The sequence below is a fragment of the Rhizobium sp. BK591 genome (genome assembly GCF_014195045.1).
Taxonomy (GTDB): Bacteria; Pseudomonadota; Alphaproteobacteria; order Rhizobiales; family Rhizobiaceae; genus Rhizobium; species Rhizobium anhuiense.
In genome coordinates this window covers 57462-113981 of record NZ_JACIAZ010000011.1, presented here as the reverse complement: position 1 = coordinate 113981, position 56520 = coordinate 57462, and the positions used below count along the sequence as shown (strand labels likewise).

The window sequence follows — 56520 nt, the reverse complement described above, 5'->3', positions numbered from 1 at the left end:
TTCAACATGCGCCGGGTGACCATGAAGCCGCCGACGATGTTGATGGTGGCGATCGCCACCGAAATGGCGGCAAGGGCTGTCACCAGCCAGCCACCCGCTGTGATCTGCAGCAGCGCACCGATGATGATGATCCCGGAAATCGCGTTGGTCACCGCCATTAGCGGCGTATGCAACGAATGGCTGACGCCCCAGATCACCTGGAAGCCGACGAAGCAGGCAAGCGCGAAGACGATGAAATGGCCCATGAAGGCCGACGGCGCATAGGCTCCGATAAGTGCCATGAGCAAGCCGCCGACGACGAGCAGGCCGACCTGCTGGCGCGTTGCCGACTTGAAGGCGGCAGCCTCGGCGGCACGCCGTTCTTCCGGCGTCAGCTCCTTGGCCTTTTCTTGTCGTTTCTGGGCTGCAATCGCCTGGATCTTTGGCGGTGGCGGCGGATAGGTGATCTCGCCTTCAAAGGCTACAGTGGCTCCGCGAATAACATCGTCTTCCATGTTATGGACGAGAACGCCATCCTTCTTCGGGGTCAGGTCCGTCATCATGTGGCGGATGTTCGTCGAATAGAGGGTCGATGCCTGCGCGGCCATGCGGCTCGGGAAATCGGTGTAGCCGATGACGGTGACGCCGTTCTCGGAAACGATCTTCTGATCCGGAACAGTCAGGTCGCAATTCCCACCGCGTTCGGCCGCAAGGTCGACCACCACGGAGCCCGGCTTCATCGCAGCGACCATGTCTGCAAGCCAGAGCTTCGGCGCATCGCGGCCTGGGATTAGCGCAGTGGTGACGACAATGTCGATGTCCGGCGCGATCTCGCGAAACTTCTTTAGCTGCGCTTCGCGAAATTCCGGGCTCGACGGGGATGCATAGCCACCCGTTGTCGCGCCGTCCTGCTGCTGCTCCTTGAAATCGAGGAAGACGAATTCTGCACCCATCGATTCGATCTGCTCGGCCACTTCCGGACGAACGTCGAATGCATAGGTGATGGCCCCGAGCGAAACGCTGGTGCCGACGGCGGCAAGACCGGCGACGCCTGCGCCTATGACCAGAACCTTGGCCGGCGGGATCTTGCCGGCCGCAGTAACCTGGCCGGTGAAGAAGCGGCCGAAATTATTGCCGGCCTCGATCACGGCGCGATAGCCTGCGATGTTGGCCATGGAGGACAGCGCGTCCATCTTCTGGGCGCGCGAAATGCGCGGCACCATGTCCATGGCAATCACGTTTGCACGCGTTGCCTTCGCTTGCTCAAGAAGCTCCTTGTTCTGCGCGGGATAGAAGAAGGAGATCAGCGTCTTGTTGCTCGAAAGCTTTGCTATGTCGCTCGGCTCCGGCGGGCGCACCTTGGCGATGACGTCTACGCTTGCAAAAAGTGCTTCAACGCTGTCGACGATCCTGACGCCGGCTGCGCGATAGGCGTCGTCGGAGAAGCCGGCAAGTTTGCCGGCGCCGGTTTCGATGGCACATTGATATCCGAGTTTCTGAAGCTGGGTGGCGCTGTCCGGCGTCATCGCGACGCGTGCTTCCCCCTCAAGCCGTTCTCGTGGTGATCCAATGATCATGTAATTCCCCTCTTAGAAAGTTGCTGATCGTCAATAGATGACAACACCCCTGACACTCTTTCCCGAATGCATGAGCTCAAAACCCTTGTTGATGTCTTCGAGCGGCATGGTGTGGGTGATCATCGGATCGATCTGGATCTTGCCTTCCATGTACCAGTCGACGATCTTCGGAACATCGGTGCGGCCGCGGGCGCCGCCGAAGGCCGTGCCCATCCAGCTACGGCCGGTGACGAGCTGGAACGGACGCGTCGAAATCTCCTGGCCGGCGCCGGCAACGCCGATGACCACCGACTTGCCCCAGCCGCGATGGCTGGCCTCCAGCGCCTGGCGCATCACCTTGGTGTTGCCGGTGCAGTCGAAGGTGTAGTCGGCCCCGCCGATCTGGTCGGCGCCGCGCTTCGTCATGTTGACGAGGTAGGGCACGATGTCGTCGCCCACCTCCTTCGGATTGACGAAATGCGTCATGCCGAAGCGTTCGCCCCAGGCCTTCTTGTCATTGTTGAGATCGACGCCGATGATCATGTCGGCGCCGGCAAGCTTCAAGCCCTGGATGACGTTCAAACCGATGCCGCCGAGGCCGAAGACAACAGCGGTTGCGCCCATCTCCACCTTGGCGGTATTGATGACGGCGCCGATGCCGGTGGTGACACCGCAGCCGATGTAGCAGATCTTGTCGAAGGGGGCGTCGGGATTGACCTTGGCGACGGCGATCTCCGGCAGCACGGTGTAATTGGCGAAGGTCGAGCAGCCCATATAGTGATGGATCTTGTCCTTGCCGATCGAAAAGCGCGAGGTGCCGTCCGGCATCAGGCCCTGGCCCTGGGTCGAGCGAATCGCGGTGCACAGATTGGTCTTGCGCGAAAGGCAGGAGGGGCATTCGCGGCATTCGGGGGTGTAGAGCGGAATGACATGATCGCCCTTCCTGACCGAAGTCACGCCCGGACCGACATCGACGACGATGCCGGCGCCTTCATGGCCGAGGATTGCCGGAAACAGGCCTTCCGGATCGGCGCCTGAGAGCGTGAAATCGTCGGTGTGGCAGATGCCGGTTGCCTTGACCTCGACCAGCACTTCGCCGGCCCTCGGGCCTTCGAGCTGAACGGTCATGACTTCCAGCGGTTTACCGGCGGCAATGGCGACGGCGGCGCGTACGTCCATTAGATTTCCTTTCGATGATTGCCAGAATTGCCGCGGTGCGGCCTTGATTGCGAGTGTCAGGTCGCGGAAGAATAAGGAGTGCGTCGGCTGAAGGTTCGCGGTCCGCAAATGGGCGAGCTTGGCCGCGCGGGTGTACCGCAAACGAGCGAGATTGCAGGCGAAAGCATTGACAGATCCTCCCGATGCGCGCTTACGGTTTTATCTCCGTCCTCCAGCCGCATGGATCTTCGTTAACATACTGATTAGAATTTGCATACTAAAAAGTATCCGAAATAGTTGGAAATTTCACCCGGCCGCCATCCCCGGGTCGGGCGACTATGGAAGCTGCGAAGCGGCCGGTGAAGCGGCTATTTGTTCTGGGCAAAGCGTTTTCTGATGCGCCTATACAGAAAAGGTACCGTCGCGCGACAGCGACGGTACCTTTCTCGCGAAATGACCCTGCGGTCGGGATTGCGTTCAATCAGCCTTGGTGCTCGCGACCTTCCACCTGGATCACGAGATCGACGTCGTCACCGATCATCCCAAGTGCTGCCTTCATGCCGAAATCGCTCCGCTTGACCTTAGTTGTCGCGCTGAAGCCGACAACGTGGCTCTTGTCCCAGGGGTTCTGACCTTCCTTATTGAACTTGACATCCAGCGCAGTGGATTTCGTGACGCCCGCAATCGTTAGGTCGCCAGTAATTTGGCCCGTGGTATCGGAGGTCTTCTTGAACTCCTTGCCGACGAAGGTGATTTCCGGAAATTCCGTCGCATTGAACCAATCAGCACCCTGGATGTCGCCGTCGCGTTGCTTGTTGTTCGTCGAGATCGAACCGACCTTGACCTTGACATCAAGGCTGCTTCCCTCGGGCTTCGTGGCGTCGAAGTCGAAAGCGCCTGAGAATTCCTGCGCGACCCCAATCACTTTCGAGAAGCCCAGGTGGTCGATGTAAAACGCGATTCCTGAATGGACGGGGTCGATGTCGAACTTGGTGGCCCAAGCGGGCGACACTGCCTCGGCGAGCGACGTCATAGAAAGCAACAAAGCTGCAAGTCTATATTTCATTTTCATTCTCCTCCTCAGGTTAAGCTGGAAAACTCGATCCATAGTCCAGGAACGCGACAGCGACCGCCAACGCGGCCGGAAGCACAGCCAGGGCTACATGGACGAAAAGGCGCGGAAACTGCCGGGATACGCCAAGCATCCGGCAGATACCCTCCGAGAACACTGGCAGCACGACGCAGAGGCCGAGGATCGCAATGGCGACGGGATCGGCTTTGCGCGTGATCAACACCACGGTGAAAGCGACGGAAATCAGTCCACCCAACACGCCGATCGATGAGGCGCCGCCAAAGCGGAAAACGGGGTTGACGATGTGTACCAGGAGAATTCCCAGGCAACCGGCTGCGAACATCAGACAGAGCTGAAACGAGGAGGACGATGCGCCGAGAAGGGCTATCGGCGCGAAGCCGAGCGCAAGCACGGCAACGACGCCGCCCCGCTTTACGTCATCCTCCGCGCGAGCCGACATCCCGCGCAGGATGAGCCACATTATAGCAACGCCCACCGTCGCAGCAGCCACCACTTCCCACGTCGCCACTCCCAAACGAGGCAGACCGATATAAAATGCGGCTGCCACAGGCTGAAGAAAGGCAACAACGCGAACCGCGCGTTGGGCGGCGATCTCGACCGCAAACCCCACTGCCGTCCCGATAACAATCACGTAGAACAGCTTGTTGACCGCCCCGACAGGCGGAAACGCCGGCACCTTGTTGTAGACGAGCCAATAGGCTGCCAGCAATGCAGCAGGCATCAGGAGGTCGGTAGGGCGCATCAGGCCGCGCCAGCGCATCAGGCCCGACGCGAAAATGCCGACGAGCATCATGACGAGCAGGGACGCGGCCAACGCCTCCTGCGGAGAGTTGCCAAATCCAAGCATGCGACGTTTTCCGAATTGCGAAAATGTATCCTGCGGCGTCCGGCACGCCAGCGCGTGACAGCCGGCACCAAAGCAGCCAGCGCCCTAACGTCCGGGTTGCATGCTCCGACAGATCGCTGTCATTCTACTTTTGCTCATAGTCCCCCCAATAACCGCATGCTCCTCAACAGCGGTCGCCACTTTCAGTTTGGATACCGAGTAGTTTTCACATACTAAATGGTTTCCGAATGAAAGCTAGTCTCCGAATTTTTGGATGTCAAGCGCGCTATGGACGCAAAAGCGGGTGCTTTCCCCGCTGCATGGCGACTTCGGTGATCGATAGATTGTTGAGACGTTAACGGCGCGCGGGACGGCTGACGGTAAAGCCGTGCGTTTGTCATGCCGTGTGGCAGATGGTCCCGGTCAGGCCTTTACCGGGACGCCGGATTTGGTTGCTCGCGACGACCGATACATGTCGTGCAAAACGACCCGGACCATGTCGCCAGGGGCTCCCTCCCTGAGGAAGCTCGAAATACCGCCATAGGTAAGTTCGAGAACGATACCGCCAATATAGAACGGGCTCGCGGGGGGCTGCATGACGAGATCCAACTTCTCGATAAGGATCTTGCCGACGCCCTCCCACTGATCCCGGAACAGCTTGATGTGGCGATCTCCGAGTGTGTGATCATGCTGTGCCATGCGCAGCAGCTCGATCGCCAGCATTCCCCACCGCCGGTCATCGCCGCGGTTGTTCGCCCAGGTCGCGAGAACGTCAATGAGCTCCATGGGATCATCACAGTTCCCGAGAAGTTCCGTCAACTGAACCACGTCGCCACCGGCATTGCCGGCAAGAAGCTGGAGGAAGATGTCTTCCTTATTGGCAAAGTTCGAGTAGAACGCGCCCTTCGAATAGCCGGCCTCCTCGGCGATCCGCTCAATCGAAGCCCCAGCGTAGCCGTACCGTGCCATGACCTCATAAGCGGACGCTAGAAGCTTCTCTTTCGTTCGAGCCTGACTTTGCTCACGTGTCAGCCGTGCCATTCGCAATTCCCGTTCGTGCGTATCCAGACACCGAGGCGTACCTCAAAATGCACCGGTTACACAAGAGCCGTCGAGAGACAAATGAGCCCCCAAAAGATCGGATATTCCGGCCCCATCTTCTGCCAACGCCAATTCAGGCCGTTGATTTTTGTAACCGCGTAGCCCGAACCGAACAGCACCAGGGCACCGACGACGGCCGCAATCCTGGGATAGACAGAAAAAATCAAACCCACGGCGGCACACGCCTCTGCAACCATCGCAAGACCGACGAACAGCTTCGCTGGCTTGAAGCCAGCCGCGTCGAACGTTCCCTCTGCCTTCTCATAATGGAGGCCCTTGCCGATCAGGTGGGGGATAAACCAGACGCCGCAGAGAATGCGGAGCCAGTCGACCAAAACGAAATTCATTTCTCCTCCTTCACACCGGCCTCTGCCGGGTCGGCGAGGATAGTTGCATTCCTCGCTTGCCTTTTAAGATACTAAACGGTATTCACAGTCCATATAGTATGTCAATACGGGGCAATCTTCGAGTTTGGGAGGAATACCGATGGAAATGATGCGTGCCGCGCGGCTCCACGCCGTGGGTCAGCCGATGAGCATTGACGAGGTCGAACGTCCAAAGGCCACCGGGAGCGATGTAATCGTCCGCGTAAAAGCCTGCGGAATGGTTCCGAACCTGGCGAATGTTCTGGCTAACTGGGAGACCTGGTATCCGCAAATGCCGCTGCCGCCACGGCCTGCGATTCACGGTCTTGATCCGAGTGGTGTGGTTCACGAGGTCGGTCCCCAAGTTGTCAGCATCAAGCCGGGCGACAGGGTCTATGTGAATCCCGGGCGTTTCTGCGGAGCATGCCACCATTGTTCTTCCGGCAAACCGCAGGCCTGCGAATATTGGACGCTTGGCGGGTACTTCGGCTACAACCCCAAAAGCATGGACATGTTCGCCCGCTATCCTTACGGGGGCTTCGGCGAATTCATGCTGGCCCCGCAGGCGCAGGTCGTCAAAATCCCCGACAACATGACCTTCGTCCAAGGTTCCCGCATGGGCTATCTCGGTACGTCCTACGCCGCCCTCAAGAAGTGCGGACCGCTGATGGGCAAGACGCTAATCATTAACGGCGCAACCGGAACACTGGGTTTGGGTGCCACACTGTTCGCGTTGGCGATGGGTGTTGCCAGGATTTATGCCGTGGCCAGGGGCGAGGCGCTGCTTGAACGGCTGAAAGCGATCGCGCCGGATCGCATCGTCACCTTCTCGAACGTGAAGGGATCATCGGGAGCATTCGTCAAGGAGCAGACGAACGGGAGCGGAGTGGACTTGATGCTCGATACGCTCGGCGCCAAGGCGCCGCTCGACTCCATGCTGGACGCCATGGGCGGCGTCAAACGGGGCGGCCGCATCATCAACATCGGTGGCACATCGGGCGCTTTGCCTGTCGACGTCAAATGGTGGATGGACGAGCAGATGGAATTGATCGGCTCGGTATGGTTCACGGCCGCGGAAGGCATGGAGATCGCGGCGATGGTCGAAGCAGGGATCATCGACATGTCGGTCATGTCGCCGATGGTGTGGCCGCTGGAGAAGATCAATGACGCCATTTCTGGCGTCGGGAAGGACGAAGGCGGATTCACCTATTACGCCGTCGAACTGTAACGGAGTTCCAATTGGCCCACACCTGGCGGATCACTGTCGAGCGGCTCGAGGAATGCCCCTTCGGCCGCCCATTTGAGGTGGCATGCGGAGCGACTGGATCGTTAATCGGCTACCTGCCGTTCTGAAGGCCGGGCGTGGTGTCCGGCCAAATAGGAGGAAGATGCAATGGCAAATGTCGGCATACACCCCCATGTCGATGGGGGATTGAGGACGGGAGGTGCCCCGTTCGCCGGAGGCACTCTCGTTTGCGAGTGCACCACGAACCCGGTCAAGGTGAAGATCAAAGGCGATATCGCCCATAATCATGCCTGCGGCTGCACCAAATGCTGGAAGCCGGTGGGCGCAAATTTCTCCATCGTTGCGGTAGCGCCCACGGAAGCCGTGGAAGTCGTTGAGAACGGCGATAAGCTCGTGGTCGTCGATGCAAATGCCCTGATCCAGCGACATGCCTGCAAGGAGTGCGGTGTTCATATGTACGGGCCGGTGGAGCGGGATCATCCGTTCAAGGGTTTGTCCTTCGTCCACCCCGAGCGTTTCGAAGAAGAAGGATGGGCGGAACCCGGCTTTGCCGCGTTCGTATCCTCAATCATCGAGGCAGGGTATGCCCCTTCGAAGATGGACGCAATTCGTGAACGTCTAACCGAGCTGGGCCTTGCACCCTACGACTGCCTCTCACCGGGCCTGATGGACTACATCGCCACGTGGACGGCAAAGAAGAACGGCGTTCTGACCGTTTAGACCTGCAAAGAGCCGGACGAACGTCCGGCTCGAATTCTCCGTACTGAAAAGGCTGTCCGCCATGGTTTCGGTTCACTAGCGCAGGCGGACTGATTGGCCCTCGCATCGTCTGTCAGAAGGCGATTTGGGCGCAGGCGACCAGCAAGCAATCCTCCGAGTTCCAAACGGCTCCCCGAGGATGAATCGCGACGGCGCATTTAATTCAGTGCATTTTCGTCTTGCTTGACATACCAATAGGTTTTTCGATACCAACTAGTATGTGTTCTTGATCTCAACCGTTAAGCAACCAACGGACTGAGGCCACACTGGAGGATGTCGCAAGCTAAGGGAGCAGTATCATGGCTGCAGGTGGAGGAGCCCCGAGGAGCCTCGAAACATTGATCAACGAAGCGGGCGGAGCGGTGAAGCTGCTGCGCGGGTCGAATATCGGCCCCTATGTCTTTCCGGGCATACCTCCGGAATTCACCAACTGGCGCGACGAGGTGCAGTCCTGGAAGGATAGCGTCGCGCTTCTGGAGCAATCCTATCACATGACCGAACTGCATTTGCGCGGGCCGGAAGTGATCCCCTTCCTGTCGCAGTTCGCGCTCAACAAGTTCGATCCATTTCAGGTGCGCCGCGCCAAGCAGATCGTCCTTACCGGTCATGACGGCAATTACATCGCCGACGCGATCCTGTTCCGCGAGGAGGAGGAGTTCTTCCGCGTCGTCGGCGCGCCGTTTGCGAGCGATTGGCTGCTCTACAATGCCCAAAGCACATCTTTGAACGTGACTGCCGAGAAGAATGACAACTGGTCGGTCCGCCAAGCGCCGCGCGATGTGTTCCGGCTCCAGATCCAGGGGCCACAGGCATTGGCTCTTATGCAGGACGTGACGGGCAACACGCTGCCGGACATCAAGTTCTTCTTCATCGGCGAGTTCCGGATCGCCGGCAAAAACGTGCGGGCGTTGCGGCATGGTATGGCGGGCGCGCCGGGCTTCGAACTCTATGGCAAATGGGACGACCAGCAGGCTGTGCGGGAAGCGCTGGAAAGAACAGGCGAGAAATATGGAATGCGCAAGATCGGCGCGCTTGCCTACTCCACGACGGCCCAGGAATCCGGCTGGATGCCCATGCCGCTGCCGGCGATCTATCACAGCGCCGAAATGAAGCCTTATCGCGAATGGCTCAACAACTACTATCTGGAATCGATCGCGTCGCTCGGTGGCAGTCACGTCTCCGACCGCATCGAGGACTATTATGTCGACCCCATCGAAGTGGGTTATGGCGGCCTCATCGATTGGAACCGCGACTTCGTGGGCCGGGATGCGCTCAAGGATCGGGCAGCCAACCAGAGGCGCACGAAGGTGACGCTCGTCTGGAACGACGATGACGTTGCCGCGACGATCAAGGCTTCGCTCTTCGACCACGAAAAGCCTGGCCGCTTCATGGCTCTTCCCACACCCATGTATGCCACATTCGAATCCGACGCTGTTCTAAGCAACGGCAAGCTCGCGGGCGTCTCGCAATGGTCGGCCTATTCGGCGAATGCAAAGCGCTTCATTTCGCTTGCGCTTGTCAATCTTGAAGACGCCACCCCCGGCACGGAACTCACGCTCCTCTGGGGCGAGCCGAATACACGCCGGCGCACGGTGGACCGCCATGAGTTGCGCGAAATCCGCGTGAAAGTGGCGCCAGCGCCGTATTTCGACAAAGTCATCAAGACGGGCCGGCAATAAGTCGCGTCGAACATTTTGGCCGCCGCGACACTCAAGGTGGCGCGGCGGCTACAAGCTCCCCTGGGTAACTTCACCTGGCATTTCGCGGCGAGGGGGAGCTTCCTGTCGATCTGCAATATCGGCAATCGGCAAACTCACGAAATCGAGTTGGTGTTTGTGCCTGAATCCACATCGAACGCAACATTTCCTTCGTGCGAACCCAATAGCGCAACTGGCCGTGTTGGCTCAATTGCGCTTCTGCGCTTCTTTGGTGACCGGCTGCATGCGGTATGGTGTTCTTGCGACCGATCTTGCTCTGATGGTCACGCATCTGCTCCGCCAGATCGACCTTCAGGACAAGTTCGTCGAATTTTTTGGGCCGGGCGTTTCGATATTGACGGCAGGCGATCGCGCCGTTGTTGCCAACATGACGCCGGAATTCGGCGGCAACAGCGCCTACTTCCCGATTGATGGCCAGACGATCCAATATCTGCGGACGACCGGGCGCAGCGAAGATCACGTCAATTTTGTCGAACGCTCTGCCAAGCGTGTCGGCATTTGGTTCGATCCTTCCTCACAGCCGCGCTATACCTCCACGCTGCAAATCGATCTAGCGAGTATAGAGCCGAGTCTTGCAGGTTCCCGGCGCCCGCAGGATCGGATTCCCGTCAGCGAGACGCGCCGGCCATTGCCGGCATGAAGAAGGGATCGGTCGAGGTCGAGATCCTACGGGCCGGCGGCATCCTACCGCTGATTTTGAACAAGGTCGCTGCAAAGGCTTCGAACGATGTCGGCCAGTTCGTAAGAACAGGTACACTCGTCAGCAACTGACCGCACTGCCTTGCGTATTGCTATCATAAGAATACTCATGTAGGAGTATATGGCGAAGAACCCCCCATTTCTTCCGCACAAATAGTTTCGCAATTCATGGAGCAACCAGTGTCAGACAAAGCTGTGAAATTCTCTCTTGGCGGAGACATGCCAGTTAACCGGATGGGGTTTGGCGCCATGCGCCTTGTATCGAAGGGGTTTCGCGGCCCAGCGCGGGATCCGGGCGCCGGCCGCGCCGTGCTTCGCCGCGCCGTCGAGCTCGGTGCGAACCTGATTGATACGGCCGCCTTCTATCATAGCAGCGATAAAACTGTTCGTGCGAACAGGCTAATTCAAGAGGCGCTTTTTCCCTACGGCCGGGACCTCGTGATCGCAACCAAAGTGGGTCACGTTTTCAGCTCGGACGATAGCCATCGGACCGCGACAGGTGCCGACATGCGCCGGTTGGTAGAGGAAAATCTTCAAGATCTCGGCTTGGACCGGCTTGATCTGGTCTATCTGCGCATCGGGGAGATGGCGCCGCCCCATGGCGAGTCGCTCGCTGAACGTTTCGAAGCTCTTGCAGCGCTGCGCGAGGAGGGGTTAATTCGTCACCTCGGTCTCAGCAATATCGATGCCGATCATCTAGCCGAAGCCCGTGCGATAGCGCCTGTGGTTGCCGTGCAGAACAATTTTCATGTTGCCAAGCGCGGAGATGCTGCGCTGTTGGGAATTTGTGAAACGGAGAATATCGCCTTCAGCCCCTTCTTCCCGCTCGGCGGAGGGATGGCGAATATCGACGACGGGCGTCTCGCGCGGATTGCAGGCCGACATGGGGCAACCAGCAACCAGATCGCGCTGGCTTGGTTACTGGCTCTTTCGCCAGTGATGATCGCAATTCCCGGCACCGGCTCCATTGCTCATCTGGAAGAAAATATGGCTGCGGGCGACATCGTGCTGACGGAACAGGACCTTGCTGAGCTTTCCTGATGACTCGATGAGCGGACCATCGTAGGCGAAATCACTCGTGCTTTGCGGCCCGACCCGCTCAAGACGTAGCCGCAAGCCAGATGGCGCGTCCAACAGTGAATGCCCGATAACCACGGGAAGAAAACCTAATTGGAGTTGGCCTCAAGGCGGCTGTCACCTGACAGAACCTATGGCTTTTCCTTGCGCGGCCGGGGATTGCGCTCGTCGGCCATGAGATCCGGGAGAGCTGCGATGAGGTCCGCAAGATATTGGACCTCCGCCTCCATCCGGCGCTCTGTATGACGGACCGCCCATTCCTCCGCCACTCCGATAAAGGGCATGGCTTGCTCGATCATGCGCCGCCGCTCTTCCAGCAGCGCTGTCATCCTTGCAAACCGGTCGGCCAGGAGGGCGGGAAGTTCGTCCAGTTTGGCTGGATCGGTGCGCGTAAGCGCGAGGTCGAACGGATCATACTTAAACCAGATTTCCGTCAGGCCATTACGCCTCAGATCCGCCAACACACGCCTTCCTTCGTCGGTGATTTCATAAATCTGACGGGTAGGGCGGTTGCCTTCCTGTTCGCGGCCCGCTTCGCGCAACAGACCTTCGGTCGCGAGCCGATTCATTGCACCATAAACGGCTCCGACGGGAATGTCGGTCCAAAACGGCACACGCTTGCGATCGGCCTCCTGCCTTAGACGGTGTCCGTGCATGGGGCCGATATCGGCGAAGGAAGATAAAATGAATAGCCTGATCGATGACATGGTGTCCCTATTGCTCTCGCGAGAGTATTCTGATAGGAGTATACATGTGTTCGCGCCACATTCAACTCGATGAAACCGCACATGCGGGTAAATCAGCTCCGGAGCTTCTAGGCAATGGAGCCGTGCGTATGTCCCTCCCTGGAGGGCACCATTGCCGGTGAAAGCAGCGCAACGAAGGTTAGGGCAATATTTGACGGAAGAACGAGTCTAATATGAAGAGAGTGCAATATGACCGCTACGGCGGCCCGGAACGCATGTATATCGGCAAAGCCAACTTGCCTCAGCTTGGTGCAAAACAGATACGTGTCACCGTTAGTGCAGCGGCGATAAATCCTTTTGATTGGAAGCTTCGAAAAGGCGTCATGAAATTATTCAGGAGCCGGAAGTTCCCAAAGGGTATGGGAACCGATTTCGCTGGAGTGATCGCTGCCGTCGGCAGGGATGTGAAGGGTCTCTTTGTCGGTGACGAAGTTTTTGGGAGCGTGGACTTCAACGAATCCGGTGCCTTTGCGGAAGAAATCATCCTGGATTCACATTTGGTGGCAAAAAAGCCGGCGCGCCTTTCGTTTGAGGAGGCTGCCTGCCTCCCCATTCCAGTGATGACCGCATGGGCAGCCGTATTCGACAAGGCCAAAATGTCAAAGGGATCGCATCTTTTCATCCATGGCTGTACTGGTGCTGTGGGTGCATCCGCAGTGCAGTTGGCGCTTGCCCGAGGGATTAAAGTGAGCGGCTCATGTGGCACCGCGTCCTTGCAAAGTGCCAAAGCAGCCGGAGTCGATCCGGTTTTCACCTATGGGGATAAGCAGCTCCAGGCTCAGAATGGAAAATTCGACGCCGTCTTCGACACGCTTGGAACCCTGTCTGTGGGGGCTGGGCTTTCGATGCTCAACAGAAAAGGAATTTTTGTCGATATCAATCCGACGCCCGGCAGGATGGTGCGTGGAATGCTAGCCAGACGATATAAGCTCGCTTTCGCGACCATGGGGATTAAACATCTGTCGGCAATCGCTGACCTTGCAAGTGAAGGTGTGTTGCGACCGACTGTCGGCCTCGTCGTTCCATTTACTGATGCGTTGTCCGCGATCACTGCAGCTGAAACAGGGGCGCGAGTTCCAGGAAAAGTCGTTCTAGCCTTGTGAGACGATGGGGAAGGGTTCCGAAACCGTACGACGATCATTATCAAAAGAGTCGGTCCAAGCTCGACTCTTCCCCCTCAATAGCTTCTGTACCGTTCATCACCCTATCTCTGCTTGAATCAAAGCACAGCCGAATGAGGGATGGCAAGCTCTCGGTACGACACGTGCCGGGACGGATGCCTCGACTGGGAGTGGCGTGTGAGACCCGACTGACATAGTCGGGGAGTGGCGGATTCGAAAAGTTCCTATTCGCATCGAGCTGAAGGCATTGTGACGGACACGTCAGCTCGGTCAGCGACTGACTGAGCAATCGATGCGTGGGAACACATGGCGCATTGCTGGACGCTTCGCGGATCCGATGGATTAGCTAGACACAACCCGAAAGTTGACCACCGTCGAGCTCGACGAAAACGCTGAACAACGAATATCGCGGTCGTATGGTCCAGCGCTTCCATATGCATCATCAATCTCCTACTTTCGTCTTCTTGAGCTGGTGGTAGGCTACAGATGCAAAACTTGGCAAACGAAGGCCTCCAGCGAGTGACGCTGGTGAATCTACCGCCATTGCCTCCTCCACCTCCTCCAGGGATCTGCCGCGGGCGACCATGACTTGGATCTCATCGTATTGTTGCTGGAACTCATCCAGCTTCTGCTGGACCTCCACCTTCGTTTGCAGGTCGCCATGTCCAGTTACGAAGATGTCGGCTGGAAGCTTGAGCATCTCCCGCACAGTGGCGAGCCAGCCACTCGCCGAGCCGTGTTTCTCGTCATGTATCGTGGGAGTTGGACTGCCGCCCCACGCCAGGATGTCACCGGCGAAAATCACCATCTCGTCCGGGAGGTGGACAACGGTGTCGCCGCTGGTGTGCGAGGGACCGAAGTGAAAAAATTCGAACCAGACATCTTCAATCGTTAAGGCGAATCTTGTCGTGAAGGTGCAGTTCGGCAAAGCCCTGCTAGGAAGCCGGCCCATGAGTCCCACAGCGTTTGCAGCCTCCATGTCGGTCTTGCAGTTCTCGTGAGAGATGATGGTCACGCCCGCAGGAAAACTCGCAAGCCCCATTACATGATCGCCGTCGCCGTGCGTAAGGATGACGTGCGTAACGGGATTGGATGTGATCCGAGCGACTTCGTCCAGAAGTCTTTTCCCCGCGCCGGAGCTGACCTTTGCGTCGATCACAACAACGCCACGACGGCCAACGACTATTCCGGAATTTCCGCCTGCACCGGCAACCCAATAGACATTCGTCGCGATTTGGTGAGTTACCAAGGGCTCTTCACCCCAGCTTTGTATGTAACGGCGGATTTCTTCGAGTGAGGGCCGTTGGGAACTTGATTTTTCGTTTGTCATCTCAGAGCCGCTCCTCAATCCAATCCAGCAAACATGCTGAAGCGGTGGAATAAGCGCCGATCTGGCAGTGAGCCTGTGCGGTCGAGACCTCGTCAAATAACAGGTAGTGCTTGGGGCATTTCAAAGCATCAAATAGCCTCTGGGCCTCTCCCTTCGCTATCTCTTCGGTACCGTCCATGACGAGCGTTTCGCATTCAATTCGGTCGACGACGGGGGCGTTGTCATAGGCCAGAAGGGCTTTGAACACCTCCCGCTCACGTACACCGTGTTTCCAGGCATAATCTCTGACGAGCCATTTGAGCGATGTGTACTGGGCCGTGCGCTTAAAGGCCTCAGGAAGCGCGTCCAGTCCATCTCCGATCAGCAGTTGACGGATGGGGGGCGAGAAGTGGTTGAGAATCGCTTCTCCCCAGCTCAAAGATCCGGGGTCGGCAATGCATACCTTCAGGCGCTTTTCGAATGCTGCAGCCCGCACGGAAAGAAAGGCGCCGAAACTCAAGCCCATAAGACCGACCCTGGACGGATCGATCCCAGGAATTTCGAACGCAAAATCGACGACGGGCCTGACGACGTTCTCCCAGTCGGGTCGAAAATGCAAATTATTGAGTCTCAGTGACAGACCTTGGCCGGGACCGTCATAGACCAGGCAGTGGATGCCACGGCGCAACGCAGCATCGTAAACCCAGCACGTATCGTCGGCCCAGGTATCGCGACCCGGCGTGATGATGAGCAGCGGAGCGCTTTCTGCAGCAGCGGGAGATCTGAAGAAATGTCCCGGAAGGAACGTGCCTTCGTACGGGATTTCAACATACTTTCCAGGATAACCAGATAGCTCAAGGTATCGCGCATAGCACTTGGAACTGGCGTGCGCATGTTCGGTAAGACGCGAATCTCCAGGATAGCTGAAATACATCAGGGAGGCGCGCCAGTAGGTCGCAGCGCGAAGGTATGTGGAGGAGGCCGTAAGGCGCTTGCCTGCCCGATCGGCCTCTTCAGCCCGGGTTTGTAGACGTTGCGCTACCGCGCTCCACGCGTTAATCCAGCATTCTTCGTCGTTTGGTTTCAATTGCCCGATGACTTCAAAAACCTCACCCAGGTCACACATGCCATATTGCATGAGGCCGAGGACATGTTTCAGCAGTGCATCCATTATCAAGGTGTCGCTGAACTTGCTGGATGTCCAATGAACGGTATTTTGAACGTCTGACATGTTCGTTTCCTTCCTATATGCACGATGAACTAGTGCGGGTCGTGTTGATGAACTGGGCCCGCTCGGGTGCAAGAACACGGAAGCGGCAACAACTCTCGAACTACGCGGTGGACGCCATGCAGGCTGCTTGCTGCGAAAACTCTTGATCCTTATTCGGTTGCAACATTGACGGCTTGTCCTGGCCACAAAGCCTCGAAACAAGCCGGGCTCATGCCGTGCGACGTCAAAGCTCGAGCGAGCAATCGTGGCGGTTCGTCCCAGGGCTCATCCGTCAGCCGAAAGGTACCCCAGTGGATTCCCGCTGCCTTGCGGGCTTCCAACGAGCGCATGATCAACACGGCCTCGGCCGGGTCGACATGTTGGGGCGCCATGAACCAGCGAGGCGCATAGGCGCCGATCGGAATCAGTGCCAGATCTGGTCGACCGTAAGCCGCGCGCATGTCCCTGAAAATCGCACCGGTTCCATATGCGGTATCGCCAGCGAAGTAGATGAGGCCGGCCCTGGTTCTCAGCATAAAGCCACTCCACAGCGCCATACGACGGTCTCGCAACCCACGTGCCGACCAATGATTGGCCGGCACGATATCTACGGTGACGCCGTTTGCCAGGTCAAAGCTGCTACCCCAGTTGCCCGTCACGACCTTGGCATCGGGAACCGCACGCCGGACAATAGTCTCATTGCCCAAGGGTGTGATGATAATGGGCGCATAGCGCTCATGCAGCCTTTTCAAACTCGGCAGATCGAGGTGGTCGTAGTGGTTGTGTGAGAGCAAGATCACGTCGATTGGCGGCAGGTTCGCAAACGCGATGCCGGGCGCAGTGGTTCGGCGTCTGCCGATATAGCCACACGGCCCCGCGCGCTCGGACCAGACGGGATCCGTCAAGACATTTAGGCCAGCCGACTGAATCAGAACCGTCGCATGCCCAACCATGGTGGCGCGCAGACCGCAAACGCGACGTTCTGGTACGGTCCCCTCGACTTCGATGCGCTTCGGCCACGGCACTCTGCGCTCCCGCTGCCAACGGAAAACATCTCGCATGGAGCGATCGGTTCCCGGATGGCCAGGATTGGCGAAAAGCACTCCGTCGAAATTTTCGGCCGGTGGGGATGTCACGTAGCGGTTCCGCTTGCTCATGGATTGGATTTCACAAAAATGCTGGTCATCTGACTATTCAACGTCGCCACCATGCACGCAGCGACGCCTTTTCGGATAGCTGACGGCGCGTCAGCCGGACGATCTGTTGCTTGAACTCAGACTTGTTCCGACGGGTTCGGGCATGATGCGCTCCCACCGGCAAGCCAAACTCCGGCACCGGAGGTTCAATTTGCCGGGCGAGTGAGTTTCAAGTCGGGCGTATCGCCGTTCCAGCCTTGAAGCCCGCCGGGAATCTCGCGGAAGCGCAGGCACTTCGACATCATCGTGTTATTCAGGCACATCGTATCGCCTTTGACCTTCCAGCTGACGGATAGCGAAAAGAACATGGGTCCCTTTATGCTTCCGGTGCCGTCCTTGTTGAGGGTGAGTTTGAACGATCTGCCATTCGGCGCATCGGCCGACCAAGGGGCGCCATCGGCGAGAACTGCGGCGGCCTTCTGTGGTTGCAGATAGGCCTGCCCCTGTGCAGCAAGCACGTGGTCTGCGGCGAGAATTGCAACCGCTGCCGTTATGATCTTTAGATCTATCTTCATGTGGATGTCCTTTCTTCCTTGATTTGCTCGAACCGCCTAGCGAACGCCGCTGCGGCACATGGATTTTCTGTTGCTATTGGCGGACTGTGGCGCCCTTGTCGCTCCAGTTCGGCGGCAGGCCAAGCTGGCCGGCGACGGCTCCCGTGATGCCGGGGGCAGATCCGAACGCCTTGCAGGCGTCATATTTGGGAGCACCGCCAAGCGAAACCCGCATCCTTTGCATCGAGGGTATCGCCGGCAACCCCTTGAAAGGATCCTTCCCCTTGACCAGCATGCGGCTGAAGTCGTTGGAGAAAGCAGACGACAAAGAGTACGCATCTCCCACTCTGGAGTATCGCGGCGTCGTCAGCATGTTAGCGCCTCGCGACCACAGCATGGCTGCCTTCTGGGATCCGTCCTGAGCAATCGCCTCCGCCTCAACGGACAAGCCGCCAAGACCGACCGGTATCCGCGGGACTGGGACCGGGACTGCAGCAACCGTCGCGCCGAGTGTTGTAACGGTAGAGGTGGCAGCGACCGTCTTATTCGTAGCAACGATGTCGGTCACGGTGGCATGGACGGTGAGATCGGCTGGTTGGTCCGAAGTGACGATCCTGAAGCGGTCGGCGAGATCGGTGCAAAGCGCCCGGTCGATGGCATTGGAGACGAGCGCCAGATCTTTGGGTTGGATTGTGCTGGCGCTGCCGATCTGCGTGGAGGTCCGCAAGATGCGCACCGTCTTCGCAGCGAGAACTGGTTGCGAATCCACGCGCAGCTTTGCTTTTGTCAGTGTGCCTCCGGAGGAGGTCATACCCGTGTAGGAGCCAAGTGTTCCCTTTTGCTGCAGCGGCACGTTTGCGCAGGACGAAAGCGTCGATAGCAATAACAGGCAGAGTATTGCCTGCGGGTGTGTTTCAGAAAGCTGGAAGCTAATGCCCATCTGCGAGATCTCTGAGTGGTTGCGAAGACCCAGATCTAGCAGTGCGAACGTTAACTGCTGTAAAGGCAGTGTAAAGTTAGGTAAAATATGCAGGTGGACTTCGGGAATCAGACCAGATCAATGCGCGTCCCTGCCCGACCATAGTGGCAGTCTCGCGCATGTTTGTTGATCGATCTATCGCTCTCAGTCCCGTCGGATCGAGAGAGCATGTTTCGTCGCCCTCCGGGGAATCTCGAGTGTAATAGCCAAGCCACCGTTGGCCGGTAACGATGCGTACACGCGACCTCCATGCCGCTCGATCGCTTGCCTTGTGATTGCGAGGCCCAGGCCGTATCCCCCTTTCGGCATCGCGTCGCTGCCACGGGAGAATGGCTGGAAGATGCGTTCGAGTTCATCTCGCTTTACGCCAGGTCCCTGATCTGTGACGCAGATCTTGAGGAGATCGGTCATGGGTTCGCATAAAACGGATATGTGCGAATGTTCAGCAGTGTACTTGACGGCGTTGCGTAGGACGTTTTCGAGCGCTCTGTAGATTAGTTCACCCTCGACTTCGGCTCGGAAGACACCGTCGACATCCGATGTGATCGAGATGTCTTTCGCCTCCGCCTCAAACGCCGCGTCACCGAGGATCTCGTTCAGGAGCTCAATGATATCCAGGGTCTGCGTCTTCAGCGGGCTCGTGGATCGAGCCGTCAATCTGGCAAGAGTCAGGACTTCACCAACCAGTTCATCGAGTCGTTCGACTTCGCGATCGATGCGGTCGAGCATAGCACTAAGTTTCGTCGGGCTCTGCCGCAGAACGCCCACGACCGCCTGCAGGCGTGACAAAGGAGAGCGCAGTTCATGGGATACATCGTGGAAAAGTCTCTGCTGCGCCTGTTGAAGCTCCTCCAGTCTGGCTGCCGTGGAGTCGAAATCATGCGCAAGTGCCGTAACCTCATCCTTGCGACCGCCCATCTTGTTGCCGATACGAACGTCGAATCGGCCATGAGCAAGCGCGCTCAAGCCATCACGCAGATGCACGACTGGACGAACAAGATAGCGGGCCAGTGCACCCGCAGACAGCGTACTCGAAACGAGGATCGTAAACCAAGGTATCAACGGAGCGAGATCCTTGACGCTGAAGCTAGTGAGGTTCGGCACCGAAACTCGATAGCAAGCCCCGTCCTTTTGAACGAATCGCGTATCTGCGGTGTCCTTCTGCGCACATGCTGTGGCGTCGGTGACCTTTGAAATGGTCAGGCCCAATGGCAGTGTCTCTTCGCTTGCTCGTGCGAAATGCATGGCGGCATCTTCGCCGTCCGTTACAAGCACATTCGCGGCCAAGTTCGAGACAAGCGCCCGTCGCTCCGCTGCCATCTCCCGCTCGAAGGGAGCAGCCTGAAGAAACTTGACGATCAGAATTATGATTGCGACGGACACAGCCAGTGTGAGCCAGATGACCCTGAAGAACTTCCAGAAAAGTTGAGGCATGGTCATTCCACCAAAAGTTGATAGCCTTGGCCGCGGACAGACCTTATCCAAGGCTGGCCGTCGGCCCTCAGCCCTAGTTTCTGTCGAACGCTGCTGATATGAACGTCTATGCGGCGGTCGAACGGCGTAAGTGGCTTTCCGAATGCCTGCTTGGATATGTCCTGCTTCGATACGAGTTGACCTGCGTTCCGGGCGAGAACTTCGAGCAGAGTGAATTCGGTGCCGGTGAGCTCCAAGGCTTCGCCGCGCCACTCGACGGTTCGTTTGCCTGGAAAAATTACTAGTCGTCCTACCTCTAGGACATCAGTCGACGCGCCCGAGGCCGGTTGGTGCACCCGGCGCAAGATCGCCCGCAACCTCGCTGCAAGTTCGCCCGGCGAGCAGGGCTTCGGTACATAGTCGTCCGCGCCAAGGTTCAGTCCCGATATGCGGTCGATATCATCGCCTCTTGCCGTTAGCATCAGAACAGGGATTTGGCTTAGCTTACGGATACGCTGCAGAGCCTCGATCCCGTTCATCCGGGGCATCATGATGTCGAGCACGATGATGTCGACCGTATTGCCGGCTGCCGCTGCGATTGCGGCACGGCCGTCCGTGTCAGTTGCGACGTCATACCCTTCCTCAGTCAGATATTCCTGGAGCAGAGTTGTCAATTCGACATCATCGTCAATGAGGAGAACTTTGGTCATTCACTTCGTCCATCTTCTGTACGCTTGCTCCATACAATAGAAATCCGGAAGCGAAACCGACATTTACCTAACTTAACACTTGCTTGACCGTACTTAACATTCGAACGGCTACTAGTACCCAAGGTGGCATGCCCGCGTGGGCGATATGTCATGCACTGTCGGAAACGCAAGGAATGTATCTTTGAAAAAGCCGCTTATTACGGTCGCGCTCGTGCTGGTTGCGGCAGCTCTTCTTTCCGTCTTCCTTAGCTCCATGATGGAGGAAGGCCCTGCACCTGCCCTGTCCATTTCGCTAACGGCTCCAATGCAGCGCGATTGCTCGGAAACCGTCCAGGCAAGTGGGTGGCTGAAGCCATGGCAGGAAGCGATCGTCGCCTCGGAGACGAGCGGCCACATCACCGAGGTCCTGGTCGATCTCGGATCCGTGGTCACGAAGGGACAGGCGCTTGTTCGGCTTTCCCAGGATAGCGTGCTGACCGACATTCGCAAGCATGAGGCGGCTGTCGTGACTGCCAAGGCAAATCTGGCGAAAGCAAAAGCCGATGCGGAAAGAGCACGGCAGTTTCGCGCGACTGGTGGGCTCCCCGATGGAAAGGTCGGCGAGTATCTTGAAGACGAACAGATCGCGATGGCAAACCTCGGGTCGGAGGAAGCGGCGCTTGCCGGCGAAAGGGTCAAGCTCGCCCAGACCACCATCAATTCCATTGATGATGGAATTATAACTGCGCGCTCCGCCCAACTCGGGGCGACTATTTCGGCCGGTGCAGAGCTGTTCCGTCTGGTCCGTCAGCAACGTGTCGAATGGCAAGCGGAGGTTCCGGTACGTTACCTTTCGCGAATCTCGGAAGGATTGAGCGTCGATATCGATGGGCCTGACGATCATGCTATTCAGGGCAAGGTGAGGCTTGTCGGACCTTCGGTCAACGCGGACACGCAAGCGATCGTCTATGTCACGCTGCCTCCCGATGTCCCTCCACGTACCGGTCTTTACCTTACCGGCCACATCAAACTTCCGACCACTCCAGATTCGTCGTCCCCGAGATTCCAGCCATGCTCCGGGACGGGATAAGCCGTCGCGCACCGCGCCAAACGCCCCCCTGACATCTAACGCCGCGTTCCAGCGCGTCGTCATAAGCGGAATCTGATGCTCGAACAGGATAATCAGCCATGAACCAAGCCAAATCAGAACGTGTTGTTGTTATGACCGGGGTCACAGCCGGCCTCGGCGCTCATGCGCTAGAGGACATCGCCTCTCGGCCCGATATGCGCGTCATAATTGGCGCGCGGGGAAGCGGACGAAGGGTACCGGCCGGCGTCGAGGTCATTCCGCTCGATCTCGCCTCGCTTGCCAGCGTTCGCGAATTTGCAGAAGCGGTGATGTGGCGCCTTGCCGGTACCCGCATCGACATCCTGGTACTTAACGCCGGCATGCAAAGCCCGACCAACGAGGGGCGGAGTGCAGACGGCTACGAACTGACATTCGCGGTCAATCACCTGGCCCATTATCTGCTGGCCAGACTGCTACTGCCGTGCATGGCCGAGCATGGCAGACTGGTCATCACCACAAGCGAAACGCATGATCCCGCTGTCACTCCGATCGCACCAAAGACACTTGAGCCACATAGGCTAGCGTATCCGGACAAGAATGGCTTTGGTTCGGGAATACGAGCCTATGCAGCATCCAAGCTGTGCAACCTGCTGACCGCGCAGTCCTTCGCCGCCTTGGACGAAGTCAAGGCCCGCCAGATCAACGTGGTCGCCTTCAGTCCCGGCCTCACCGGTGGCACATCGTTGGGTCGAGACAGTCCCCGTCTTATGCGCGCGTTCGTAATGCTCCTCATGCATACCGTCTTCCGTCTAGTCGGCTTCTTCCGTCCCGAATACGTCATCGGTACACCGGAACGTTCAGGCGAAGCATTGGCCGAAGTCTCTCTCGGCGAAGTCGTCCCACCGCGGGGCCGGATTTACATTTCCCTGGTCAAGGGAGAACCGACCTTTCCAATTCCATCCGAATTGGCGCGAAGCCGGGATGCTCAAGAAAGGTTGTGGCGCGACAGTGCAGCAATGGTTGGCCTCGATGGTCGGGCAAGCTAGTGCAACGGCGCTTTTAGTGAATACGGCGCAGGTAAAAAAGAAACCCAGATGAGAATCACCTTCACGAAAAAAGTTCACGAATACGACGACGTCTACTCGTTTTTCTTCGATGCGACCGGCGTCACCTATAAAGCAGGGCAATATACTCACTTGAGAGTTGGCAGTCGGTTCGACTTCCTGGGTTCTGTGCGCGAGATGTCCTTCGCGTCAGTGCCCGGGGATCCTGAGCTCATGTTCAGCATGCATGTCGGATCGAATAGCAAATTCAAGGAAAAGATGAACGCGCTTCGGCCGCATGACACGATAAGCTTGTTTGGCACGGGCGCGCACGTCAAACTACCCGATCGCGGAACCGGCAGCCTGGTTTTCATAGCGGGTGGGGTGGGGATGACGCCATTTCGCTCGATGATCCTCGAGGCACACAAGAGAGGCGATCATCAGATGGCTGTGGTCCAGGTACAGCGGGGCGATTTCCTTTATGGCAAGGAGCTGGAGCCGCTTGTATCTGACTATAACGCAGTTCGTCCGGAAGCATTCGCGGCTGCCGTCAAGACAGTAGCGAGAAGCCGCAGCGATGAGGCGATCTTCTACGTATGCGGATCGAAAAGGCTTATTGCGTCTGTCGTCGAAACGTTAAGCGGGGCGGGCATTAAGAAGGACAAGATACGCATAGAAAGCTATAAATAGGCACCGCTTACGAAATGACCGGCGGTGAAAGGCAGATTCACGCCAGAGTGCCAGCAACGCATTCTTCCGCTTTCCTCTCCAAAGCATGCGTCTTTCTTCGCCATGTCTCCATACCCCATATCGGCGATTGACCCATACAGTCGGCACCTGCATCCGGTCGCAAACAGGTCGCCCTCCGACAAATTCCGCCGTGTCGGCCAAAGATCTCAATAGATCAGCAGAGGCGTTTGACCGATGAACTGAGGTGACTTTGCCTGCGAGAGCATGAACCCGGCAACGTCAGCACGTGAAATCCTGCCACCGTGGATGCCACGCAGATCGGTCAGAGCGCGATAGCGGTCCATTCGAGGACCATTACTCAAGAAACCAGGGCGGATGATGATCCAGCGGGCGATGTTGCTCATGATGATGCGCTCCTGGCGATCTTTGTCGGCGTAGATACGACGCAGTACAATTGGCATAAAGAAATGGTCGTATAACCAGCTTCCATGCCCTTTGCTGTCGCCAGCCCCCATGCCCGTAACGGCGATGAGTAACTGTTCCGGCTTGAGCGCTTTCGAAAGATTTTCTGCGCAGCGGGAGAACATGGTGATGGGTCGGGTTACATTTGCTGTCCCCAAGCAATCACAAACGACATCTTGCCCCTCCACCACCTTCACGATCGCATCAAAGTCCTGAGCATCTCCGGCTATGATGCGTAATCGTGTGTGGTGAATTGGCATTCGGCTTGGCACACGGGCGAGCGCGGTGACCTCCTGGCCGTCTTTCAGGGCCGCTTGCACCATAGCCAAGCCAATGCCACGCGTTGCGCCAATGATTGCCATTTTCATGGAGTGTCTCCTTGAGCCCGGAAAGTTGGAGCGCTGACGTTACTACCGTCTGGTGACCTGCCAGTCGTTCACCACGGCTTTTGATACACCACGAGCGCGGGTGCTCCACTCATCTTTACCTAACTTAACACTACCTTGACCGTACTTAACGTTCGGCAGGGTATTCATAGGGATAGCGGCATTGATCGCAGGGCGGAGAAGCCCGCGCGCCGTGCCGGTGAAGCCCGCAAGGAATACGTTGTTGAGAAAGTCGTCCATAAGATTCGCCACTGTGCGCATTACCATGATGGTTCTGCTTCACAGCTGCAATGCCGCGGCCGAACAGGCGCCCGCGCTCACCGTATCCCTGACGGCGCCGCTGCAGCGGGAGTGGCCAGAGACCGTTCCAGCGAGCGGCTGGCTGAAGCCGTGGCAGGAGGCCATCGTCGCCTCTGAGACGAGTGGGCTTCGCATCACGGATGTGCTGGTCGATGTCGGCTCCGTGGTGAAAAAAGGGCAGACGCTGGTGCAATTGTCGCAGGACAGCGTGCTCGCCGACATCCGCAAGCAGGAGGCGGCCGTCGTCACCGCACAGGCCAACTTGGCCAAGGCCAAGGCGAATGCGGATCGGGCACGCCAGCTTCAGTCGTCAGGCGCCCTGTCCGCCGAGAAAATCACTGAATATTTCGCCGACGAGCAGACGGCGACGGCAAGCCTGGCATCCGAGGAGGCGACCCTCGACAGCGAGAAGATCAAGCTCGGGCAAGCGACTATCGTCGCCGCCGACGATGGGCTGATAACCTCGCGCTCCGCCAACCTTGGCGCGGTCGTTTCCACCGGCACCGAGCTGTTCCGCATGGTGCGCCAGCAACGGGTCGAATGGCAGGCCGAAGTATCGGCGCGATATTTGCCACGCATTTCGGAAGGCTTGAGTGTCAAGATCAACGGGCCGGACGGGCATCCAATCGAAGGCAAGGTGCGGCTCGTCGGTCCTTCGGTCAGCACCGACACCAGTCGGGCGATCGTCTATGTCGCACTTCCGGCCGATATCCGTCCGCGCACCGGCCTTTATGTCACTGGCAGCATCGAATTGCAGACCACTCCGGCCCTGACCGTTCCCGAGACGGCGATCGTGTTTCGGGACGGCATTAGCTACGTCTTCGTAGCAGGCCTGGACAGTCGCGTGCGGAGGATCCGTGTGGAAACCGGCCGTCGCAACAATGGCAAGGTCGAAATCGTGTCGGGCATAGATGCTTCGTCGAAGGTCGTCACCTCGGGCGGTGCCTTTCTGTCGGATAATGATCTCGTGAAGATTGCGGAGAAGAACTGATGAATTTCTCCGCCTTCTCGATCCGAAACCCTGTCCCGGCGATCCTGCTATTTGTCATGCTTGCCGTCGGCGGGCTGCTGGCCTTCAGGCATCTGGCGATCCAGAATTTCCCTGATATGGATCTTCCGACCATCACAGTCACGGCCAAGCTCGATGGGGCTGCGCCAACACAGCTCGAGACGGAGGTTGCCCGTACCATCGAGGACAGTCTTGCTGCCCTGTCCTATCTCGACCACATCACCACGACGATCACCGACGGCACCGTCTCGATCAAGGTTTCGTTCAAGCTGGAGAAAGACAGCGAGGCAGCCCTCAACGAGGTCCGCAACGCCGTTGACAGCGTCAAGGCCGATCTTCCCTCGCAAATGGAGACGCCGAGTGTCACAAAGGTTACGGTGCAGAGCTCCGCGCTCGTTACCTATGCCATCCGCTCCACCGATCTCAACGAGACCGAACTTTCCTGGTTTGTCGACAATGATCTGACCAAGGCGCTGCTGTCGGTACAAGGTGTCGGTCAGGTCAATCGTATCGGCGGAATCGACCGCGAAGTACATGTCGATCTCGATCCGTCGACGATGGCGTCGTTCGGCGTTACGGCAGCGACAGTATCGGCACAATTGAAGGCCGTCCAAGCCGACACGTCGGGCGGTCTTGGAGAGATTGGCGGCAACCGCCAGACATTGCGCACACTGGGCGCGCTGCCTTCGGTCGAAACCTTGAAAGCGCTGCGGATACCCCTGGCCAACGGCCAGCAGGCCCGCCTCGACGATGTCGCCTCCGTCACGGACAGTTTCGCGGAGCGCTCCTCGATCGCATATCTCGACGGCAAGCCGGTGATCGCCGTTGAAATCAAGCGTTCGAACGGTTTTTCGGATAGCGGTGTCGCTGCCGACGTTAGCGCGGCGATCAAGCGCTTCGCTGCCGCCCATCCCAATGTCCGAATCGACGAGGCTTACAGCACCATCGGCCGGATCATGGATAACTACCATGGTTCGATGGATATGCTGTATGAGGGCGCTATCCTGGCGATAGTTGTCGTCTGGCTCTTCCTTCGGGACTGGCGCGCAACAATCCTTTCGGCCGTGGCGCTGCCCTTGTCGGTCATCCCGACCTTTCTGATCATGTACCTGGCCGGCTTCAGCCTGAACATCGTCACGCTGCTGGCACTGTCGCTGGTGGTCGGAATCCTCGTTGACGACGCAATTGTCGAGATCGAAAACATCGCCCGCCATCTGCAGATGGGCAAGCGGCCGATGGATGCCGCTCTCGAAGCGGCCAATGAAATCGGCCTCGCCGTCATCGCGACCACCTTCACGCTGGTCGCGGTCTTCCTGCCGACCGCATTCATGAGCGGCATACCAGGCCTTGTGTTTCGCCAGTTCGGCATCACAGCGGCCGTTGCCGTTCTCGCGTCACTTGTCGTTGCTCGCCTGCTGACGCCGATGATGGCGGCCTATTTCATGAAGGCGCACTCAACGGAGCAGAAGGATGGCCGCATCATGCGCGCCTATATGGCTGTCGCGAAAGCGGCCCTCGATCACAGAAAGACCACGGTGGCCGTGACTGCCGTCGTCGTTGCGCTTTCGCTCGCCACCATCCCCTTGCTGAAGTCGGGCTTCATACCCGCTTCCGACGACGCGCGAACCCAGATCACGCTTACGATGCAGCCGGGCGCCACCATCGAGCAGACGGATGCGATGACCAAAAGAGCCGCCGATATCGTCGGCAAGCTGCGCGATGTCACGCGTGTCTTCTCTTCCGTCGGTACGGCATCTTCGAACGGCGGTGGGCCAAACGTCACGACTACCAGCGATATTGGTTCGGCCACGATCGTCGCAGTGCTGACTCCGATCGCCGATCGCGACCGCAAGCAGCCGGCAATCGAAAACGATATCCGACGGGCGCTCGCTGTCCTTCCCGGAGTGCGAATCGAGGTCGGCAGCGGCGGCAACGGCACCAAGCTCGATATCACCCTTGCCAGCGATGATGCCAATGCGCTCGACAGCGCAGGCACGGCGCTGGAGGAGCAACTGCGCACGTTGCAGGGTATCGGAGCGGTGACATCGACTGCGGCAAGGCAGGCGCCGGAAATCCAGATCACGCCCGATTTTGCGCGCGCCGCGGCACTCGGGGTAACGTCGAATGCGATCGCCAGCGCCGTGCGCGTGGCGACGAATGGGGAATATTCCTCCGATCTGCCGAAGCTCAACCTGCCGCAGCGGCAGATCCCGATCGTCGTCCGCTTCTCGCCGGAGGCGCGCACCAATCTCGACGACATCAAGAACATGCGCGTCGCCGGCACCAACGGCAATGTCGATCTCGGCTCGATTGCTGATATCCGCATCGGCGGCAGCCCCTCGGAGATCGACCGCATCGACCGCATGCGCAATGTCACCGTTTCCGTCGAGCTCAACGGCCGCATCCTGGGCGATGTCAACCGCGAGGCGAAGGCGCTGCCGGCGCTCCAGCATCTGCCGCCGGGCGTTACGCTGGTGGAACAGGGCGAACTTCAGCGCAGCTCCGAGCTGTTCCAGAGCTTCGCGCTCGCGATGGCCATCGGCGTGTTCTGCATCTACGCAGTGCTCGTCCTCCTGTTCCACGATTTCCTGCAGCCGCTCACGCTGCTGATGGCCCTGCCCCTCTCGCTTGGCGGCGCACTGGTGCCGCTTGTGGTGACGGGAACCAGCTTCTCGATGCCGGCCGTCATCGGCCTGTTGATGCTGATGGGCGTGGTGACGAAGAACTCCATTCTGCTGATCGAATACGCGATAATGTCGCGTCAGCAAGGCATGTCGCGGTTCGATGCCCTCGTCGACGCCTGCCATAAGCGCGCGCGGCCGATCGTCATGACTACCATTGCCATGGCCTCGGGCATGCTACCGGCTGCGCTCAGCCTGACCGGTGGGGATTCAAGTTTTCGCCAACCGATGGCCATCGTAGTGATCGGCGGTGTGGTGATGTCGACCCTGCTCAGCCTCATCGTCATCCCGGTCATCTTCACCTTCGTCGACGATCTGGAAAAAGTGCTCAAGCGGCTCCTGGGTTGGACAGGTCTGGTCCATGAAAATCCCGAGGACGAAGCAGCGCCGCAAGCATCCAATGATGGTCGGGCGATCGCATTTAAATCGGTGCATTCGACCAGGGGACAGGGTCATCGATGATCTGTTCTCGGCATCGGCAAGTCATTGGTCGAACGCAACCGCGCCAACAGAGCAATGCCTGCCGATGCTTATAGCAACCTCTTCGGTCGCGTTCCTCCCCCCGGAACAAGACCGCGGGACGTGTACCCCCCGCAGGCGGCATGATGCCGCCTGCGCGTCCTGCTCATTTCTGGGATTGAGCTGCGAGACGCTCTTGCATCGCGATGGGAGCGCGGCGGCCAACTAAGGAAGGTATCATGCCTGACACGCTTACCTCAGATCCACTCGCCGCGCTTATTCCGACTATAACCGCTTTCGGAGTCGTAACCCTGATGATCGCGACATTCCTGGAGCGGCTCATATTGGTAATTCCATCCCACATATTGCTCGTGGTGATTGGGGTGGCGGCGGCCGAAGGGAGTTTCTCGCTGCCCACAGCTCTGGCCTTCAGCCTGATTGGCAGCGTGCTGGGTTGCCTGCCTTTATACTTGATTGGAAGGGCGGTGGGCGAGCATCGCTCGGGCCGCTTTATCGAAGAGACAGCGCGCATGATTGGGATTTCATCGGAAAAATATCGCCGATGGGAAGATCGATTTCGCTCTAATGAACAGTCAATCGCGCTGATCGCGCAGTTGGTCCCCACCGTGCGGATCATGGCGCCAGGCATTGCAGGATTGTTGCGGACGAAATTTTTGCAGTTTGTCAGTGCGACAACGCTAGGAGTTCTGCTGTGGGACGGGCTTTTTATCGCGGTGGGATATATCTCCGCGCTCATGAATGGAGATACGAATACGTCGGTTTTGGCGCTCAAGACCGTGATCGGGCTCAGCGTCATCGAAGGACTGGTGGTCTTGGGCTGGCGCTGGAAGGCATGGGCGTGATGAACTTCATTCATCACCCGATCTTGGATCACCTTCTCTTTATCCGAGCATTGATCGCCGATCCGCATCGGGTTGCGGCGATTGCGCCCTCAAGCAACGCGCTCGCGCGATTGATGACGTCGGAGATTTCGCCATCCGCTGGATCCGTGCTGGAGCTGGGGCCAGGGACTGGAGTCTTCACGCGAGCTCTTCTCGAGCGTGGCGTGCGGTCAAGTGATCTGACGCTTGTCGAACGTGGGGAGGAATTTGCTCAACGCCTCGAAATCGAGTTTCCTGAAGCGCGTATTCTCCAATTGGACGCCGCGAAAATTGCCAACGAAAATCTTTTCCCCAATGGATCGGTTGGTGCAGTGATATGCGGTCTGCCGCTTCTGTCAATGCCACCTCGCAAAGTCATCAAAATTCTCGCCGGCGCGTTCTCTTATCTGCAACCTGGTGGCGCGTTCTATCAATTCACGTATAGCCGAAGATGTCCGATACCACGCCCTATAGTTGATCGGCTGGGCCTGAAGGCTAGGCGTATTGGCGGCACATTGAGAAATCTGCCACCTGCTGCAGTCTACAGGATAACAAGGCGAGGGATATCCAAGCAGTTTATCGACGTTCACGCTCAGGCGCGGAAGCAATCCTCCTGCTCAAAATTCATGGGGTGAGCGCAATCCGCCCGTTCATTCTTCCGTTACTGATTTGTCTGGGTCTGAGTGCATGTGCCACTCGACCGACCGATTCCGTATTGCAGCCGATTAAAAAGGAGGCTGGTTTACATCAGATCACACTTCTCGCTGCCACGAACCGAACGAGAGAGGGCAGCGGCTATTCCAGTGAACGCGGTGAAAAATTGACATTTGAGCTGTTTCAATTGTCGATCCCTCCCAATCATAAGCGCTCGCAGATCGAATATCCCGTCGCAGCCGCAGATCCAAACAGGTCGATGGCGATAACTGTTCGCAAGACACTGGAGAAGCGAAGTTTTGTCCAGGAGGCGGCAATTCCGTCGGACGATGGAACGGTAGGCATTTTTGTTCATGGCTATAACTACACCTACCAGGAAAGTCTTTATCGGTTGGCTCAGATCGCAGCCGATGCTCCTTTCGGCGGACATCCTATACTTTTCTCCTGGCCATCCGAGGGACGCATGGCAGGATATCTGGCAGATAGGGATGCGGCCCTTTCTTCGCGAGACGATCTGTCCTGGCTTGTCACTTCGATAGCTGGCGCCTCCTCTGCGAAAAGGATTGTCTTGTTCGGTCATAGTGTCGGAGCGTTTCTCATAATGGAAACGCTGAGACAGCTCAAACTTGAGGGACGCGAAGACGTTCTCAACAGGTTGATGGTGGTGCTCGCCGCGCCGGATATCGATGACGACCTGTTCCGCTCGCAGATCAAGGCCGTCGGGCACATGAAAATACCCATCACCATTTTCGTATCGAAGAACGACAAGGCACTTGCCATTTCAAGCATACTGGGTGGAGAGCGCGGGCGCATTGGCCGCCTAAATGTCGACAGTCCTGGCGTGAAGGCCGCAGCGGAACGGTATGGTCTGCGCATCATTGATATTACCGCTATCAATGGTCCAGATGGGTTGGGCCACGACAGATATGCAGCCCTGTTCGGTCGAGGATCTCAGGATATGCCGAACAATTTGCCAAGTGCCGGCGCCTATGTTTTCGACGTCACTAGGCCCGCAGGGGCAACTCCCTTCAATCTTGCTGTAGCGGCCGATAGCGCCGATTTGACCCGGCGTTCGCCAGCTAGTCGATAGAAGGGAATTGTGGATGATTGGTTCTGTGGAGTTCGACCCTGGTGCAGTCAGGCGCGCAGAGCATTCCGCATTTTCACATGACCATGGATGCTGGCGATCAGTGCGGGCCGACGTCGTCCGCAGGACCGGCATTGGGCGACAGGAAACGAACATTTCCGCCGACAATCATGCGATCCTCTTGAACATCCTGGGCGTTGCGAAAGAGGGTGAAGATTATCTGGATGGCCGCAGGGTCGCATTTAAGCAAAGACCGGCCGGATCGCTGTCATTTGTTCCGGCAGACCATAGCTGGAGCGGCTGGGACGATGGCGATCCGACAGCGGCCTACGTGTTCATCACCATTGGCAAGAAATTTATCCAGGATCGTTTCGAGAATGTACCCGGAACTGATCTTGACCGGCTGGCGCCAACGATCGGTTTTGAAGATCCGTTGATTCAATACGCCGCCCGCAGCATCTGCTCGGAGATAGGCCAGGGGGATCCCTTGGCTAATATGATGGTCGAGAACCATGCGAGTACGATTTTTGGGCGACTGTTTCGTCTTTCGGGCCATAGGCGTCAGTACCTCAAAGGCGGCCTTTCGCCAGCGGTCCTGAAGCGCCTGATCGACAAAATTGACGCTTCATTGGACGGATCTTTGAGCCTGACCGAACTTGCTCACGAGGCGGGCTTGAGCGAGCATTACATGTCGAAAGCGTTTCGGCATTCGACCGGCTTGCCGCCGCACGCGTTCATCATCCGAAGACGAGTCGAGCGCGCGAGCGAAATGCTCCGCTATTCGGACCGGCAGATAACCGAGATCGCCTATGCATGCGGGTTCTCAAGCCCCAGCCATTTTGCGGCTGCTTTCCGTCGCGTGATCGGTAGCACGCCAAAGCGATATAGAGCAGATTGGAAGGCATAAGCCCCCCGACCGCCCGAGCAGATTACAACCGGATTTTGAAAGCGGGATCTCCCATCATTCGTTAGCCTCACCCGCCACGCAGCGCTGCGTCTCTAATTTGGTGGGTATATGAACAAAGATGCCGATATTGCACCGGATCAAAGCAGATTGCGATCATTGCGGTGCTTCTTTCTCCTAAGCATCTTCTTTGCGGCAACTGGGCGCAATGCCTACTATGTCGGGACAATCTGGATACTTGCGGCGTCAGACAACAATGCCGGCTTCATTGCCCTATTCCTAGCCCTGGGCAGCATCTCCGAGTTTTTGGCGAGCGCGCCGGCTGGATATCTCGTCGACTGCTTCGATCGCCGGATGCTCTGTACGGTAGCCGATGTGAGCAGGATCGTGGTCGTGCTGACGACATCTGCAGCGCTCATCCTGTACAGCTCCTACTACGCGCTGTGCGGTTCGGTGATTTTCTATGCAATGGCCGACCGGCTGTATCTAGCGGCCTCTTCGGCAATCGTGCCTTCTATTACGCGGCTAGAGCGCCTAGTAGCCCTCAATTCACTGGCGTACGTCGCCATGCAGGCGGGCAACATGCTGGCAGCGATCGCGGCCGGTTGGCTTCTCAGTGCCGCGCCTTGGGCGTCGTGCTTCCTCTTAGCCGCTGTCACGTTTGCGATTTCGATGCTAAGCATGCCCCGTAGCGCGGACCACATCCGAACGCTTCCGGTTGACTATCGCCGTCCTGTGCAAGCGTCATTGAAGGCGTGCGAAGGCGAGGGCACAAGCCGCCTGCCGCCGCTTCTGATTGTCAGCTATGTATTGATCTACGCCATGGGCATGCTGATCAGCGCGCTCATATCGAAGTTCGTGCTCCAGGAGCTGCAAGGGACTTCGCTGGAGTTCGGCACGCTGGAATTCTGCTGGGCCGCCGGTGCGATCATCAGCATGCTTATCTTGACGCTCAGGCGATTCAGCAAAGCCGATGGCCGCTTTATCCCGATCATCGTCCTTTTGTGTGGCTCCGCCATGGCAGTCTTCTATCCAGCGCGGAATCTCGGCGTTGCCTACGCATTGATGGCGATTCTCGGCGCTGGCTATAACTTGTCGCGGGTGCTGATTGATGTCGAGATACAGAGGCTCGTATCAGGCGCGAAGCTGGGACGAGCAAAGGGTTGGATGCATGCTGCCTGCATGGGCTTCAGCCTCATTCTCTATGCAGGTCTCGCCGGTGCCGGGGACGCGCTCGGTCCGTCGGCAGCGTTCCTTGCTTTTGGAAGCGGAATGATCGCCTGTGTTGCCGCCGGCTATGCACTGACCTTCGCGAAATCAAGAACCTCATCACGTCGGGGACTGCCGTCATGCCTGGACCAATAAATGATATCGCCCCACAGCTTAACAAGCACGCCGTATTGGAATTAATCGGTGCCCTGTTTCCGTGGATCGCCGAGTTCCGACAACAAAGTCTGGCGGACTATGCTCGAACTGTGTTCGACGCCGAACCGCATGCAAGCAGTTCCGATGTCCGGTGCCACGCCGTGGAGCTTCTCCAGCGATGTATCCTCAGGGCGGCCGGGAATTGGGGATTTTCGGATCGCCGGGCCCGTTCCATCGCCGTGGAAATCGGCAATGCCCCTGTCATGCAATCCGGCCCGCACCTGCATTTGCTGATCGAGCCGGACGCCTATTACACGCATCTCTTCAGCCTGATGGGTCTAAAGGCGCATCGTCGTTCGGCTTACGTCTCCTATGCCGTATCGACAGTCAAATTCGTTGAACGCGGTCGAAAAGGACCCGGTTGGCTGAAACTCGGCGGCGAGGCGATCAACCTCTTCGGATTGAGTCGGAGTCAGATGATTCCCTACAGCATTCTCGCGCAAAACGGCCCCTATCGCTTCATCCTTAAAAACTTTGATCGCACCGATGGCGATGGAGAGCTTGTCGAGCGGCTGCGGTCGATACTCCCGCAACATGAGTTCTCGTCCGCCGCGCTCGCGATCAAGCAGGCCAATGCCTTCCTTTGGAAGCAATACTTTGATGCAGATATCGACTTCCTGCAGATCGATGATGACGATGTGGCCGATCTTGTGGTCGAACATCTTCAGGATGGCACCTCCTGGCTGGCCCGAAACCTGTTTGGAGATCGCCGCTTCGTGCAAGTTCTGCTTGCCTCCGTGGAGGTCCTTGCTGAGGGCCCCTGGCAAGACTGGTTAAAGAATACCACCGACTTGTTCTGGGGCAGCGATCGCGGCCATCTCTTTCCGCTGCGGGTGGCAGGTTCCCGGCTTGAAGCAAGAGGAGCGGAGGCTTTTTCGCTTGAATTCGCAGCGGATGCAATCATCGAGGCGCTGCAGGAGCGCAAGATCATCCCGAATCTTCTTTTAATGTTCATCGTCACAGCGATATTGCCGGGCGTGCGTGTACTCGGCGGCAGCCGACACACCGTCTACTACCCCCTTATGCGCTTTGCCGTGTGCCGTGCACTCGCTATGAACGGTGATCACGAACTATGCACCGTGATTGCTGCCGACCGAAAGCCCAGCATCTGGGGACATCGCGTACTGTTGGATAATGTCGAGCCCTTCCGCGAACTCAATTTGCTGGGGCCAGGCAATATCCAGGCGGCACTGAGGAAATATGGTAGCCTTTCGCTTGACGAGGCTTGCGGGACGCTCGAAAGTTTCGTTGGCGATCCCTTATGGGCCTATCTCAAGGCTCGTTATAATGAAGGCACCGTAAGCGCGAACGATCCCGAGTGGGCGTTTGCAAAATAATCTCAATTCGTGAGATCAAGCCTTCGGCTTCCTCCCGGCCTTCATCGGCTGCGGCTTATCTCCTGCCGACGGCTCCGAAAAGAGTTGCGAGACATCGATTGATAGCGCGTTCGCAAGCCGATCCAGCAAATCAATAGAGATATTGTATTGTCCTCTCTCCAGGTCACTGATCACGGTCCGATCCACACGCGCGTCCACCGCAAGGTTTTCTTGCGTGAGCTTTTGCGCTGACCTGTAATGTCGCAGATTCCACGCGATGCGCGCACGAGTTTCCATGCGCAATGGGCAACATCTTGCATAGCCTTAATCCATGGAATATATCCGACATATTGTCTTTTCAGCTCCAAGTTCGGAGCATTTGGCACTCCTGCTGCTCCCTAGTGATGTTGCGAGCGGCCTCTCTCAGATAAGGGCAAACGCGATGCATGATCGGGTAGAAAAGCGGTTTGCTAACAGCGCTCGGACTAGGGTCTTTCGGGCCGAAGAGCAGAGCAGCCAAGCATCGCATCCGGTCGATATCCATGTAGGGCAGCAGCTTCGCATCAGACGGATTCATTCCAACCTGTCGCAAACCGAACTCGGTGAGAAGGTTGGCTTGAGCTATCAGCAGGTTCAGAAATACGAGAGTGGCAAGAACCGCATCAGCGCATCGATGCTCTATGAGATTGCAAGCGAACTTAACGTTCCGGTTGGCTGTTTTTTCGACGGGCTGCCGCGACCGGGATCAGGGGAGGGGGTGACTATCGCTCCCGACGCAGATGAGCGCATTGCATATCTCGCCACCGCAGAAGGGCGCCGCTTTGTCGAGGAAATGCTTCGCCTGCCGCCAAAGCTCAGGACGCGGACACTGGCCGTAATCAGGGCGATCGCAGGAGATGAAAACAACGGCGAGGGCGGTTGAACCGATCCTTCAGAGAAGTCGCTTCCGTGCGCAATTTAAGCTCTGGCACGAGCTTCCTGTCGATTAATGTTTGTGCCTCGTCCATAACCTGCCGATGCGGTTACGCTTGGCCGAGTATCGATTAGAGCCTCATGCACCTTGGCGCGGAAGCATTCGTCATGGGCTTCCGGATCGGCAGTCAAGCCAACCGGCAAGCCGCCCTCCTTGGCGACACGGGTCAGGAAGATTCGAACGGCATCCGAAACGGACAAGCCGAAATTGGCTAGAGTTTCGGTGGCGTCGGCTTTTAGTTTTTCATCGACTCGAGTGTGCAGCATGGATGTGTGCGGGCATTGCCAGTGCTCATGATCTCCGCATCCATCCATTTATTTATCTCAATTGAGATACATTCAAAAGTTTACAGCTTGTAACGCCTCGATCTCTGTGAAGTATCTTAAAGGTAAGGGACTGGGTTGCCATTCCGCTGAAGATTGGATTGGTTTTAGCCTCAAGAAATTTGAATTCTGCCAATCACGCCATTGCGCTCAATCCGCGTGCCAAATACGGACGAACGTTCGGCTAGGTCGTCGATGATCTGCTCGCCGGTTTTTCCGTAAGCAGCCACGGGAACGTACCGCTCATGAAAATCCAGGTCTTTGATCCTATCCTCACCACCAAGTACCACAGGTAAAAGATCAATCTGCAAGGACCCCGCCGGATCGTATTCGCATGTGGCGACGACACTCTTCCAGACGTCGGGCAAGCTCCATTCGGTTTCCCCCTTTTCGGTATGAAAGATGAAATTCCCAAGGCCGAAGAAGATCGGGGCGCGTTTGTAGATCTCGATCGGTTGCAGGACTGGGGTCCCGTGGCTGACAAAGGCACGGGCACCGGCATCAATACAGGCATGGGCGAATGCCCTGACCCATTCGGGAACGTCGCGCCAATTCGGCTCCCAGTGATGGTGATGCAGATATGCGATGACGAACTGTCCATCGGAGCTGGCCCTTGCGATTGCTGCCAACTGACTTGAAGCGCTGTCGGGATCAATCGCAACGACACGGCGGTTTGTGTTGGCGCGCCTGAAGATCGTGCCGTAGAAGTCGATTTCCTTCTCGTCGTCGAGGGTCGGGGAGTCGTCGGGCTGCGCATAGTTTGCGCGTTCGAGCTTCGAACTTTGAAACGTCGTCTGAATCGTTTCCAGCATATCGAATGCGGCCTGATCCGCCTCGAAAATCCTGGTCACCTCCAATCGGTTCACACCCGGTCTGGATGGACGACGGTAGCCTGCGTTTTCAGCATACATGGTTCGCGGCCCCGGTCCGCCATCCATCGCCACTAGCGCGATGACCCGATCCCCGAACGCAGCCATGCCCGGTGATACGGCGTGATCGCGATCAAGGCCGATACCAGCGTGAAGGAAGCCTCGGCCGCGAACCTCCTCAAGCGTCGACAGAATGCCCTGTGGACCGAGGTCGAAGGCATGGTTGTTTGCAAGCGCTAGGGCGTTGAACCCCGCTTGTTTCAGAGCGTCGAGAACATAAGGGTCGGAGTAGCCGAAATATGACCCCTTCATAGGCGATCCGCCATGCCGTCCCAGGATGGTTCCTTCGAAGTTGGTGAAGGCAACATCAGCGGTTTTCAGGGTTTCGACGATTTGGAGAAAGCCGGGATCGGTGCACGTCCTGATGTCGTGATGAATGAGCGATTGACCGGTCAAGGCCACGGTAAAGGTGGAGGGCATCGTCTACCTGCAAAGTTCGATTTCTATTCAGTCGCCGGTTGAATATCGGGCGCCTGGGGCGGTGTTCTCGGTCATTTAGCTACCGGCCCGCCTCATGGCGCAGCGGACGGAGAAATATCGATCCCGAACCACTTCAGGCTGAGGCTCTTCAGTGTCCCGTCGCTGATGCAGTCGTTGATGGCCTTGTCGAAGCTCGCGAGCAGATCAGTATCGTACTTGCGAATGCCGACTCCGACACCGGGACCCCACAGGCCGCCGGACAATTCAGGACCGTAGAAGGCTGCAGACTCGCCGTCCTTGCTGTCGAGAAAGGTCTTCCATGTGAAATAGTCGGCAAGGCCGCCATCGATACGACCAGCTGCAAGATCCAGATGGAGATTGTCCTGGGTGTCGTAGCTACGGATCGTCGCCACTTTGCCGAAGAGCTCGCCGAGGACCGCTTCCGAGTTCGAAGATCTCAACACGCCGAGTGTCTTGCCGGAAAGCGCCAATTGCAACTGCTCAAGGACCGACTGCTCCGCACCTCCGATGTTTGTCAAATTGATCTTGGCCTTGGTGTCGGTTGCCGGGAGTTTAAGATCCTTACGCATCACCAGCTGGTTGAAGCCGCCGGCATAGGGGCGCGTGAAGGCAATCGATCTCTTGCGCTTTTCGGTGATTGCCATGCCGGACATGATCGCATCGAACTTACCGACCGTCAGCGCCGGGATCATCCCATCCCAATCCTGAGCGACAAACTTGCATTCGACCGCGATGCGTCGGCACAGTTCGTTGCCGACGTCGATGTCATAGCCGACGAGCTTTCCTTCCGTATCGATCATATCCCAGGGCGGAGAGGCACCCTCGGTCGCTATCGTCAGCACCTTGCGTTCCATGGCCTGGGTGCCGGACTGGCTGAGAACGATAGCGATGAAGGATGCGAGGAGAACGGATTTATACATTGGCTGTTTCCCTTATTATAGTGAGTGAGTGGAGGGGCTGGTGCGAGTTCGTCTTCCCATCGCCTTCCGCAGGCGAGAGAGCCACCAGGCGAGCGGATAAACGGCCGCGTTCTTTGAAGCGCTGTTGGATGAGCGAGCCAGGCGCGTCTCCAGGAATCGGAAGACTATCGAAACCGCGAAGTTGACGAGCAGATAGAGGAGGCCTGCCGCCAGGAAGACCTCGTAGGGAGCGAATGTCTCTGAAACCATCCGGCGCGCCAGTCCCGTGATCTCCAGCAGCGTGACGGTGCTTGCCAAGGAGCTGGCCTTGACCAAGCCGATGACCTCGTTCGCATAGGAGGGAAGTACCATCCTGAATGCCAATGGGAATATGATCAGCCGTATCTGCATGAACCGGGACAGGCCGAGGGCCTTTGCGGCTTCGACAACGCCGCGCGGCACAGCCAATATGCCGGCCTTAATCACTTCGGTCGTATAGGCAGTGCTGTTCAGCGAGAATGCGATAAGGGCGCACCAGAAGGGCTCGCGCAGCACAGGCCACAGGAGGCTCACTCGGACGATCGATAGCTGGCTGAGGCCGTAGTAGACGAGAAAGAGCTGCACCAGCAATGGTGTGCCACGGAACACGTACGTATATGCCAGTACCGATGCAGAGAGCGTTCTGTTGGGCGATGCGCGAAGAAGGCTGAGCGGCACCGACAGAAAGAAGCTGATCACGAGCGACAGAAGCGTGAGTGAAAGGGTGAGGAAAACACCGTGCACCAGCACGGAAATACTTTCGACGATCAGACCGAGGTCCATGCTCAACCTCCCTCAGTGCCCAGGAATCTGGATGCGTCGCTCCAGCACGCGAAACGACGCGAGCGAAAGGCTGGTTAGGGCGAGATAAAGCGCGGAGGCCATAAGGTAGAAGGGAAGGGGAGCCCTCATCGATCCCGCGCCGATAAAGGCCACGCGCATGATGTCCGTCAGTCCGATGACCGAGACGAGGGAGGTATCCTTCACAAGTGAAATCCAGAGATTGCCATAAGCGGGCAGGGCGACGCGCATCATCTGCGGCAGGATCACGAAGTTCCAGATCTGCCATGGTTTGAGCCCGAGACTGCGCGCGGCTTCCGCCTGTCCTCGCGGGATACTGATGATCGCGCCGCGAAAAATCTCCGCGCAATAAGCGCCAAAGACGATCATCAATGCCGCGACGCCGGCGGCAAATGCATTGATTTCGACGTAGCGGCCCGTCAGCGCGGTGATGGCTGCCGTCCCGCCAAAATAGATCACGAGGATGACGAGCAGTTCGGGCAGGCCGCGGACGATTGTCGTATAGGTCTGGCCGAAGAGGGCTGCGACGCGCAGCCTCGACAGTTTGACGATAGCGACAAGTAGACCAAGAAGAGATCCGAGAACGCCGCTCGCGAGCGCAAGTACAACGGTGATCTGGAGGCCATTGAAGAATTGAAGTGCAAAATTGAGCACGCAGGTCCTCTCCTCCTTACATCGGGACGGCGCCGAAATAAGGTCGTCTTATATAGCAATTTAATCACGCTGCGCTCGATACTACCTGAGATAGTATTTTAAATACTTATAATCATAAGTATTAATTGAGCTTGTTTGACATTTATACTTTAAACGCGTGTCGTCAATCTATAAGGTGCTCTTAATTCCGATAAGCGCAGCTTATACCGCGTGCTGCCGCTGGAACTTGGTCGTTGAGAAAGTCGGTGTTTTGGCGCCAAACGAAGGGACGAAAAGATGCTCGCAAAATCCACATCCGGTGTGACGCTTCGACAGCTACAGATTTTTCGCGAGGTCTTGCGCACCGGCTCGGAACGGCTCGCCGCGAAGAACCTGAAAATCACACAGCCGGCCGTCAGCCAGCAGATCAGGCAGCTCGAAGGGGAGGTCGGCCTTGGCTTGTTTGCGCGGGAGAATAATAGACTGGTAGCGACGGATCGTGCCTGGGGTCTATTGAGGCGTGTCGACAGCGCCCTGCAGAGTGTCGACCGGATCGAGAAGTCGATCGCCGCCTTGCGCAACGAGGAGGAGGGCTCCCTGAGCCTGGCAGTCCCCGGAGTTTTCTGCCTGAACGCTATTCCGCGGGCTATCCGGGCTGTCCGCCAGAGTAATCCTCTATCGTTTCAGATTAAGTCGGGGAGCTATCAGCAGATTGCAGAGCACGTCTTGAATGGTCGCGCAGATCTTGGCGTTTCGCGCCTGCCGCTCGATGAGCACGCTTTCGAATGGGTACCTGCAGCTACCGCCAGGAACGTTTGCCTGTTTCAGTCGGGACACCGGCTGGCTGCTAACGAAATAATCACGCCAAAGGATATCGCTGGCGAGGCATTGGTGGACATAGAGCCCCAGTTTGCCTCCCACCAGATGAATATCAATGCCTTGCGATATAGCGGCGTGGAGCCGGATCTGGCCGTGGAGTATGACGCAAACGGCCATGATGTCGGGTTCGTCGCGGCCGGCGTCGGAATTTCGATCGTCAACAGTCTGATCGCCCGGGAATATCGGCAGTTTGGCTTGGAGTTTCGACCCTTCGAACCTGGCGCAGTCTATCATTATGTGGTGTTCTGGCAAAAGGGGCGGCAACTCACTAGCGGCATGAAAAAAACGATCGACGAGTTGCTCCTCGCTCTCCAAGCATCGGTCTGATATGCCTCAAGATCCGGAGCGTGATAACACCCGTACATCCCACGGGAGAACCGGCAAATGCCTGACGGACGAACCGGTACAGCGAGCGGAATTCAGTTGCATGGCATGCCAAGCAACAATTTACAGTTGCTATTCACGCATAAGACGGGTTATGGAACAAATGGTATCCGGCGGTTAGCTTTGTCTAAGTGGTTCTGGACTCGCTCCGGCGATACGAGCAGTGCTCGTTTCAGGAAGAGAAATGTCTGACCACCCGTTTTCGTCTTCGTTCGCTTCGACGGGTACTAATTTCGGCTTCGCTCACTGAGCGCCAGGGCTCAGCATCGGCTGACCAGCAGGCGAAACCATGGCGGGATTTTCATTTTTCTTCTGCAACGCAAAATTTTATGACTGTTTTTTGAAAGAATAACGGGATTGTGACGGTTGAAGAGGAAGCTTCCTGCAACTGTGCCGCGGCATGGTGCTCGTTCTGCTCGGTGGAGCAGCAGCTAGAGCTTTCGCAGCAAGAGCATCGATGCGTGTCGAACCGATGGAGCACGACATGCGGGACATCTCCTCTTTCTTCGAAGAATGCGAACGCGCCCCGCGTTTGAACGAACTTGCCAGTTTCTTCGCCGCTACGGCTGCCGGCCGGTCGGGAAGTCCTGCCAAACAGCCGCAGGTGGACCGGAGGCTGCTTGGCGACAACACACTTCTCGACCGCTTCATCCGCCTGCATGAACAGCGCCGTGGGCCTTTCGACCAGCATTATCTTGCCAGCATTCCCTATCGGCTTGAGGAGGAATGCCGTCTTGGGTGCGCGATCCTCCGATATGCTCAGGACATGCCCGAACCAATCAGTCTATATTCCTTGGGCACGGCCGAAGGTACGATGGCGCGGACGGTTTCGGAGCTGGCGGGAGGCCATGTCGAGAGCCTGTCATGCAGCCCAAATGTCGAAAACCTGCGAAGCTTCATGGCCTACGGCGATCCTCCGCACGCCACGTTTTTTCACGGCCCATTCCATCACCTCACAGGAGATCTTCTCCGTTCGCGACAGGATCTGGCCGGGTTCTCTTCCGGTTTCGACATCATTCTCGAAGACACGACCTTCCAGATGTATTCGCCAAATCGGCCCGACCAGATCGAATTTGTCTCGCAGCATCTGAAGGATGATGGCCTCTTCCTCTTCGTCGAGAAATTCAAAACCACCGATATCGACGACTATCAGCGCCGCGAATTGCAGAAAGACCACGGCTTCAAAGCCCGCTTCTTCGACCCAACCGAAATCATGGCAAAGAAGACGAACGTGCTGACCGTCATGAACCAGAGCGAGGTTACGCTTGCGCAGATGTCGGACGCTGTGAAGCGCTGCTTTCACCAATGCCACGTCACCTGGAACAGCGGGAATTTCTACACCCTCCTGGCGAGCAACAGCCCGAAGAAGATCGAACGGTTCTTGTCCGGCCTGATCGAGCCGGCGATCCCCCGAGAATACGTCTATGCCGATATTCCATATTGCCTTCATTCACAGGCAACTTGAAGGCAGCACCAATCCATCCATGGAGCACCTAACCCACCGAAGCGCTCGGCTTCGCAGTTCAATCACATCCCAATCGCAGGTCGCCTGCCGAAAATCGACGTAGGCGCTGTCGTTTCGGCAAAGCCATCTACGTGCCAGAACACTCCACGGCACGTGATGGTGTGTCCAACGCGCTCATGGAGTAATGGAATGCAGCACTGGCTGGACAGGCTCACGGATCTCACGGCGATCGAGCGAGATGAAACGATTCTCAAAGATGCCCTGGCCGAGCTTGCCGAGCAATCGGGTTTCGGTGCCTATGCATATGTCCACCTCCAGCCGGGCCATATTCTCGCTGTATCGAACTATCATCCCGAATGGCAATCGATCTACATTAAGCGAAAATATTCGACACTGGATCCGGTTGTAAAAAGAGCGAAATCCATCAAGCAAATTTTCACCTGGAGTGCCGAGCAGGAGCGGCCGCGGCTTTCAAAGGCGGAGCGCGCTTTCTTCGGGCACGCCGCCGACTTCAATATACGCTCTGGTGTCACCATTCCCATCAAGACGGCCAGCGGGTCAATGTCGTTGTTCACTCTGGCGTCGGAAAAAGCGACATTAAATGTGGATCGCAACGTCGATGCCGTTGCGGCTGCGGCTGCCGCAGCTCAGCTGCATGCCCGTATTGCCTTCCTCCGGGAAGCGCCGAGCGTAAAGGATCATGGCTATCTTGATTCGAAGGAAGCAACCTATCTCCGATGGATCGCCGTCGGTAAAACGATGGAGGAAGTCGCGGCTTTGGAGGGTGTCAAGTATAACAGTGTCCGCGTGAAGCTCGCAGAAACCAAAAAGCGCTTCAATGTCCACACGACCACGCACCTGACCGCACTCGCAATCCGGAAAAACCTCATCTAATCGCAAATGCCAATTCTTCTGGGACGGTCGGTGGGCAATTGCCGATGCCGATCAATGTGTCGCCGCCGCTCATTCGAGAAATCATGAATCTTTCAAATCCGAGGCGGGTGAAACCTATTTCTCGCGACTACCGATTCCCGAGAGATCAATCCGAATGTCTGCCTTGTTCGGATCGGACGCGGTGCTCTCACGCGAGAGCTCGAAATCGCCTGGTATTGGGTCATTATCGCCGCGCCGGATTTCGTTCTTTGCTGGCATCGGAGCGGTCAATTTCAGGCTACCCGGATCCGGCGCGCGAAACACAGCCGTTCCCTCGAAATATCCAGTCTGCCACGCGATGATCGCATCCTCGAGAATCTGCGGCAGCGCCTCTCTTCCCGTGGGATTCCCATACCATTTCGCGACGATCCGGTAGACTTTGGCAAACAGCGCCGTGCCCACGCGGATATTCTGGCACGCATCAACCAGGTCAGGCTTCAGCTGTCCGGCGTCGACGATGCCAAGGCCGGCGGGATATTGCGTGATACCGACGCGAATGGTGTTTCGGCCGAGGTTCTCGCGGATCAGTGCAAGCGCTTCGTCCGCCGTCGTTGGCCTGGGCACCAAAACGATGCGGTTTCCCGAGCGCACGGTGACCGTAAGCGGATCAAGGGATCCTGCGCGCTCGATGAACTGCATGACGATCGCGGGCTTCAGCCCCGGATCGGCGCATTGCTGAATGAGGGCAGCATCGACCATCTCGGTCACTCCTTATGTGTTGAAGGCCATAACGACAGGCAGCCCGAACAGTCTGCCCCAGGCGGTGACGCTCGCTTTCTGGATCGCAACGATCGAGGTTCCCTTGGTCCACCATCCGTTACCCGTGGCGACGATGGCGTCCGGGGCATGCAGCAGAGACTGCAGGATCGGCCAGAGGATGAGTTGCTCGTAGCAGATCAGCGGCGCGATCTTCTTGCCATCGATTTCGACGACGGGGTTGGTGAAAAAATGTGCATGTGCGCCACCGCTCTGCCCAGTCCATCGTGACCAAGGCTGCCACATAGAGACCGGGACCGGCATACGCTCACGATAGAGGACTCTCGCTTCGCCGGCTGAGATCGCCACCATGAGGTTGTCATAGCCTTGGCGATCGACTAGAGCCGCTCCCGCGATGACGGCCAGGCCGGAACCACGCAGCCCGTCGCGCCAGATACGTTCGATTGTCGGCGTCCAGAAACCCAACGCACTTTCGGGAAACACAACAACACGCCCGCCTTCGCTCGCGGATATCCTAGCTATGGCGATCATGCCACGGTGATGCTCGAGCGACGCATCGCGCCCGAACATCTGGCCCATTTCAAGATCGACACCTCCCCATCCTTCCGGTAGAGCCGGCTCCGTCCACGTTGCGGCGGACCAGAGCCAGAAGCCTCCAAGGCCGATGGTGGCGGCCGGCCAATATCTCGTCGTCATGGCGAGCAGGCCGGCAGCTGTCGCACCGAGGCCCCACCAGCCCCATGCCGGAAACAATACGCCGGCGGCGGTGAGCGGGTGCGCCCATCCAATAATCCCGAATGGCGGTACCGCCATCAGCATCATCGCCAGAAGATAGCGGCCGGCCCGCCATCTTCCTCGATATTTGGTCCAGAGCACCGCATGGACGGCGACGAACGAGAACGAGGCGGCTACCCAGAGCAAGAGGCCTGGCCCGAGATCGGCGGCATAGAAGTTGGCGACACCTTGCGGCAAGCCACGCGATGCGGCCAGGAAATAGCCTGCTGATAGAAAGGCTGCCGTCCAGCGCGACGCCGCCATCGCCCACAGCGCCGGAAACAGAGTAGCAATCGGCAGCGCCAGAACGTTTCCGCTCCAGCCAAGCCAGCCGCAAGCAACGGAGGCCACGACCAGCGAACCGGATCGCCAAAGGTGGAAACTGCGACTACGGATCAAAGGTGAATACCGGTCGCGCCAGGCCGAGAAGACCAGTGTCCGGAACCGGTCCAAAATATCGGGAATCATAGGAGCTCGCAAAGGCTGAATGGAGAAACAGATATCCGGACGGCACGACACCGCCGCGATAGTGATCTAACGGCCGACCCTCGGCGTCCGTCGTGCGGATGCTGGATGATGCGAGAGGATGGCCATCGATGGCGAGGTCGCGGCCAACCTCCACATGCTGACCTGGCAATGCGACAATCGTCTTGATCAAGGGAGCAAAGCCGCCGCTGCATAAGCCTGCGCGAAGGTAGCCGCGCCGTCTTGCACTCTCGAAGAGCGCCGTCGGCGGCGGACATATGAACACCAGATCACCGACCGCGACCGGACGGTGGAGTGCGTTTATGCGCCAGAGTCCGAGCGACTCGCTCGGCGTCAGGTTGAGCCGATAGCCGCCGATTTGAGCGACTGCCGCCCCGCCCACGATAACGCTGCCGGCACCGAGCAGGATCAGACCAATCCGCCGACACCTCATTGCTTCAGCACCGGTGTCTGGCGCTGCGCCTGATGCAGCTCCTCGATCTGCCGTAGGGCCTCCGTCGTGCGTTCATGAGCGGCAAGCTGCTGGGCCGTGCGCATAACCGACCAGGCTTCCTTCAGCCGTTCCTTCTCCTCCGGCCGCATCCCCTCGGAGAGCTTGTCAAAGAGTTTTCCGAAGGGCTCGCGTGCCGAATTGGCCAGAAGCATCCGCTCGCCGAACCGCTCGGAAACGGCCTTGTTGAAGCTGTCGATCTCCTGCTTTGTTTCGCGATTGCTGAGCGCATGTCCAAGAGCGCCCGGCAGATCATTCCGGTCGATCGCATCGCGCACGCGCTCAAGAACAAGACGTGCAGCCGGCGACAAGGCCGGAATGTCGACCGAAACACGCTGACGTAACGCCTGTTCGTCTATCGCCATGCGCCGTGTCGCGTCTTCACGCATCCGGAGATAGGTTTCGAGATCGCGCTTCAGAGCCGGTACATTGGCCTCGGCCACGCGACGGGCTTCCCGTTCCGCTTTGCTTGCCAGAATACCGGTCTTGCCCTTAAGCGGTCCGATCGACGCCGGCTCGGCCTCGAACTTCTGCAGAGCTTTGCCAGCGCTGTCCTTGTCAGCGAGAACAGCGTCGAAATTCATTGCCCGGAACGCGCTTTCGGGGTCTGCAAACACGTAGCGGAAGCGCGTCGAGACTTCCTTCCATTGCCTCTTCAATCCAGGATCGGCATCGAGTTTCTGCGCGACCGCGTCTGCAACGGTGTTCTCGAACCGGGTTATGCCGGCCACCATGGGCATTGTCTCCGCGGATGTTGGTGTTTTCGGGGATTGGCGGACGGCGAGGCGCTCTGTGAACGCGCCAAGGCGTCCCGTTAGGTCTGAGACTTTCGTCTTCTGGTGCAACATCCAGTCCAGCCGGTCACGCAGCAGTGTGCGTGCCACCTTGACGATATGCAGCCCACGGTTCTCGGCGAACTGCAGTGCCTGGCGATAGAGCGTTCCGCGCTCGTAATCGAGGGTGGTCTCCTTGGCATTCCTCCGGGAAAGAACCTTCGTAAGGCCACCATTGAAGCCGAAGGATCGGCGACCGTAGTAGAGCTTGAGATCTTCGCGATGGCGAGTCATCGCCACGTAGGTCAGATGGCGGTCGAGCGACAAGGATGCCAGCACTTTGACATGATCGACGGTCGCTCCTTGAGACTTATGGATGGTTGTCGCGTAGCCGTGATCGAGATTGTTGTAGAACCGCTGCTCGACCGTCACCTGCCGTCGCTGAACTCCCTCGCCCACGACAGCCACGATGCGGTTTTGTGCTGCCTCGATCACATGGCCGATCATGCCGTTCTTGACGCCAAGAGAGCTCTCGTTCTTCAGGAAGACGATCTGGTCGCCCGTGTCGAAGCGGCGTACACCGTCAGCGGTCTTGAAGGCGTGGCCCTCATCCACGATTCCCCGCTCGACGAGTTTTGCCCGCGCCATTTCGTTCAACATCCGCACGTCGCGGCGCAGATGCGCGAGCATCAGCATAGTCTTGCTTTGATCGTAATCCCGGTTCCAGTCAGCGATCAGATTATCGACAGCTTCCGCCTTCAACGTTGATCCCAGCACGTTGCCGTGACCCCGATAGAGGGAGAGCGCCTGATCGACTTTGCCGCGCGCCAGTGCGAGCGAGGCATGCCGCATCCAGTCTTCGCGCTGACGAAAGATCGTTTCGAGTTCGGCGTAACCGATGCGGTCAACAATAGCGCGGAAAGCAGCGCCTGCCTCAATCGGCTGGAGCTGTTCGGGATCACCGACCAGAACGATCTTGGCCCCTGCCCTGACGACGGCATCGACGAAGCCGGCCATTTGCCTCGAGGCAACCATGCCGGCCTCATCCATGACGAAGATCGTTCTCTCGTCGAGCAAGTCGCGGCCTCGACCCCAACGCAGTTCCCAGGAGGCGAGCGTGCGGCTCCGGATGCCGGCATCCTTCTCAAGGCCCTCGGCCGCCTTTCCGGCAAGCGCCCCACCGACAACGCGATAACCGGCCAGTTCCCACGCTTCGCGAGCGGCCTTCATCATCGTGGTCTTGCCGGCGCCGGCGCGTCCAACCACGGCGGCAATCCGGATCGGACCGGCGATCCGCGCGATCGCTGCTTTCTGCTCTTCCGAGAGGCGTTCATGTCGCCGCAATATTGCTTCCAGCACTGCTCCCGAAACAGCGTGCGTCTCCTTTCCCGACAACCACATCGCCTGCCGCGCCATCGTCGCCTCGAGGCGGATCATCTCGCGTGTCGTGTAGCGCGCCGGCACCTTATCGCCGGTGGCAAAATCGATCGTGTCGCGCTGGAGACGCAGGGCTTCGGAGCTTTGGACGATGCGCACCAGCAATTGCTGGAAGACGGCCAGATCATCGACATAGCGAGAGAGCACCTTGGCAATGTCGCGTTCATCGAAAACGCTCTTCTCACGCGTGATCAGGTCGAGCACGATTTCCGGACGACGCAGGATACGACGGAGGTTCTCGCTGCGACGCTGCTCATTGAATTCAATTCGCTCAAGCTCCGGCCGGGCGCCTCGGCTCTCCGCCTTACGCTCGATCGCCTTGGCGCCGACACCGAGATGAATCGTGGGCGTAAGTTCGATGCCCTGCTTCTCATAGGAACGCCCGTCGACCTTGAGATCAATGCCTGCTAGGGCGAGATGATGGTTCAGCCGCTCGAACCATCCGTCACGCAACACATTGAAGTCGTCTGCCGAACCGGCCCAAAGGTGATAAACGATCTTCCCTGCCTTCGTGCGCAGCGGCTGGCCTTCCTCGCCGATGACAGCGACCTTTTTCGCCCCGAACCCATCCCCGGTCAGCGGGCGCAAAGTCGTCATCAGGTGGATGTGTGGATTACCGGGATTGTCGTGATAGACCCAGTCCGCGACCATGCCCTTGGCGATGATATGCGTCTCCACAAAGTCGCGCACGAGTGCGATGTTCTGCTCGGCCGAAAGTTCCAGCGGCAGCGCGATTGTCAAGTCGCGGGCGAACTGAGCATCGGAGCGCTTCTCGAAGGCTTCGACCTTGTTCCAGAAAGCCTCGGAAGCACCGGCCACGGAACGATCCGCGATGAGGATTCGAGCCCATGTTGGCGCATCGGCCGGGAGCAGGAACTCCTCGTGCAGCAGGCCGTCTTTCCGCGTATAGTCGATGGTGCGGGCCTCGCGCTCGTATTCCATTTTCGCGCAATGCCGATAGGCCGCCGACAGCACCGCGCTGCGGCCGTCGCCGCGGCTGACGATGCTGGCTGAGAAGTGGGCGATGGCCACGGCGACGGTAACTCCCGGTTGGAACCTCGTTCGTCGGGAGCTGGCAAGGTCATTTGAGGCCTGAACGCAAGGCGTCGCGTCAGCGACGTATAATTGCGCCCTTGGACCCGCTCCTTCGGATCGGCGGGATGATCCCCCAAAGTGTCGGCCTTGCCGACGTGCAAATCTGCACATTTGCCGAAGAACGCATCCGAGGGAGTGTTGGCGTCGCGAATGCCACGTCAATGACCGAGAGGAGACGCGTCCGGAATGAAGAAGCCGTCATCGAAGATCAGGGAAGAAATCGCAAAGCTGCAGGACCAGCTTAAGGCAGCCGAAACGCGCGAAGCCGAGCGGATTGGACGGATCGCGTTGAAAGCCGGTCTAGGCGAAATCGAGGTGGACGAAGCCGAGCTTCAGGCGGCGTTCGAGGACGTTGCCAACCGGTTTCTTGGAGCCAAGCAAGAGGCCCCACCAAGAAAGACTGCCGGCGACGGCTCGGCCTCCAGCGAAACGCTCTCGCCGGTCACGTCTGGCGCGCATGCGGGCAGCGGTGGCGAAGCTTGAGCGGATGGGCCGGATCTTATCAACGGATGCCCGCAAGAAGGACACGCGCGACAAAATCGAGCTCGGTGGCCTGATCGTGAAGGCAGGTCTGCGCTACGAGAAGCGTGCGCTGCTGCTCGGCCTGCTGATCGACGGGGGTCGCCGCATAAAGAACGACGAACAGGAGCGTGCGCGTCTTGCCGCTTTGGGTGCTGAGGCTTTCGGCAATGACGGTGAATAGAATGCTCCTCGCAGCCCTGCCCGCCGCAATCATGCTGGCAGCGATGATCTTTCTTTCGGGCATCGAGCAATGGCTTGCGGCTTTCGGCAAGACTGCCCAGGCACAGCTGATCTTCGGACGAATCGGCTTGGCATTGCCCTGCGTCATCGCTGCCGTGATCGGCGTGACCTTCCTGTTTGCGGCCAACGGCGCAATCAATATCAAGGCTGCTGGATGGGGCGTGGTTGCGGGCAGTGCGGCTGCGACCGCGATCGCCGTAACGCGCGAAGCAATCCGGCTTGCCGACATTGCCAGCAGCGTGCCGGCCGGACAATCCGTGCTCGCCTATCTCGACCTGGCGACAATGATGGGCGCCTCCACGGTTTTGCTGGCCGGCGGTTTCGCGCTTCGCGTTTCGCTGCGTGGCAATGCTGCCTTCGCCAAACCCATGCCCCGGCGCATCCGCGGCAAGCGCGCCGTTCATGGCGAAGCGGACTGGATGAAGATGAATGAGGCAGCGACCCTGTTTCCGGAGAGCGGTGGCATCGTCATTGGGGAGCGCTATCGGGTCGACCGCGACAGTGTCGCGACAATGTCATTCCGCGCTGGCGATCCCATGACATGGGGCGCCGGCGGCAAGTCGCCGCTGCTCTGCTTCGATGGCTCCTTCGGCTCGTCGCATGGCATCGTCTTTGCCGGCTCCGGCGGTTTCAAGACGACGTCGGTGACGATTCCGACCGCGCTCAAATGGGGCGGCGGCCTCGTCGTGCTGGATCCGTCAAGCGAGGTCGCGCCGATGGTCGTCGATCATCGGCGGAAAGCCGGACGCAAAGTCATCGTGCTCGATCCCACCACACCGGGTATCGGCTTCAACGTGCTGGACTGGATCGGTTGGTATGGCGGCACTGCCGAAGAGGATATTTCCGCGGTTGCGTCGTGGATCATGAGCGATAGCGGTCGCGCAGCCGGCGTGCGTGACGACTTCTTTCGAGCCTCGGGTCTGCAACTGCTGACCGCCATGATCGCCGATGTATGTCTCTCCGGTCATACCGAGCGAGACAGGAGAACATTACGGCTGGTGCGCGCCAATCTGTCCGAGCCGGAACCGAAACTGCGGGCGCGGCTTCAGGAAATCTACGACAATTCGGAATCCGATTTCGTGCGGGAGAATGTCGCCGCCTTCGTGAACATGACGCCTGAAACCTTCTCAGGGGTGTACGCCAACGCCATCAAGGAAACCCACTGGCTTTCCTACCCGAACTATGCGGCCCTCGTCTCCGGCTCAACGTTCCGGGCCGATGAGTTGGCCGACGGTCAAACCGATGTCTTCATCAATATCGACTTGAAGGCGCTGGAAACCCATTCCGGCCTCGCCCGCGTCGTGATCGGTGCACTCCTGAATGCGATCTATAACCGCAATGGCGCAGTGAAGGGGCGCACACTGTTCTTGCTCGATGAAGTGGCCCGGCTCGGTTACATGCGGATATTGGAAACCGCGCGCGACGCGGGCCGGAAGTACGGCATCACATTGGCGATGATTTTCCAGTCGCTTGGTCAGATGCGCGAAGCCTATGGAGGCCGGGACGCCGCAAGCAAATGGTTCGAGAGCACGAGCTGGATTTCGTTTGCCGCGATCAACGATCCCGACACGGCGGACTACATCTCGAAGCGCTGCGGCGATACGACAGTCGAGGTCGATCAGACGAACCGCGCGACGGGCATGAAGGGGTCGTCGCAGTCGCGCTCGAAACAGCTCAGCCGCCGGCCGCTGATCATGCCGCACGAGATACTGCGCATGCGGTCCGACGAACAGATCGTCTTCACATCGGGCAATCCGCCGCTGAGATGCGGGCGTGCGATCTGGTTTCGGCGCGAGGACATGAAAGCCTGTGTCAGGCAGAACAGGTTTCACAAGACTGGAAGGTCCACGCAGAAATAGCAGAGGAAGCGACACGCATGGAATTGCTGTTCACACTGGCAGGATTGATTGCAATCGTGGTGGCACTTTACGTTTTGCGGTCACAGAGGGGAAAGCGTCTTTCGTTCAAGACCAAATGCTTGATCTTCAGCGCGCTCGTATTTTGCATCACAGCATTGTGGTGCGTTGTGTACGGACCGGATCTATGGATCCTGATTCAAGCGGGCGCCATCATCGTCGTCGCAACGCTCGCCGGCCTTCTGTCCTCTCGCAAAGGCTGATCTGCGACGTGCGGTCCCGAGTCGGTCAGCTAAGGATTTGGCCCGCAAACCACGCGGGACCTGAGCGGGCATGATCACGTGTCCAAAGCTCCTGGCAATCCCAGCATCATCCTTCGCGAATCATCACGGATATGAATCGGTCCACGCCGACCGATTCAAAAGTGTCGTTGGACGCGGAATCTACTCTCGGCGATCCTGCCGTCATGATTATGCAGCCCTACCAGCTCTATATCGAGAGAATAGACGCAACGAAAAACATGGCCCGCTACTATGCCATGTCGATCGAGCCGACGCTCTTCGGACAAGCGTGCCTTGTCCGTCGATGGGGCCGCATCGGTGCCAGTGGTCAGAAGCTGGTGCATTATTTCCAGCATGAACAGGAAGCCGTCGACCTCTTCCTCACGCTTCTCAGGCGGAAGCGCTCGCGCGGATACGGCTTGAAACTTCGCTCCAGCCAAACAGTGATCGCCTGATCGGCCACGTCAGGAAGCGTCGCCCTTCGCGACCATGATTGAACCGGAGCGCAGAGCAGCGGCGAAATCAGGCGGCCGCCTTCACATCGAACTCGAAATGCAGCTGGTCATAAGGGAATTCGACGCCGGCGTCCGTCCGGTCCAGGACACCCGCGTTGACCAGTGTCGTCACGTCCTTGTGGACGGCCTGCACATCACGGCCGACGCGGCGGGCGACCTCCCGTATCGCCAACGGCCCCTGTCCTGCCATCGCCTTCACGATGGCCAGCCGTGACGGCGCAAGGACCCGGTGCATGTCGTCATAACTCAGAAAGTTCACCGACGGCGTGGCAGGTACCACGATCCCTTCCAGCACTTTCTGTCCCGCGTTGACAAAGCGGGCCTTGGCGTCGGCAATCGAGCTTAATCTGATGACCAATGTCCTCATGCGAGTATCCTTTCCATGTCCGCCTGAAAGGCGTCGAACAACGCTTCCAGCGTTGTGAATTCTATCGGTTCCTCAAGATCGCCTATATGACGATGATCGCCTTTGCCCCGCTCATTGTCATATCGCATGACGCACTCGCCGTTCACGATCAGCGCCAGACGATATTTGAAGTGATGGCTGCTGCCGGGAACGGGGGTCGGCACATGCCACAGGACCGTCTCGAAAAATGCCGTGTCGCTGAGGGTGGTTCTGGATTTTTCGATCAGCACGGCTTCCATGTTGTTTTCGATAACATCACCTGCTGTTGTTGTCAAGAACAACGGTTCGGGCTTGCGCAGCAGAGTCAGCGCTGGGGCTCGATGCCCCGGCGCTGGCTCCGGAGCATCGATCGCGGGTAGGATCAAGCTCTGCCGTGTGATGACTGGATGACATCTCTGTCGCTCGCCCGAAGAGATTGATTCTCCGGGCGAGTCCGATGGTCGGACGACTGACTCAATCCCACGGAATGACGGCCATCAGGTCATCGTCGTCCTGGCCGGGATAGCGACCAAGATTGGCATTGAGCCTGCCGTGACCGGTGTTGATGGAGAGGCTGTAATAGTCGCCGTCATTCTGGTTCTTCTTCTGCCAGATGCCGCCGATTTCCACGCGTCGTCCCCTCGGGGACTTCGCAAAGAGGCGGAAAACGGGAGCCTTGGGATTTGTGCTGCTAAACGCCTCCCCGGTGATGTCCAGGTCGTAGGAAATCGAAGCGATATTGCCGGTGAGAGTGCCGTTTTCGCCGAAGCGCACGAAGTTTGCGTAGTCAGTCATTGTCAGTCTCCATTGGTTGCGGTTGCCATCCCGAAGGGCAAGCCCCTCGGGCGAAGCCTTCCCGTCTTTCCGGGTGAATGGCCTCTGACATTCCCCGGGACAGAGGGGAGGGCGAAAGCCCGCCCCGCGCCGACGGTTGCTCGGGTCAAGGGGTCGTGGCGGGAAAAAGCGGAAGCTTCGGCCGCAGGCGGAAAGCCGTTTTTTTCCGACGCGACAAGCGGCTTGCCGCGCCTGCCCCTTGATCCGGGCGGCCGGCGATGTCAGGGGCAAAACAAACAGAGCAGACCGGAACGGGCCTCATGGTCGGGTGCGTCAGCAACCCAGTGAATTCAACACCGGGATCGGTGGCGGGGATCGAAGGGACAGCGTGGTGCCAAAAAGAGAAAGTGCGATCGCTCGAAACGAGCGAGATGGACCGGTCAGCGCGAGCGGTCTTCGAGGCATTGCGCAAGTTCCGTAAGATCGCGTTCCACAGGCTCCGGAAAACCCTTCGGCGCTAAATGTGAGCGCGGGTTTCCTTCGCCTGCTCCGCTCGCCTGCGGCTCACTCCGGCCGCGGTCGCGCCGTCCGACGGCACTGCGGCTGGAAAGCGGTTCGGACAGCGCTATGCGCAGACTTGCTCCGATGATCGCGCCGGCGCGATCGGGAAACAATGAAGAGCATCGGAGAAATCAGCATCAGCGCCGGCTGCAGGCCGGGATTTCGGGAATTCTCGACGCGCAGGGAGCGGAACAAGGGCAGCCGCAGGAGCTTCAGCGGAGTTCCCCGCAGCGGAAGCGGGATCGACTGCCCCCGCTCCCTGCGCTCCGCTTTTCATGGGCGGGCGGGGAGTATCGAGGGGTGGGGCGCTAGGGGCACCCCTCGTCCTGGCCCGCGCCGCTCGATGCGGTTCGGGATAGGCAAACCGACGACTAACCACCTGGCCACATCAATATCGGACGGGGCACCGACCGCTGTGATTAAGTACCCCTAATAAATCCCCGCTACGCCTCGATCTTGACCGCAGGTGCCTTCGACATCGACCGGCAGATAACCAGATTTTCAACCATCGTTGCTTTCCTTCGATGTTACGGCCGCCAAAGCGTCGTTTTCATCCTTGGAGAGTGTGATGAGCTTAGCGTCCGTGCGAGTGGCTGAACAGAATGCAAGGCGATCCCGGACGATGCAGGAAAAGCCGCTATCGGTCCAAACCCGAAACCCTTCCGGGATCTCCTCCTCGAACCATCGGTCACCGGCTTCAATGCAGTCGCGAATATTGTTCAGGGTGATGAAAAATGCGCCGCCCCACGATGAGGGGACACGAGCGTGAATTGCGTTGGCCAATGCCATGGGACGAACATGGCCGGTGATTTCCCGCAGATTGGCGATGGCGACAGGGTGCGCGGTGTTCATTGATGCTCTCCGATAGAGTGGTGATGGATAGAAAGCGCCGCAGCGCGGCGGCGCTCTCGCGATCCTGGTCAGGATTTCAGGGCGGCCATCCGTTCGCCGAGCAGCCAAAGTGCCTTGTTGAGCTTGATATCCTGATCGATCCCGTTCACGGCGCGGGATTTCACGCGGCGCGGCCGGCCGAGATCGTCGCGGCCAACACCACGCAATCCGCCCTTGATGGCGTTTTTCTGCACCACGTTCCAGACTGTCCAAAGATCGTCGGCACGGTCGTCATGACGGCGGGGGACGAGTAACTGTTCGGCCTTGATCGGCGTCGTCGTTTCGCCTTCGCTGTCACCAAATCGCAGGACATGAGCGGCGTCCGCCAGAATATCCCTCTCATCTCGGTTCAACCGCAACATTGACCAGTCCTGTGGAGCGGCAAGCGTGCGCTCGGCTTCGCCAAGGACGCGGTATGTGCCTTCGATCACCTTATGCTGCACGTCGCCGGAATGGCGGACCTTAATGGCATCGATGGTGCCGGTCTGCGTCACCAGGGAATTGAGGCAACGGACTCTGAACAGCCCCGCCATCAATTCGTAGGCGCTGGTTCCGTCATTGGCATTCTTGAGGAGGATTTCGCAAACGGTATCGCCAACATTGTAAACCTTGCCGTCATCGGTGCGGCGCAGGCGGATCAGATGCTTGGTGAAGTCGGCCTTTCCCTCTATGCGGCTGCGCGACTGCTTCGCTCCAACCGGCATGAAACCTTCCCGTATGAGAGCACGCAGAACCTCGATCGTGGGAATGGGCTGGAACCGTTCGGATCGGCTTTCATGGGCGGTCACGGCAAAGATTGACGGCGCGATGCGGCGCATTTCGGTTTCGCTCAGTGCCCGGCCAGTGTCGAAACGTGCGGTCTGGGTATAGATGCTCATTATCTCTCTCCAAAGCTTTCCGTTGCCACCCCGAAGGGCAAGCCCC

At 58.2% G+C, this 56520-nt stretch carries 55 protein-coding genes and 3 pseudogenes (1 of these 58 cut by a window edge); 27 read left to right on the top strand and 31 right to left on the bottom strand.

Features of this window, described 5'->3' with window-relative positions:
* The 6 genes from FHX10_RS33470 to FHX10_RS33445 form a co-directional block, all read right to left on the bottom strand.
* On the bottom strand, positions 1-1556 hold the 5' portion of the coding sequence (locus FHX10_RS33470) for a Re/Si-specific NAD(P)(+) transhydrogenase subunit alpha (RefSeq protein WP_113231955.1). It extends 19 nt beyond the left edge of the window; only the first 1556 of its 1575 coding nucleotides appear in the window; its start codon is at positions 1554-1556; its stop codon lies off the left edge, out of view.
* A 30-nt stretch (positions 1557-1586) separates the two neighbouring features.
* Complete coding sequence (locus FHX10_RS33465) at positions 1587-2714, bottom strand: S-(hydroxymethyl)glutathione dehydrogenase/class III alcohol dehydrogenase (RefSeq protein ID WP_113231956.1); 1128 nt, start codon at positions 2712-2714, stop codon at positions 1587-1589.
* Positions 2715-3174: 460 nt separating this feature from the next.
* On the bottom strand, positions 3175-3759 hold the full coding sequence (locus FHX10_RS33460; RefSeq protein WP_113231957.1) for a YceI family protein: 585 nt from the start codon (positions 3757-3759) through the stop codon (positions 3175-3177).
* Between the two features lie 19 nt (positions 3760-3778).
* On the bottom strand, positions 3779-4633 hold the full coding sequence (locus FHX10_RS33455) for a hypothetical protein (protein ID WP_112400455.1): 855 nt from the start codon (positions 4631-4633) through the stop codon (positions 3779-3781).
* A gap of 402 nt (positions 4634-5035) precedes the next feature.
* Positions 5036-5653 (bottom strand): TetR/AcrR family transcriptional regulator, encoded by a 618-nt coding sequence (locus tag FHX10_RS33450; protein ID WP_112400454.1) that lies wholly within the window; start codon positions 5651-5653, stop codon positions 5036-5038.
* Between the two features lie 56 nt (positions 5654-5709).
* Positions 5710-6060: a DoxX family protein gene (locus FHX10_RS33445; RefSeq protein WP_112400453.1), complete on the bottom strand. Its 351-nt coding sequence runs from the start codon at positions 6058-6060 to the stop codon at positions 5710-5712.
* 139 nt (positions 6061-6199) lie between these two features.
* On the opposite strand from FHX10_RS33445, the gene FHX10_RS33440 reads away from it, so the two are divergent.
* The 6 genes and pseudogenes from FHX10_RS33440 (at position 6200) to FHX10_RS33420 (ending at position 11541) form a co-directional block, all read left to right on the top strand.
* Positions 6200-7306 (top strand): alcohol dehydrogenase catalytic domain-containing protein, encoded by a 1107-nt coding sequence (locus FHX10_RS33440; protein WP_112400452.1) that lies wholly within the window; start codon positions 6200-6202, stop codon positions 7304-7306.
* A gap of 165 nt (positions 7307-7471) precedes the next feature.
* Positions 7472-8044 (top strand): S-(hydroxymethyl)glutathione synthase, encoded by a 573-nt coding sequence (gene gfa, locus FHX10_RS33435; RefSeq protein ID WP_113231958.1) that lies wholly within the window; start codon positions 7472-7474, stop codon positions 8042-8044.
* 338 nt (positions 8045-8382) lie between these two features.
* Positions 8383-9762: an aminomethyltransferase family protein gene (locus tag FHX10_RS33430; RefSeq protein ID WP_112400450.1), complete on the top strand. Its 1380-nt coding sequence runs from the start codon at positions 8383-8385 to the stop codon at positions 9760-9762.
* A gap of 250 nt (positions 9763-10012) precedes the next feature.
* Positions 10013-10455, top strand: a pseudogene (locus FHX10_RS33425) (aconitase family protein); the annotation flags it as partial.
* Positions 10438-10572 (top strand): hypothetical protein, encoded by a 135-nt coding sequence (locus FHX10_RS35520; RefSeq protein ID WP_281413933.1) that lies wholly within the window; start codon positions 10438-10440, stop codon positions 10570-10572. The pseudogene FHX10_RS33425 and the gene FHX10_RS35520, both read left to right, overlap by 18 nt.
* A 108-nt stretch (positions 10573-10680) precedes the next feature.
* On the top strand, positions 10681-11541 hold the full coding sequence (locus FHX10_RS33420; RefSeq protein WP_312862946.1) for an aldo/keto reductase: 861 nt from the start codon (positions 10681-10683) through the stop codon (positions 11539-11541).
* 167 nt (positions 11542-11708) lie between these two features.
* Here the strand turns inward: FHX10_RS33420 and FHX10_RS33415 are convergent, their stop codons facing one another.
* Positions 11709-12284: a PadR family transcriptional regulator gene (locus FHX10_RS33415; protein WP_112400447.1), complete on the bottom strand. Its 576-nt coding sequence runs from the start codon at positions 12282-12284 to the stop codon at positions 11709-11711.
* A gap of 212 nt (positions 12285-12496) precedes the next feature.
* On the opposite strand from FHX10_RS33415, the gene FHX10_RS33410 reads away from it, so the two are divergent.
* Positions 12497-13426, top strand: a complete 930-nt coding sequence (locus tag FHX10_RS33410) for an NADP-dependent oxidoreductase (RefSeq protein ID WP_113231960.1) — start codon at positions 12497-12499, stop codon at positions 13424-13426.
* A gap of 460 nt (positions 13427-13886) precedes the next feature.
* Here FHX10_RS33410 and FHX10_RS33405 read toward each other — a convergent pair whose 3' ends face one another.
* The 7 genes from FHX10_RS33405 to FHX10_RS33375 all read right to left on the bottom strand — a co-directional run bounded on the left by FHX10_RS33405 (position 13887) and on the right by FHX10_RS33375 (position 20755).
* Positions 13887-14774 carry an MBL fold metallo-hydrolase gene (locus FHX10_RS33405; protein ID WP_113231961.1) on the bottom strand — a complete coding sequence of 296 codons (888 nt, stop codon included), beginning with the start codon at positions 14772-14774 and terminating at the stop codon, positions 13887-13889.
* Position 14775: 1 nt separating this feature from the next.
* Positions 14776-15984 (bottom strand): alpha/beta hydrolase family protein, encoded by a 1209-nt coding sequence (locus FHX10_RS33400; protein ID WP_113231962.1) that lies wholly within the window; start codon positions 15982-15984, stop codon positions 14776-14778.
* A gap of 149 nt (positions 15985-16133) precedes the next feature.
* Positions 16134-17120: an MBL fold metallo-hydrolase gene (locus FHX10_RS33395; protein WP_113231963.1), complete on the bottom strand. Its 987-nt coding sequence runs from the start codon at positions 17118-17120 to the stop codon at positions 16134-16136.
* A 185-nt stretch (positions 17121-17305) separates the two neighbouring features.
* Entirely contained in the window at positions 17306-17674 is a 369-nt protein-coding gene (locus FHX10_RS33390; protein ID WP_112400443.1) for a hypothetical protein, read from the bottom strand.
* A gap of 73 nt (positions 17675-17747) precedes the next feature.
* A complete protein-coding gene (locus FHX10_RS33385; RefSeq protein ID WP_113231964.1) occupies positions 17748-18593 on the bottom strand; it encodes a DUF3313 domain-containing protein in 846 nt (281 codons plus the stop codon).
* 183 nt (positions 18594-18776) lie between these two features.
* Positions 18777-20066 carry an ATP-binding protein gene (locus tag FHX10_RS33380; protein WP_113231965.1) on the bottom strand — a complete coding sequence of 430 codons (1290 nt, stop codon included), beginning with the start codon at positions 20064-20066 and terminating at the stop codon, positions 18777-18779.
* A gap of 2 nt (positions 20067-20068) precedes the next feature.
* Entirely contained in the window at positions 20069-20755 is a 687-nt protein-coding gene (locus FHX10_RS33375) for a response regulator (protein WP_112400440.1), read from the bottom strand.
* A 145-nt stretch (positions 20756-20900) separates the two neighbouring features.
* On the opposite strand from FHX10_RS33375, the pseudogene FHX10_RS33370 reads away from it, so the two are divergent.
* From FHX10_RS33370 to FHX10_RS33360, 3 genes and pseudogenes are all read left to right on the top strand, one after another.
* Positions 20901-21826 (top strand): annotated as a pseudogene (locus FHX10_RS33370) (efflux RND transporter periplasmic adaptor subunit); the annotation flags it as partial.
* A gap of 96 nt (positions 21827-21922) precedes the next feature.
* Positions 21923-22849 (top strand): SDR family NAD(P)-dependent oxidoreductase, encoded by a 927-nt coding sequence (locus FHX10_RS33365; protein WP_210294523.1) that lies wholly within the window; start codon positions 21923-21925, stop codon positions 22847-22849.
* Between the two features lie 48 nt (positions 22850-22897).
* Positions 22898-23536 carry an FAD-dependent oxidoreductase gene (locus FHX10_RS33360; protein WP_113231967.1) on the top strand — a complete coding sequence of 213 codons (639 nt, stop codon included), beginning with the start codon at positions 22898-22900 and terminating at the stop codon, positions 23534-23536.
* A gap of 206 nt (positions 23537-23742) precedes the next feature.
* Here FHX10_RS33360 and FHX10_RS33355 read toward each other — a convergent pair whose 3' ends face one another.
* Both FHX10_RS33355 and FHX10_RS33350 read right to left on the bottom strand, forming a co-directional pair.
* Complete coding sequence (locus FHX10_RS33355; protein ID WP_113231968.1) at positions 23743-24366, bottom strand: NAD(P)-dependent oxidoreductase; 624 nt, start codon at positions 24364-24366, stop codon at positions 23743-23745.
* Positions 24367-24408: 42 nt separating this feature from the next.
* Complete coding sequence (locus FHX10_RS33350) at positions 24409-24624, bottom strand: hypothetical protein (RefSeq protein WP_162738160.1); 216 nt, start codon at positions 24622-24624, stop codon at positions 24409-24411.
* 25 nt (positions 24625-24649) lie between these two features.
* On the opposite strand from FHX10_RS33350, the gene FHX10_RS33345 reads away from it, so the two are divergent.
* From FHX10_RS33345 to FHX10_RS33310, 8 genes are all read left to right on the top strand, one after another.
* A complete protein-coding gene (locus tag FHX10_RS33345; protein WP_113231970.1) occupies positions 24650-25675 on the top strand; it encodes an efflux RND transporter periplasmic adaptor subunit in 1026 nt (341 codons plus the stop codon).
* Complete coding sequence (locus tag FHX10_RS33340; protein WP_113231971.1) at positions 25675-28836, top strand: efflux RND transporter permease subunit; 3162 nt, start codon at positions 25675-25677, stop codon at positions 28834-28836. The genes FHX10_RS33345 and FHX10_RS33340 overlap by 1 nt, the downstream gene beginning before the upstream one ends.
* A gap of 236 nt (positions 28837-29072) precedes the next feature.
* Complete coding sequence (locus FHX10_RS33335) at positions 29073-29696, top strand: DedA family protein (RefSeq protein WP_162738161.1); 624 nt, start codon at positions 29073-29075, stop codon at positions 29694-29696.
* Positions 29687-30349 carry a class I SAM-dependent methyltransferase gene (locus tag FHX10_RS33330; RefSeq protein ID WP_409527303.1) on the top strand — a complete coding sequence of 221 codons (663 nt, stop codon included), beginning with the start codon at positions 29687-29689 and terminating at the stop codon, positions 30347-30349. The genes FHX10_RS33335 and FHX10_RS33330 overlap by 10 nt, the downstream gene beginning before the upstream one ends.
* A gap of 80 nt (positions 30350-30429) precedes the next feature.
* On the top strand, positions 30430-31458 hold the full coding sequence (locus tag FHX10_RS33325) for an alpha/beta hydrolase (RefSeq protein WP_246781298.1): 1029 nt from the start codon (positions 30430-30432) through the stop codon (positions 31456-31458).
* Between the two features lie 13 nt (positions 31459-31471).
* A complete protein-coding gene (locus FHX10_RS33320; RefSeq protein ID WP_113231974.1) occupies positions 31472-32362 on the top strand; it encodes a helix-turn-helix domain-containing protein in 891 nt (296 codons plus the stop codon).
* 108 nt (positions 32363-32470) lie between these two features.
* Positions 32471-33724 carry an MFS transporter gene (locus FHX10_RS33315; RefSeq protein WP_113231975.1) on the top strand — a complete coding sequence of 418 codons (1254 nt, stop codon included), beginning with the start codon at positions 32471-32473 and terminating at the stop codon, positions 33722-33724.
* Positions 33709-35121, top strand: coding sequence for a hypothetical protein (locus FHX10_RS33310; protein WP_113231976.1), 1413 nt, complete (start codon positions 33709-33711; stop codon positions 35119-35121). The genes FHX10_RS33315 and FHX10_RS33310 overlap by 16 nt, the downstream gene beginning before the upstream one ends.
* Positions 35122-35136: 15 nt before the next feature.
* Here FHX10_RS33310 and FHX10_RS33305 read toward each other — a convergent pair whose 3' ends face one another.
* Positions 35137-35397, bottom strand: coding sequence for a helix-turn-helix domain-containing protein (locus FHX10_RS33305; RefSeq protein ID WP_113231977.1), 261 nt, complete (start codon positions 35395-35397; stop codon positions 35137-35139).
* 145 nt (positions 35398-35542) lie between these two features.
* Between FHX10_RS33305 and FHX10_RS33300 the strand changes: the two genes are divergently transcribed.
* Entirely contained in the window at positions 35543-36022 is a 480-nt protein-coding gene (locus FHX10_RS33300; protein ID WP_113231978.1) for a helix-turn-helix domain-containing protein, read from the top strand.
* 52 nt (positions 36023-36074) lie between these two features.
* Here FHX10_RS33300 and FHX10_RS33295 read toward each other — a convergent pair.
* The 5 genes and pseudogenes from FHX10_RS33295 to FHX10_RS33275 form a co-directional block, all read right to left on the bottom strand.
* Positions 36075-36387, bottom strand: a pseudogene (locus tag FHX10_RS33295) (type II toxin-antitoxin system RelB/DinJ family antitoxin); the annotation flags it as partial.
* Between the two features lie 122 nt (positions 36388-36509).
* Positions 36510-37745, bottom strand: a complete 1236-nt coding sequence (locus FHX10_RS33290) for a CapA family protein (protein ID WP_113231979.1) — start codon at positions 37743-37745, stop codon at positions 36510-36512.
* Between the two features lie 92 nt (positions 37746-37837).
* On the bottom strand, positions 37838-38686 hold the full coding sequence (locus FHX10_RS33285) for a transporter substrate-binding domain-containing protein (RefSeq protein WP_113231980.1): 849 nt from the start codon (positions 38684-38686) through the stop codon (positions 37838-37840).
* A 15-nt stretch (positions 38687-38701) separates the two neighbouring features.
* Positions 38702-39487 (bottom strand): ABC transporter permease, encoded by a 786-nt coding sequence (locus FHX10_RS33280; RefSeq protein WP_113231981.1) that lies wholly within the window; start codon positions 39485-39487, stop codon positions 38702-38704.
* A gap of 12 nt (positions 39488-39499) precedes the next feature.
* A complete protein-coding gene (locus tag FHX10_RS33275) occupies positions 39500-40159 on the bottom strand; it encodes an ABC transporter permease (protein WP_113231982.1) in 660 nt (219 codons plus the stop codon).
* Positions 40160-40435: 276 nt separating this feature from the next.
* Between FHX10_RS33275 and FHX10_RS33270 the strand changes: the two genes are divergently transcribed.
* The 3 genes from FHX10_RS33270 to traR all read left to right on the top strand — a co-directional run bounded on the left by FHX10_RS33270 (position 40436) and on the right by traR (position 43760).
* Positions 40436-41344 (top strand): LysR family transcriptional regulator, encoded by a 909-nt coding sequence (locus FHX10_RS33270; protein ID WP_113231983.1) that lies wholly within the window; start codon positions 40436-40438, stop codon positions 41342-41344.
* 541 nt (positions 41345-41885) lie between these two features.
* Positions 41886-42866: a class I SAM-dependent methyltransferase gene (locus tag FHX10_RS33265; RefSeq protein WP_113231998.1), complete on the top strand. Its 981-nt coding sequence runs from the start codon at positions 41886-41888 to the stop codon at positions 42864-42866.
* A gap of 189 nt (positions 42867-43055) precedes the next feature.
* Positions 43056-43760, top strand: coding sequence for a transcriptional regulator TraR (gene traR, locus FHX10_RS33260; RefSeq protein WP_113231984.1), 705 nt, complete (start codon positions 43056-43058; stop codon positions 43758-43760).
* Between the two features lie 114 nt (positions 43761-43874).
* On the opposite strand, the gene FHX10_RS33255 is transcribed toward traR, so the two are convergent.
* Genes FHX10_RS33255 through traA form a run of 4 tightly spaced genes read right to left on the bottom strand, consistent with a single transcriptional unit; the run spans position 43875 to position 49508 of the window.
* A complete protein-coding gene (locus FHX10_RS33255) occupies positions 43875-44498 on the bottom strand; it encodes a TraH family protein (RefSeq protein ID WP_113231985.1) in 624 nt (207 codons plus the stop codon).
* Positions 44499-44510: 12 nt separating this feature from the next.
* Positions 44511-45758: a conjugal transfer protein TraB gene (locus FHX10_RS33250; RefSeq protein WP_113231986.1), complete on the bottom strand. Its 1248-nt coding sequence runs from the start codon at positions 45756-45758 to the stop codon at positions 44511-44513.
* Positions 45679-46209 (bottom strand): conjugative transfer signal peptidase TraF, encoded by a 531-nt coding sequence (traF, locus tag FHX10_RS33245; protein WP_113231987.1) that lies wholly within the window; start codon positions 46207-46209, stop codon positions 45679-45681. Before traF ends, FHX10_RS33250 begins: the two co-directional genes overlap by 80 nt.
* The gene (gene traA, locus FHX10_RS33240) at positions 46206-49508 is read right to left on the bottom strand and encodes a Ti-type conjugative transfer relaxase TraA (RefSeq protein ID WP_184390737.1); all 3303 of its coding nucleotides are present in this window, start codon (positions 49506-49508) and stop codon (positions 46206-46208) included. Before traA ends, traF begins: the two co-directional genes overlap by 4 nt.
* Positions 49509-49757: 249 nt before the next feature.
* On the opposite strand from traA, the gene traC reads away from it, so the two are divergent.
* From traC to FHX10_RS33215, 5 genes are all read left to right on the top strand, one after another.
* A complete protein-coding gene (gene traC, locus FHX10_RS33235; RefSeq protein ID WP_113233707.1) occupies positions 49758-50054 on the top strand; it encodes a conjugal transfer protein TraC in 297 nt (98 codons plus the stop codon).
* On the top strand, positions 50029-50274 hold the full coding sequence (gene traD / locus FHX10_RS33230) for a type IV conjugative transfer system coupling protein TraD (RefSeq protein WP_409527302.1): 246 nt from the start codon (positions 50029-50031) through the stop codon (positions 50272-50274). Before traC ends, traD begins: the two co-directional genes overlap by 26 nt.
* The gene (gene traG / locus FHX10_RS33225) at positions 50261-52192 is read left to right on the top strand and encodes a Ti-type conjugative transfer system protein TraG (RefSeq protein WP_113233709.1); all 1932 of its coding nucleotides are present in this window, start codon (positions 50261-50263) and stop codon (positions 52190-52192) included. Before traD ends, traG begins: the two co-directional genes overlap by 14 nt.
* Before the next feature lie 17 nt (positions 52193-52209).
* The gene (locus FHX10_RS33220; RefSeq protein WP_113233710.1) at positions 52210-52452 is read left to right on the top strand and encodes a hypothetical protein; all 243 of its coding nucleotides are present in this window, start codon (positions 52210-52212) and stop codon (positions 52450-52452) included.
* Positions 52453-52655: 203 nt separating this feature from the next.
* Complete coding sequence (locus FHX10_RS33215) at positions 52656-52925, top strand: WGR domain-containing protein (RefSeq protein ID WP_312862944.1); 270 nt, start codon at positions 52656-52658, stop codon at positions 52923-52925.
* 67 nt (positions 52926-52992) lie between these two features.
* Here FHX10_RS33215 and FHX10_RS33210 read toward each other — a convergent pair whose 3' ends face one another.
* The 5 genes from FHX10_RS33210 to FHX10_RS33190 all read right to left on the bottom strand — a co-directional run bounded on the left by FHX10_RS33210 (position 52993) and on the right by FHX10_RS33190 (position 56474).
* The gene (locus FHX10_RS33210; RefSeq protein ID WP_112411207.1) at positions 52993-53352 is read right to left on the bottom strand and encodes a transcriptional regulator; all 360 of its coding nucleotides are present in this window, start codon (positions 53350-53352) and stop codon (positions 52993-52995) included.
* The gene (locus FHX10_RS33205) at positions 53349-53630 is read right to left on the bottom strand and encodes a DUF6516 family protein (RefSeq protein WP_113233711.1); all 282 of its coding nucleotides are present in this window, start codon (positions 53628-53630) and stop codon (positions 53349-53351) included. Before FHX10_RS33205 ends, FHX10_RS33210 begins: the two co-directional genes overlap by 4 nt.
* A 214-nt stretch (positions 53631-53844) precedes the next feature.
* Positions 53845-54165, bottom strand: a complete 321-nt coding sequence (locus FHX10_RS33200) for a DUF736 domain-containing protein (protein ID WP_113234042.1) — start codon at positions 54163-54165, stop codon at positions 53845-53847.
* 1041 nt (positions 54166-55206) lie between these two features.
* The gene (locus FHX10_RS33195; RefSeq protein ID WP_113233788.1) at positions 55207-55557 is read right to left on the bottom strand and encodes a hypothetical protein; all 351 of its coding nucleotides are present in this window, start codon (positions 55555-55557) and stop codon (positions 55207-55209) included.
* Positions 55558-55625: 68 nt separating this feature from the next.
* Positions 55626-56474, bottom strand: a complete 849-nt coding sequence (locus FHX10_RS33190; RefSeq protein ID WP_113233789.1) for a DUF932 domain-containing protein — start codon at positions 56472-56474, stop codon at positions 55626-55628.
* Positions 56475-56520 lie beyond the last annotated feature (46 nt).

Bases quoted from the DNA above. Each gene is read 5' to 3' on its own strand.
- FHX10_RS33465 (WP_113231956.1), bottom strand. From the start codon at position 2,714: ATGGACGTACGCGCCGCCGTCGCCATTGCCGCCGGTAAACCGCTGGAA.
- FHX10_RS33460 (WP_113231957.1), bottom strand. From the start codon at position 3,759: ATGAAATATAGACTTGCAGCTTTGTTGCTTTCTATGACGTCGCTCGCC.
- FHX10_RS33455 (WP_112400455.1), bottom strand. From the start codon at position 4,633: ATGCTTGGATTTGGCAACTCTCCGCAGGAGGCGTTGGCCGCGTCCCTG.
- FHX10_RS33450 (WP_112400454.1), bottom strand. From the start codon at position 5,653: ATGGCACGGCTGACACGTGAGCAAAGTCAGGCTCGAACGAAAGAGAAG.
- FHX10_RS33445 (WP_112400453.1), bottom strand. From the start codon at position 6,060: ATGAATTTCGTTTTGGTCGACTGGCTCCGCATTCTCTGCGGCGTCTGG.
- FHX10_RS33440 (WP_112400452.1), top strand. From the start codon at position 6,200: ATGGAAATGATGCGTGCCGCGCGGCTCCACGCCGTGGGTCAGCCGATG.
- gfa (WP_113231958.1), top strand. From the start codon at position 7,472: ATGGCAAATGTCGGCATACACCCCCATGTCGATGGGGGATTGAGGACG.
- FHX10_RS33430 (WP_112400450.1), top strand. From the start codon at position 8,383: ATGGCTGCAGGTGGAGGAGCCCCGAGGAGCCTCGAAACATTGATCAAC.
- FHX10_RS35520 (WP_281413933.1), top strand. From the start codon at position 10,438: ATGAAGAAGGGATCGGTCGAGGTCGAGATCCTACGGGCCGGCGGCATC.
- FHX10_RS33415 (WP_112400447.1), bottom strand. From the start codon at position 12,284: ATGTCATCGATCAGGCTATTCATTTTATCTTCCTTCGCCGATATCGGC.
- FHX10_RS33410 (WP_113231960.1), top strand. From the start codon at position 12,497: ATGAAGAGAGTGCAATATGACCGCTACGGCGGCCCGGAACGCATGTAT.
- FHX10_RS33405 (WP_113231961.1), bottom strand. From the start codon at position 14,774: ATGACAAACGAAAAATCAAGTTCCCAACGGCCCTCACTCGAAGAAATC.
- FHX10_RS33400 (WP_113231962.1), bottom strand. From the start codon at position 15,984: ATGTCAGACGTTCAAAATACCGTTCATTGGACATCCAGCAAGTTCAGC.
- FHX10_RS33395 (WP_113231963.1), bottom strand. From the start codon at position 17,120: ATGAGCAAGCGGAACCGCTACGTGACATCCCCACCGGCCGAAAATTTC.
- FHX10_RS33390 (WP_112400443.1), bottom strand. From the start codon at position 17,674: ATGAAGATAGATCTAAAGATCATAACGGCAGCGGTTGCAATTCTCGCC.
- FHX10_RS33385 (WP_113231964.1), bottom strand. From the start codon at position 18,593: ATGGGCATTAGCTTCCAGCTTTCTGAAACACACCCGCAGGCAATACTC.
- FHX10_RS33380 (WP_113231965.1), bottom strand. From the start codon at position 20,066: ATGCCTCAACTTTTCTGGAAGTTCTTCAGGGTCATCTGGCTCACACTG.
- FHX10_RS33375 (WP_112400440.1), bottom strand. From the start codon at position 20,755: ATGACCAAAGTTCTCCTCATTGACGATGATGTCGAATTGACAACTCTG.
- FHX10_RS33365 (WP_210294523.1), top strand. From the start codon at position 21,923: ATGAACCAAGCCAAATCAGAACGTGTTGTTGTTATGACCGGGGTCACA.
- FHX10_RS33360 (WP_113231967.1), top strand. From the start codon at position 22,898: ATGAGAATCACCTTCACGAAAAAAGTTCACGAATACGACGACGTCTAC.
- FHX10_RS33355 (WP_113231968.1), bottom strand. From the start codon at position 24,366: ATGAAAATGGCAATCATTGGCGCAACGCGTGGCATTGGCTTGGCTATG.
- FHX10_RS33350 (WP_162738160.1), bottom strand. From the start codon at position 24,624: ATGGACGACTTTCTCAACAACGTATTCCTTGCGGGCTTCACCGGCACG.
- FHX10_RS33345 (WP_113231970.1), top strand. From the start codon at position 24,650: ATGATGGTTCTGCTTCACAGCTGCAATGCCGCGGCCGAACAGGCGCCC.
- FHX10_RS33340 (WP_113231971.1), top strand. From the start codon at position 25,675: ATGAATTTCTCCGCCTTCTCGATCCGAAACCCTGTCCCGGCGATCCTG.
- FHX10_RS33335 (WP_162738161.1), top strand. From the start codon at position 29,073: ATGCCTGACACGCTTACCTCAGATCCACTCGCCGCGCTTATTCCGACT.
- FHX10_RS33330 (WP_409527303.1), top strand. From the start codon at position 29,687: ATGGGCGTGATGAACTTCATTCATCACCCGATCTTGGATCACCTTCTC.
- FHX10_RS33320 (WP_113231974.1), top strand. From the start codon at position 31,472: ATGATTGGTTCTGTGGAGTTCGACCCTGGTGCAGTCAGGCGCGCAGAG.
- FHX10_RS33315 (WP_113231975.1), top strand. From the start codon at position 32,471: ATGAACAAAGATGCCGATATTGCACCGGATCAAAGCAGATTGCGATCA.
- FHX10_RS33310 (WP_113231976.1), top strand. From the start codon at position 33,709: ATGCCTGGACCAATAAATGATATCGCCCCACAGCTTAACAAGCACGCC.
- FHX10_RS33305 (WP_113231977.1), bottom strand. From the start codon at position 35,397: ATGGAAACTCGTGCGCGCATCGCGTGGAATCTGCGACATTACAGGTCA.
- FHX10_RS33300 (WP_113231978.1), top strand. From the start codon at position 35,543: ATGCATGATCGGGTAGAAAAGCGGTTTGCTAACAGCGCTCGGACTAGG.
- FHX10_RS33290 (WP_113231979.1), bottom strand. From the start codon at position 37,745: ATGCCCTCCACCTTTACCGTGGCCTTGACCGGTCAATCGCTCATTCAT.
- FHX10_RS33285 (WP_113231980.1), bottom strand. From the start codon at position 38,686: ATGTATAAATCCGTTCTCCTCGCATCCTTCATCGCTATCGTTCTCAGC.
- FHX10_RS33280 (WP_113231981.1), bottom strand. From the start codon at position 39,487: ATGGACCTCGGTCTGATCGTCGAAAGTATTTCCGTGCTGGTGCACGGT.
- FHX10_RS33270 (WP_113231983.1), top strand. From the start codon at position 40,436: ATGCTCGCAAAATCCACATCCGGTGTGACGCTTCGACAGCTACAGATT.
- FHX10_RS33265 (WP_113231998.1), top strand. From the start codon at position 41,886: ATGCGGGACATCTCCTCTTTCTTCGAAGAATGCGAACGCGCCCCGCGT.
- traR (WP_113231984.1), top strand. From the start codon at position 43,056: ATGCAGCACTGGCTGGACAGGCTCACGGATCTCACGGCGATCGAGCGA.
- FHX10_RS33255 (WP_113231985.1), bottom strand. From the start codon at position 44,498: ATGGTCGATGCTGCCCTCATTCAGCAATGCGCCGATCCGGGGCTGAAG.
- FHX10_RS33250 (WP_113231986.1), bottom strand. From the start codon at position 45,758: ATGATTCCCGATATTTTGGACCGGTTCCGGACACTGGTCTTCTCGGCC.
- traF (WP_113231987.1), bottom strand. From the start codon at position 46,209: ATGAGGTGTCGGCGGATTGGTCTGATCCTGCTCGGTGCCGGCAGCGTT.
- traC (WP_113233707.1), top strand. From the start codon at position 49,758: ATGAAGAAGCCGTCATCGAAGATCAGGGAAGAAATCGCAAAGCTGCAG.
- traD (WP_409527302.1), top strand. From the start codon at position 50,029: ATGCGGGCAGCGGTGGCGAAGCTTGAGCGGATGGGCCGGATCTTATCA.
- traG (WP_113233709.1), top strand. From the start codon at position 50,261: ATGACGGTGAATAGAATGCTCCTCGCAGCCCTGCCCGCCGCAATCATG.
- FHX10_RS33220 (WP_113233710.1), top strand. From the start codon at position 52,210: ATGGAATTGCTGTTCACACTGGCAGGATTGATTGCAATCGTGGTGGCA.
- FHX10_RS33215 (WP_312862944.1), top strand. From the start codon at position 52,656: ATGATTATGCAGCCCTACCAGCTCTATATCGAGAGAATAGACGCAACG.
- FHX10_RS33210 (WP_112411207.1), bottom strand. From the start codon at position 53,352: ATGAGGACATTGGTCATCAGATTAAGCTCGATTGCCGACGCCAAGGCC.
- FHX10_RS33205 (WP_113233711.1), bottom strand. From the start codon at position 53,630: ATGGAAGCCGTGCTGATCGAAAAATCCAGAACCACCCTCAGCGACACG.
- FHX10_RS33200 (WP_113234042.1), bottom strand. From the start codon at position 54,165: ATGACTGACTACGCAAACTTCGTGCGCTTCGGCGAAAACGGCACTCTC.
- FHX10_RS33195 (WP_113233788.1), bottom strand. From the start codon at position 55,557: ATGAACACCGCGCACCCTGTCGCCATCGCCAATCTGCGGGAAATCACC.
- FHX10_RS33190 (WP_113233789.1), bottom strand. From the start codon at position 56,474: ATGAGCATCTATACCCAGACCGCACGTTTCGACACTGGCCGGGCACTG.